We start from the raw sequence: 56341 nt of genomic DNA on the forward strand, positions 1-56341 counted from the left end.
GCGGAAGGCCAGCCGATTGACACCGTTGCCCTCGACGCGCGAGTAGGCGTGCGGGCCGAGCAGCACGCAGGAGGACGGCCACGCGGTGGGCACCACGCTGACGCAGTCGCGGGGGAAGGCGCCCCCGCCGTTACCGGCGCTGTCGGTGCGCGCGCCGCCCAGCGGCCGCCAGGAGTCGCACTCGGCGACCGCGTACTCCGAGGCGACGCCCCGGCCGTCCTGGTCGCGGGCGGCGACCGTGAAGCGGACGGTGCGGTTCGGCGGCGGCGTGGTCGACGTCGGCGGGACGATGCCGCCGCGCTCGAGGCTGAAGATGAAGTCGACGCGTCCCGAGGTCGACGTCCTCGTCTGCACCGACGGTGAGACGAGGTGCCAGTTGGTCGGCACGTTCTCCATCGTGGCGCGGACACAGGGCCCGGTCACCGTCGTCGCCCCGCCGTGCGACAGCGTCGCCGCGGGGCCGCCGGAGCAGCCCTGGACGCGGACCGTCGCGCCGGGGACGCCGATGCCCTGCGTCTTCGCGTCGATGATCTGCACGGCGCCCACGGTGAGCCGCCCGGGTGGTCCCTGCGGCGGCGTCGTGGTGGTCGGCGCCGGCGTGGTCGGGAGCGTGATGGTCGGCGACGGGGTGGTCGCCGGGGTGGTGACCGGTGCCGGGGCCGGCGTCGTCGGTTCGGCGCTCGCGACGGCGGGCATCAGCCCCAGCATCGGGATGAGCACAGCTGGTAGCGCCAGCGCGCCTCGGATCCGGTTCCTCCGGGTCGTGTTCCGCATCGCGTCCTCCTCGTGGTGATTCCCCCTGCGGCGATGTCCGCCGACATGAGGGAATCGCACGGCGACGCGGATTCCGTTAGCCGTGTTACGCGATCGTTATGGCCCGCTCCACGGCCACGAGCACCGCCGACGCCCCGTCCTCCGCAGCGATCGCCCTGCTCAGGGCGCCCGCGGCGGCGCGATACCGAGGGTCGTCCACGGCGGCACGTATCGCGTCGGCGAGGGGGGAAACCGTGACCTTCGTCCGAGGGATCGGGGCGGTCGCCGCGCCGAGCGCATGGATGCGGTTCGCCCAGAAGAACTGGTCCGCGCCGGGCGAGGGGAGCGGCACCGTCGGGACGCCGGCGCGGAGGGCGGACGCGGTGGTGCCCGCGCCGCAGGAATGCACGACGGCCGCGAGGCGAGGGAACAGCCACGAGTACGGGGCGGCACCGATGTTCAGGACGTCGGCGCGGTCCGGGACGCGCAGCCCGGCGCCGCCCGCCTGAACGATCCCGCGCACGCCCGCGCGGGCGAGCGCCTCGTCGAGGACCGCGGAGAGACGGTCGCGCTCGGCGGTGTCGACCATGAGCGAGCCGAGGCCGACGAGGACGGGCGGCGGACCGTCGGCGAGGAAGGCTTCGAGATCGCCCGACGGTGCCCATCCGTCCGGCTCGGGGGACCACCAGTACCCGGTGACGTCGATGCCGGGGCGCCAGTCGGCGGGCCGGGGCAGGACGGCGGGTGACCAGCCGCCGAGGATGGGCTGCTGCGCCGCCGCGCGGTCCCGCCGGAGCCAGCGGGCGGAGCGCCGCGGGAGCTCGAGATCGCGGCGCAGGTCGGCGATCACGCCGTTGTACAGAGTGTCGACGGTGCGCTCGGCGGCCCGGCCCGCCGCGAGATTGAGCGCACCGCCCATCGACCGGGCGGCCATCAGGCTGGGCGGGAACGCGCGCGTGGCGGAGATCGGCTGCAGCCGCAGCGGAATCCCCGGGGCGCCCCGTGCCTCCGCGAGCGCCTGGCCCGCGGGTTCGGCGAAGGGCGTCATGAGCACGACGTCCGCGGGGACGTCGTCGACCGCGTCGAGGATGTTCCGGCTGAGCTGCCGGATCCCCGCGGGCTTGACCAGCGCCATGGCGTCCCCCAGGGAGGGCTCGCCGGACGGTTCGCCGAGGTCGAGGTCGATCGCGCGGGCATCGAGGCCGAGGGCTGCGGTCTCGTCGGCGAGCTCGGTGTTGGTGGTGATGGTGACCGTGTGGCCGGCGCGCTGCAGGCGCAGTCCGAGCCCGGCGAGGGGCGTCGTGTCGCCGCGCGAGCCGTACGTGGCGATCAGTAGGTGGGCCATGGTGTGCCTCGATTCGATGGGGTCAGGGTGCGCACGCGCGGAGGAAGGCGTCGACGAGGTCGTCGGCGTAGCCGTCCAGATCGAAGTAGGGGTCCACGATCCGGCTGAACATGGCGTTGCCGATCGCCCCGCGGACGGCGGAGGCGATGGACGCGGGGTTGATCGGACGGAACTCGCCGGTGTCCACGCCCTGCCGGAGGATGGCCTCGAGCTCGACGCGCCCGCGGGCGTCGTCGTGCTCGGTATCGACGGGCAGGTCCCACAGGCGGATGCCGCCCTTGCCTCGGAAGCCGTTGCCGATCTCGGTGATCGCGACCTGGTGCGCGGGGTGGGTCGCGAGGTAGCCGAGGTGCGCGCGGATGTGGGCCTCGAGCTTGCCGCCGGCCGTCGGGGCTGCGTCGACCGCCGGGACCATGACCTCGAACAGGGTGCGGTAGCATTCGGAGACGACCGCCGCGATGAGGGAGTCCTTGTCGCCGAAGTGGTAGAGCACCACGCTCATCGCGACGCCGGTGCGGTCGGCGATCTTGCGGACGGAGGCCTGCGCGTAGCCGAGCTCGGCGATGGCGTCGATGGCGCAGGCGGTGATCTGGGCGCGCCGGGCCTGCTCGGTGAAGGTCTCGGTAGATCGCATGATCTAACTATAGATCACTTGATCTAGCTATGTCAGAGGAGCCGGTCCGCCGGCGACGTAGCTCCCGACGGTTCCACGTAGTACTCGGTGCCGACCAGCGGTGCGAGCACCCACGCGGGCAGGTGGAGCACCAGCCGCAGGATCCGCGCGACGGTCCCCGACTTCGCGATCTCCGACCGGTGGGCGGCGAGCGCGCGCTGCTTGGCGGCGACGTGCCGGCGCACGTCGACGCGGTGCGTGATCTGCGCCGCCGGCGTGAACCAGGTGCGCGCCTGCTCGAGGTGGCCGGGTCGCAGGAACCGGAGGCGGACGGCGATCGCCAGGACGCGCAGGATCGACTCCCGCGGCGCGGTCGCCTCGGCGAGCCGGATGCCGGTGAGTTCCGCTGCGCGGCGGGCGATGTGGTGCACGGCGAGGTGGTCGCGGTGCCGGTATCCGCCGGCCTCGTCGGAGCCGAGCAGCAGGTCGGCGGATACCTCGTGCAGGATCGCCGCGAGCCGCTCCGCCGGTTCGTCGACGCCGGCGCGCGCGAGCCTCACCCGGCCCGGAGGATCCGGGTACAGCTCGCCGCCGTGGCCGCTGTCCGCGTAGCCGAGCCACCGCACCTCGTGGACGCCCAGTTCCGCGGCGGCGGCGGACAACTCGTCGAGCCGTCGTCGGGGGTCGGGCTCGTCGTCGCCGCGCATCATCCCGTCGGTGGCGACCACGATCACCACCCGGTGTCCCTCCGCCGCGAACCGCGCGAGGGTTCCGCCCGCGAGCAGCGTCTCGTCGTCCGGGTGGGCGTTGAGCGCGACGACCGAGGCCATGCGCTCTGTATAGCAGTTCCGGGGCCGCCGGGCCCGCCGCCGGTCCGCCACCGCCGGGTGGCGGACCGTGCGCGGTCAGGCGTCGCGGAGTTCGCGGCGCAGGATCTTCCCGGTCACCGTCTTCGGCAGCTCCGCGACGATCCGAACGTCGCGGGGGTACTTGTACGCGGCCATCCGCTCGCGGCAGTGCGCGATGAGCTCCTCCGGCGCGGCCTCGGCGCCCGGCAGGAGGCTGACGAAGGCCCGCACGGTTTCGCCCCGGACCTCGTCGGGGACGCCGACGACGGCGGCCTCGCGGACAGCGGGGTGCTCGGCGAGCACGTCCTCGACCTCGCGCGGCCACACCTTGTACCCGGAGGCGTTGATCATGTCCTTCTTGCGGTCCACGATGAACACCCAGCCGCGCTCGTCCATGAAGCCCACGTCGCCGCTGTGCAGCGCGCCGCCGGGGAGCCCGGCCGCGGTCTCCTCGGGTTTGTTCCAGTACCCCGCGACCACCTGCGGCCCCTCGGCGACGATCTCGCCGATCTCCCCGAGCGGGAGGTCGGCACCGTCGTCCCCGACGATCCGCACCGCCGTCGACGGGGCCGGCAACCCGACGGACAGCGCGCCCGAGTTCGGGTCGACGGGGATCTCCACGCCGAACGGCGAGACCGTCATCGGGCTCGTCGTCTCGGTGAGGCCGTAGGCGTTGTGCAGCGGCCGGCCCGTGGCCTCGGCGAAGCGCCGCGCGGCCGTCGGGGAGATCGGCGCGCCGCCCGAGTACACCGACGCGAGCGAGGCGAACGCGTCCCGGTCGTAGTCGGGATGGTTGAGCAGCGCGTTGAACGCCGTGACCGCGCCGATCGTGCAGGTGGGGCGGTGCTCGCGCATCGTCTCCAGCATCACCGCGGGGTCGAAGCGGTACGCCAGGATCATCGGCATCGGGGCGAGCATGCTCAGCGCGATGTGCCCGATGAGGCCCGTGATGTGGAACAGGGGAGCGATCGCCAGCACCGCCGCGTCGGGGCCGGGCGCGAACGTCGCCGCGTCCCGGTAGACGGTGGCGGTGAAGACCACGTTGCGGTGGGTATTGATCGCGCCCTTCGGCTTCCCGGTGGTCCCCGAGGTGTAGGTGAGGAAGGCGGTGTCGCCGGGCCCGGGGGAGACGGGCGGTGGCACCTCGCCGCGGTGCTCCTCGACGAACTCCAGCAGGTCCTTCGCGCCCTCCGGCGTCGCCCGGCGGGGTCCGGGGAACAGCCGGGGATCGGCGCGGGTCTGCAGGTCGAGGCCGCTGGTGGTGAGCACCGTGCGGACCGCGGTGCCCGGCACCACGTCGCGCGCGACGTCCTCGTACAGGTCGTCGAGCGCGAGGAGCGCGGTCGCGCCGGAGTCGAGGAGCAGGTTCTCGAGCTCGCGGGCGCGGCTCATCGGGTTGATCGACACGGTGCACCCGCCGGCCTTCCAGGCCGCGACCATCCCGATCACGAACTGGGGCACGTTCTGCAGGTAGAGCGCGAGCCGGTCGCCGGGCGCGAAGCCCTCCGCGAGCAGTCCGGCCGCCAGCGCGTCCGTCAGCGCGTCGAGCTCCCGACGGGTGATGGTCCCGTCGAAGTAGCGGATCGCCGCCTGGTCGGGATGGCTCGCGACGCCCGCTCGGAACATGTCGAGCGCGCTGTCGAAGGCGATGTCCACCTCCGCGGGCAGCGACTCGTACCGGCCCACCCAGGGGCGCTGCGCGGATCCCGTCACGGTGCTCACTTCACCACGACCGGGTTGACGGGCGCGCCGCTGCCCTGCGCGATCTTCAGTGGGGCGGCGGTGTACATGAACTCGTAGACGCCGTCGGCGGCGCAGTCCGCGGCCAGGGCCTCGAGGTCGGTGATCTCCGTGAAGACCACGCCGAGGTTGCGCATCAGCGCGCAGTGCAGGGTGAGCGCGACGCCGTTATTCTGGTCGGTCGTCACCTCGTTGGCGATGGTGTCGGTCACCAGGTTGGGGATCTCGTTGTCGGCGAACCACTGCACCAGTTCTGGGCTGTACTGCAGGCCGGGCTCGCAGAAGCCCTCGTAGAAGGCGTCGCCGAGCTCGAAGAAGAGCTGCAGGTAGTTGGTGCGGATGAGCAGCACGTCGCGCGGCCGCAGCTGCACGCCCTGCGCGGCGGCGCACGCCTCGAGGTCGGTGTGGTCGAAGGTCTCCGCGGTGTCGAGGTGCTCCTTGCCCCGGAAGCGCGCCATGTCGAGCAGCACGCCGCGGCCCACCACGCCGCGCTGCGCGATCGGCTCCACGCTCGCCACGTCCATGCCGCCGACCGTCGTGCGGGCGTCGTAGCCGTTCCACAGCTTGCCGTCGTACCAGACGTGGCCGAGCGCGTCGTACTGCGTGGAGCCCTGCAGGAAGGCGTCGATCTTGTCGTCGGCGTAGTGCAGGCCGCCGGGGAACTGCGGCGCCTCCGCGCCGTCCCACGTCGCCTCGTCCATGATCTGCGTGCGCACCGCGGGGCTGCGGCCGGGCCAGACGGGATCGCCCTTCGGATCGCCGATCAGCCGCTGCAGCGTGAAGACCTTGCCGGTGCGGACCAGCGTCGCGGCGGCGACCGCCTGCTCCGGGCCGAGGTAGTTGAGCGAGCCCACCTCGTCGTCGGGGCCCCACTTGCCCCAGTTCGACGGTGCCTGGGCGAGCAGGTCGCCGAGGGCGGGCGCGGTCACGGTCTGTTCGGTCATCGGTCCTCCTGGTTCGACGGTGCGCCGGGTTCGCCCGGCGGTGACGCGTGTCACAATCGAAGGTAGGAAGCGCGCGGCGGCGGGACGTTCGCCCGCGCGCACGGTTCTTGCGCGCAGGCGCACGCGCCGCGGGAGGGGAGGAGCAGGGCGTGCCGTACACGATCGACGGCCTGGTCACCGGGTCCGAGCGGCGCCTCACCGGTTCCCGCGCGCACGGAGCGTGGCGGGATTGGTGCAGCGGCGTCCACGGCGAGTTCGACATCTCCTTCGACGGCGACGGCTACCGCGGCGACGTGCTGCGCCAGCGCACCGAGGAGTACCAACTGGTCTCCTGGACCAGCCAGCGCGAGCACGTGCGCCGCGACGCCCGCGGCATCCGCAACGACCCGCGCGGCCATTACGAGCTGTTCATGCCCCTGAAGGGCGCGCTGCACGTGGGCGGCGACGTCACCGAGAGCGCGCTGATGCCGGGCGAGATGGTGCTCGTCTCGATCGATTCGCCGTTCGTGCTCGCGCACGAGGACGACGCCTCCGCGCTGGCCCTGCTCATCCCCGAGCACCGGGTCTCGCGGACGCTCGGCTCGGTCGCCAAGGAGGGCGTGCGGCTGCGCGGCGGCCGCGGGCTGGGCCGGGTCACCCGGGACCTCGCGGCGGCGCTCATCGACGAGCGGGAGCAGCTCACGGCGGCGGAGTTCGACGCCGCCTGCGACCGCGCCGTGGACCTGTTCTGCCTCGCCGCCAGCGGGGAGGCCGACGGTGCCGGCGCCGCCGACGACGACGTCCGGGCCGCGGTGCTCCGGCACGTGCGCGCCCACGCCACCGAGCCGGACCTGAGCCTGGCGGGCGTCGCGGCTGCCGTCGGCTGGTCGGCGCGGCACATCCAGGCGGTGCTCTCCCGCACCGGCGAGACCTTCTCCGACGCCGTGCGCGGCGAGCGGCTCGATCTGGCCCGGGACCGGCTCACCGATCCGCGGTGGGCCGCTCGCGGGATCGCGTTCATCGCCGACTCGGTGGGTTACGGCTCGGCGAGCGCGTTCAGCACCGCCTTCAGCCGGCGGTTCGGGCGCTCGCCGCGGGCGCACCGAGCCGGCGCCGCCGACTGACGCACGCGACCCGCGCAGCCGCGCCGGGGGGCGGCGGACCGGTCAGCGCGACGGGGCGAGCTCGCCGAACGTCGCGTACCGGGCGTCCGAGCGGGCACCGTCGGGCGTGACCTGCTTGTCCACCAGGATCACCTGCCCGATGAAGGGCTCGACGATGCCGACCATGCGGATCGGGGCGGCGATGAGGAGCTGGAAGCCGAACTGCTCGAACGCCCGCAGCGACTGCGCCGAGAAGCGCTCGTCCGACTTGCTGAAGGCCTCGTCGAGCATGAGCGGCGCGAACGCGGGCTCGTTCGATCCGTCGATGCCGTGGCTGCCCAGGGCGAAGCTCAGGGCCGCCGCGAGGCAGAACGCGACCAGCTTCTCCTGCTCGCCGCCGGAGTTGGTGGCGGTGTTGCGGTAGGTGACCACCGCGGGGGCGTCCGGCTCGGCCCCGACGGCGTTCTCCTTGCCGTAGAAGGAGTAGCCGGTGCGCACGTCGAGGACGTTCTCCGTCCAGCGGCGCGACTCGGGGTCGTCGCCCGTCAGGCGCAACACCAGGCCGCGGATGCGCTTGAACTGCGCCGCCATCGCGGCCGGCTCGGCGCGCTTCGCGGCGGGGGCGTCGCGCACCATCTCGTCGACCAGCTTGGCGAACTCCGTCGCCTCCGGCGTCGGGCGGGCGGCGTAGGCGATCTGCAGGTAGGTGCCCTCGTTGAACTCCACCCGGCGCAGGCCCGCGTTGACGTCGGCGATGCCGCGGGTGATGGCCCGGTGGGTGTCGTCGACCTCCTTGAACAGGTTCGACACCGAGTGGCTGACGTCGGTGGTGATGAGCCGGCGGAACTTCTCCGTGGCGGCGGCGAGCCCGTGCGCGACGAGGTTCTCGTGCACCGCGACGAAGTCGGGAGCGGAGGCGGCATCGGCGGACAGCTCCGTCGAGGCGTCGGGCCACTCGCGCAGGAACTGCTCGGCGGTGCGGACGATCCGCGCCTCGGCGGCGTCCCGCTCCGCCGTCGCGGCGGCCTGCTGGCGCTCCAGCTCCGCGCGGAGGTCGGCGCGGACCTCGCCGAAGGAGTCGAGCGTGAGCCGCCGGGGCTTCGCCTCGTCGGCGGTGAGCAGGTGCCACAGGGCGGTCGCGAGGAAGTCCTCGTCTTCGCTCGTCAGCTTCGGGGCGCTCTCGGCGTCGATCTTCTCGAACTCGGCGAGCAGATCGTCGAACTCGGTGCCGGCGCGGTTCATCGTCTCGGTGAGGGCGCCGATGCGGGTCTGCGCCTCGGCCAGCTCGCCGTAGGCGTTGTCGGCCTGCAGCTCCAGCTCCCCGAGGTCCGCGTTGCCGGAGCGGGCGTCGGAGATCCGGTCGGCCAGCTCCTCGGCCTCGGCCTTCGCCGCCCAGTGGTCGAGCTCGGCCCACGACGTGTAGCCCAGCACGCCGGCGGCGCTGTCGGTGACGGCCTTGTGCTCGGCGAGGTCGTCGCGCAGTGTCGCCGACGCCTCGGCGGCCTTGGCGTGCACGGCGGCCAGCTCGTCGCGGCGGCGCTGCAGTGCCTCGCGCTTGCTGCCGGTGTTGGTGCCCAGCACCCACTGCGAGCGGTCGGCGACGGCGCGGCGGTCGTCCTTGCGGAACCGGCCGCCCGCGTTCTTCACCAGGCCCTCGGCGGTGACGGCCTGCTCGTGGCGCTCCAGTTCGGCGGGGGAGTCCACGCAGGTGTGCCGCGCGGCGCGCGCGACCGCGCCGGACAGCCATCGTCCGGCCTCGGTCGACGTGTCCACCGTCAGCTTGGCGGCCAGGGAGCCGGGATCCGGGCGGGTGGGGTCGGCACCGTCGACCACCTGGTACGTGAGCACGCCCTGGACGCGGTTGGCGTTGACGTAGTCGGCGACGGCGCGCTGGTGCTCGGCGGGGACCAACAGCGTCGTGGCCAGCGGGCGCAGCACGCGCTCGGCGGCGCCCGCCCAGGTCGCCTGCTCCGCGGGCCTTACGTCGATCAGCTCCGCCGCGTACGGAAGTTCCTCCGCGGGAACGCCGGTGGCGCGGGCGATCACGTCGCGCTGGTCCAGCAGCGCGGGCGGCAGCAGCGAGGCGCGGCGGTCGAGCACGGACAGCTCGTCGTCCACGGACTCGACGGCGCGGCGCGCGTCGGACTCGTCCGTGTACGCGGAGTGCACGCGCCCCGCGAGGGCCTCGGCGGCCTCGGTCGCGCGGTCGCGGATGCCGGGGACCTGCTCACGCAGCGCGGCGAACTCCTCCGCCGACTCGGGCGCGCGCTCGCCGAGCTTCTCCACCGCGGCGGCGAAGCGTTCGTAGGCGCGCTGGCGGGCCTGGGTCTGCAGCTCACGCGACTGGAGCTCGGCCTCGAGCACGCCGACCTCGCCCTGCTCCTGCCGGAGCCGGTGCAGCAGGTCGTTGTAGCGGATCTTGCGCTCCTCGGCGCGGTCCTCCCAGCGGGCGATCTGCGCGTCGGTGCCGGCCCGCTCGCCCTCGATCCGGTCCATCTGCTCCTGCAGCAGCCGCAGCTTGTGCCCGCGCAGGTAGGACCGCACGGGTGCGCCGAGCAGGTCGGCCGCGCGGGTCGTCCCGACGGTGGCGGAGCGGTACTTCTCGTACGCCTCCGGCATCGGCCGCAGCACCTTCTCCTGCGCCTCGGCGCGCGCGGCGGCCCGGTAGGCCTCGTCGAGCTGGGTGAAGTTCTCCACCAGGCGCTCGGCGCGGGCGTAGGTCTGCGGCCGGTCGAGCATGTACGTCCGGATGAAGGCGTCGAGGTCGCCGACGTTCTTCATGGCCTTGGCCTTACCGAGCAGCGCGAGCGCGGCCGAGGAGGTGCCGATGCCGACGCGGCGGCGCAGCGCGTCCTGATAGGCGGCCTGGGTGTCGAAGGACTCGACGCCGCTGTGCCGGGAGCGCCAGCCGCGGGTGTCGAAGCCGGCGGTCGCCCACTCCTGCAGGTCGAGCAGATCGAAGGCGCCCGAATGCAACTGGTACCAGGACTTGAGCGAGGCGCCGTCGGTGCCGCTGCCCGGGAACCACTTCACGGCGACGGCCGTGGTCACGTTGCCGGCGCCGTTGTCGTAGGTCGCGGCGACGGCAGACCAGGTGGCCGAATCGCCGCGCAGGTACTGGACCTTGGACTGCTGGTGCTCGTCGTCGTTGACCGACCATGCGCCGCGCACGTAGTCCGCCATGGAGCGGGCGGCGCGCTTGGCGCCCTTCGCCGTCATGTCCGCGGAGGCGTTGAAGGACTGGTCGTAGGTGGGCAGCAGCACCACCGAATGCGCGTCCATCAGCGAGCTCTTGCCCGAGCCCGACGGGCCGGTGAGGATCACGCCCCGCTCGTCGATCGGGAAGTCCTTGTAGCCGTCGAAGGTGCCCCAGTTCACCACCTGCAGGCGGGTGAGGCGGTACTGGCCGAGATGCTTGCGGGTCACTGCTGCTCCTCGGTCTCGTTCTCCGGCCGGCTCTCCGGTTCGACGGTGCCGTCCTCGCCGTCGTCGACGGGGGCCGCCGCCTCGCCCAGGTCCTGATCGGTGCTGGCGAGGTCGCGGTACGCGGCGGTGTAGAGGTCCACCTGCTCGGGGGTGAGCAGGGACGCGATCACCGAGTGCACGGCCCACCGGTCGCTGGTGCCGACGCGGCGGATCAGGCGGCGGGTCTCCAGCTGGTTGATCGCGGCGTCGGCCTTCTTCACGAAGCCGGCCTCGTCGGTGTCGCGCGCGGGTCGGAAGGTCAGCAGGTGGTCGATCATCTCCTGCCGCTCCACGACCGCCGTCTCGTCCGGGCTGGACAGGTGCTTGAGCCGCAGGAACAGCGCCAGCACCGAGGCGGCGAGCGAGAGGCTCTGCGCGCGCAGCAGATTCCGCTGCCGCGGGTCGTTCTCGCTGACCTGGCGCGTGAAGGCGTGCTTGGTCTCGCGGTTGATCTCCAGCAGGAGGTTCAGCTCGGAGAGCCTGCTGCGCAGCAGCGTCTCCTCGGCCTCGATCACGGCCCAGTTCTTCGACCGCGACGAGACGTGCGGCGCCGCGATCAGCTCCTGCAGCGCGTAACAGACCGAGTTCGGCAGCGCGGAGGTGTCGCCATCGAAGCGGGGCGCGGTGTCGGCGCCGCGCAGCGACTTGATCGCCTCGTCGTCGGCGATGCTGAAGTCGGCCAGGTCGATCTCGGGGAGCACGTCGTCCGCGATGTCCAGTGCGGCGTCGAGCGATTCGTCGGTCATGTCACTCCTGCTCGAACAGCGTGGTGGGCTCGGGCGCGGCCGAGGCGGGGGTCAGGGGCGGGAGCGCGGCGGCGAAGGCGATGTGCGGCACCGTCATCTCGCGGGGCCCCCGTTTCGTGTGCGCGACGACGGTGACCAGGCGGTCCTCGTCGACGGTGCCGTACCGCGCGCCGAGCGACCAGACGCCGACGACGTCGCCGGCGCGGGGCGCGTCGATCGCGGCGAGGATCTCGGTGATGTCGGCACCGTCGGACGCGCTGACCTGCTGGTTGATGGCGGAGGCGAGTGCGTCCCAGTCGATCGCCTCGCGGCCGACGAGGCGGGCGGGGTCGATGGTGAACTCACCGGAGGTCTCGCGCACCTCGGGCGGCAGGGTGACGATGCCGTCGTGGAAGCGCAGGGCGCCGACGGAGCTGGTGTCGACGGCCGACATGGGGACCGCGAGGCCGGTGTCGCGGCCGGCGGAGACGGTGTCGAAGGCGTCGACGGCCGCGCGCTGCGCCTCGGTGATGCGGGCGCGCAGCGACTGGTACTGCAGGAAGTCGCCGTCCTTGACGAAGGTGTTGATGCGGCGATACACCTGGCCGCGGATCTCGTCCACGCGCTGGACCTGCATCCACATGCGGTCGAGGAAGCCGGTGAGGGAGTCTCTGAGGTCGTCCGGCAGCTCGACCTCGTGCACGACGGAGGCGACCGAGGTCTCGAGCTGGCGGCGCAGGCGGTGGTCCGAGAGCAGCGTGTAGAAGGCGTCGAAGGCCTTGCCCTCGGGCGTGTTCGCCAGCTCGTCGTGGCCGTCGAAGAGGCGCTGCAGCGTCTTCGCGTAGGCCTCGGCTTCCGTGGAGTCGGAGGCGTCCAGGCCGTGGGTGAGGAGGGCCCGGGTGTGCTCGCGGAGCTTCTCGCCGTAGCCGAGGATGTCGGCCGGCATGCGCTCGGCGAGGGAGCTGACGATCTTGAGGTCGTCGACCACCTTGTCGCGGTCGTACTCGGGGATGAGGCCCTGGCGCAGGGCCTCGCGTCGCTGGGTGAGCTCGGCGATCTGCTGGTCCAGGGCGCGGAGGTGGTCGTCGGGGTCCGCGCTGACGGTGACCGCGACCGCCGACAGGCGGGCCGTGACGAGCTCGAGCGCGGTCTCGGTGGCGACGTTGCGGTCCAGCGACACCGCCTGCACCTGGCCGAGGGCCGTCGTGGCGCCGCGGGTGAGCTGGATGACCTCGCGGTCGTCTTCGTCGAGGGTGCGGGAGACGAAGCCGTGCTTGACCCACTGGTCCAGGACGTCCGGACCGGCCGGGACCGGTCGGGCGCGCTCGGTGAAGTGGCTCTGCAGGGACTGCAGGTCGACGGTGAGCGCGTCGCCCAACTCCTCCGCGTCGACGGGGCCCGTGCCCAGCCGCGCCGCCATCAGTGCCAGGTAGGCGACGGCGTGGGGGGAGCGGAGCAGGCGGAGCGCGACGTCGTTGTCGGCGTTGTCCGTGAACGCGGCGTACAGCTGCGCGGCCGACTGCGCCATCGTGTACCTCCCCTTGCGTATGCGACGGTCCAGTGTATCGGGGAGCCCTTCATGTCGCGGACAGGTCGGGTTCACCGTGGCGGCCTAGCGTGCGGTTCATGAACCTGCGGCGTCCGACGATCATCGCTCTGTCTCTCGCGCTGCTGGTCGGGGCGGCTCCGGCCGGCGCGGCGCCGCGGACCGTCGACCTGCAGGCGCACCGGGGCGGGCTCGGCCTGCAGACGGAGTCCACGCTGGAGGGCTTCTCCGCAGCGATGCGGCTCGGCGTGACCACGCTGGAACTGGACACGCAGGTGACGAAGGACCGGACGGTCGTGATCACGCACGACCGGAAGGTGGACGCACGCAAGTGCGCGGACACCGCGCCGGCGACGCCCGGCGACCCGCAGTACCCGTACGTCGGCAAGTACGTCCGCGACCTGACCTACGCCCAGGTCCGGACGATGAACTGCGGATACGAGAAGGTCACCGCCTCGCAGCGCGTGGTGGCGGGAGCCCGCATCCCCGAGTTGCGCGAGCTCTTCGACCTCGTCCGCGCGCGCCGGTCGCCGGTGCGGATGAACATCGAGACGAAGGTGGAGGCGGGGGCACCGTCGGAGACGGCGCCACGAGGCGAGTTCGTGCGGGCGGTGGCGGGGGAGATCACGCGCTCCGGCCTCGCCCGGCAGGTCACGATCCAGAGCTTCGACTGGACCGCCCTGCGGGAGATCGGGCCGCTGCTCCCGGGCGTCGGGCTGATCGCGCTGACCAACGGCGAGCAGTTCCTGCAGACGGGGAAGCCGGGCGGGTCGCCGTGGCTGGGGCTCGACGTGGACGCCTACGGCGGCGACTGGGTGCGGGCCGCGAAGGCGACCATCCCCGGACTGACCGCCGTCTCGCCGGTGCAGGGCGATCCGCAGGACGGCGGCGTCGGCGACGCGGACTTCGTGCGCTTCACAAAGCCGGAGCTGATCCGACGGGCGCACGGCCTGGGCCTGAAGGTCATCCCGTGGACGGTCAACGATCCCGCGACGATGCGGGCGCTGCTGCGGGACGGCGCGGACGGGCTGATCACCGACTACCCGGACCGCGCCCGTGCGGTGTTCCGCGAGCTGGGGATCGCGCTGCCCGCCTCCTCGTAGGGGCGGACGGACCAGCACTTTCGGTGCGTGTCGGCGACGACACGCCGCTCGTCGACCGCAGGAATCCACCGAGGCTCTCGGGTGCTCTCGGCGTGCCCCGGACGTGGTGTCGGGTACGAATCATCATTCACGTGTGCAACACACGACTCAGTGGTGTAGTTTTCCACCGATAGACTCATTTGTCACGGAGGGCAACATGCGTGTCTCTGGTTTCTTCCGCTCGATCGTTTCGCTGACGGCCGCCGTTGCGGTCGCCGCCACCCTGGCGACGGGGACGGCGGGGGCGGCACCGTCGACCACCACGTCGTCGACGTCCCTGACCAACCAGGCGATCGACCGCCAGGCCGCGGGCGACACCGCGGGCGCGCAGGCCGCCATCAATCAGATGCCGGTCGACCAGGCGCAGAAGGTCGTGGCCCTGATGACGAACGTCAACAAGGCGCTGACCTTCCCGCTCACCGACCAGGTGCCCGGCGGCGTCGCGCCCGGCACCGCGATCGTCATCCTCGGCTTCGGCCTGGAGAACAACGGTGCGATGCGGCCGATCCTCGTCGAGCGGCTGACCAAGGGGCTCGCGGTCGCGCAGGCGTACCCCGCATTCCCGATCGTCGTGACCGGCGGCGCGCCCAAGGCCGGCAAGACCGAGGCCGCGGCGATGAAGGAGTGGCTGCTCGCGCAGGGCGTCTCCGGCACCCGCATCTACACCGAGGAGAAGGCGGGCTCGACCCAAGGCAACGCCATCAACACGGCGGTCCTCATGCGGCAGAACGGCTTCGGCAACGGCGCGGTGCTCGTCACCTCCGCCGACCACACCCGGCGTTCGGTCGCCGACTTCCTCGTCGCCGGCATCACGCTGCAGGCCGTCGTCGCCTCCGACGCGAAGATCCAGTCCGGGCCGATGTCCGCGAGTGGCGTGGCGGGCGTCTACCGGGACGCACGCGGCGTCGCCAACCTCTAGCCCGACGGTGCCGTGGGCGGGTTCGACACCCGCTCACGGCAATCGGCGGCGCAGGCCGATTCAGCGATCGTCAGCGCCGTGTCGATCGAAATCTGGAAACTTGTCGGCCCGGTGTGCCACCGTTGTCGCCATGACCGCGTACCACGCCCCGCTGGGCGCACCCGTGTGGATCGACCTCATGACCTCCGACGTCGAGCAGGCCGTCGAGTTCTACGGCGCCGTCTTCGGTTGGGAGGCGGAGCCCGCCAACGACGACTTCGGCGGGTACCGCAACTTCCGGGTGAACGGGAACCGCGTCGCCGGAGTCATGTCGCCGCCCGACGGTGGTGGTGGCCCCGGCGACGTCTGGTCGACCTACCTGCGGGTGGAGGACGCGAAGGCGTCGCTGCGCGCGGCCACGGACGCGGGCGCCTCGCTCGTGGTCCCGGTCGTGCCGGTGGCCGACCTGGGGCGCTTCGCCTTCGTCATCGACCCGGTCGGCGCGGCCATCGGCATCTGGGAGCCGGGGAAGCACGAGGGCTTCGTCGAGCGCGGCGTGCCCGGTACCCCGTACTGGTTCGACTGCATGAGCCGCAGCTACGACGCGACCAGGGCCTTCTACCGAGACGTCTTCGGCTGGGAGTCGGAGGAGATCGGCAGCGGGGGGCAGGAGGGCTCTTTCGGCCCGGACCGCTACAGCCAGGTCTTCACCGGTACGGGCGCGCAGCGGGACGCGGTCGCGGGAATCATGGACGCGGCGCCGCTCTTCGACTCGGGCGTCTTCGGCGAGGGCATGCCGTCGTTCTGGCAGGTGTACCTGACGGTCGAGGACACCGCCGCCGCCGAGCAGCGCATCGTGGCCGCGGGTGGCGAGCTCCTCCGCGCGGCGGAGGTGACGCCCTGGGCCACCATGGGATCGGCCAAGGATCCGGGCGGCGCGGTCTTCCTCTACGCGACCCCGCCCGAAGGGCGCTGAGCCGCACCGAAGATCACGTTTGGGCGTCGGCAACCGGATCGCAAGGCCGACGGGGCTACGCTCCCCGCATGACCTACAACCAGGGCGGATACCAGCAGGGCGGTCCCTACCCCCAGGGCGGCGGGCAGGTGCCGCCGCACCAGGGCCGGCCCCCGCAGCAGGGCGCTCCGTACGGCGGCCCGCCGCAGCAGCCCGGGCAGCCGTGGGGCGCCCCGCAGCCTCCGCCGGGACAGCCGGCGTACGGTCGGCCGGGACAGCCGCAGTACCCGCAGTCGGGGCAGCCCCAGTACGGGCAGCAGCAGTTCGTTGGGCCGGGTCAGTACGCCGGCCAACCCGGGCCCTACGGGCAGCAGCCGGGGCAGTTCGGTGCACCGGGCCCGGCGGGGCCGGGCGGTCCGGCACCGTCGGCGAGCGGTGGCGTCGGCACGATCCTGCAGTTCCTGATCGCCGGCGCCGGCGCGCTCGTGATCCTGGGTGCCTTCCTGCCGTGGGCCAGCGCGTCGGCGAAGATCGGCGGCACGTCGATCACGAGCTCGGCGTCGGGGATCGACGGTAGCGACGGCTGGATCACGCTGTTCGCGGCGCTCATCGCCGGCGGCGTCGCGGTCGCGGCGGCGGTCGTCACCACGACGGGAGTACCGCTGCGGCTGATCTCCGGCATCGTCGCGACCGTCGCGGGGCTCGGGATCACCGGCCTCGCCGGCTACGACCTCGCGAACGTCGTGAAGCTGACGTCGACGTACTCGTCGATGGTCGACGTCTCGGCCGGCATCGGCCTCTACCTGACCCTGCTCGCGGGCATCGCGATGCTCGGGTTGGGCATCGCGACCCTCGTCCCGGCGCTGACGAAGCGCTAGGGACGCCGCACGCTCTCCTCGACCAGGTCGAGCACCGCCTCGAGGCCCGCCGTCGGCCGGCCCGAGGCGAGGTGGGTGACTAGCCCGTCGAGCACGAGGTCGAGGTAGCTGAGGATGACGTCGGTCGGCAGGTCGTCGCGCAGCCGGCCGCGCTGCTTCTGCCGCTCCAGGCGGCGCAGCGTGGCCTCGGTGAGCTCGGCGCTGCGCTCGGTCCACTCGGCGCGGAAGTCGCCGTCGTTCTTCAGCCGGCGCGCGATCTCCAGCCGGGTGCCCAGCCAGTCGAAGCGCTCCGGATGGCTGAGCATGTCGCGCATGACCTGCACGAGGCCCTCTTCCGCGGCGATGTCGGCCATCCGCTCGGCGTCCTCGCGGGCGAGCGCCAGGAACAGCGCGTCCTTGTCGCGGAAGTGGTGGAAGATCGCGCCGCGCGAGAGGTCTGTGGCGGCCTCGAGCCGGCGGACGGTGGCCCCGTCGTAGCCGTACTCGGCGAAGCAGGTCCGCGCACCGTCGAGGATCTGGCGGCGCCGCGCGGCGAGGTGATCATCGCTCACCTTGGGCATGTGGATGCTCCTGATCGAACGGGGACGGTTACTCGTTTGTCCACTACGCGGACGGCGGGCCCGGCCGCTGGGGCCGGACCCGCCGTCACTGGTCGAGACTGAAGCGATCAGCTCTTGACCATGTTCCGCAGCACGTACTGCAGGATGCCTCCGTTGCGGTAGTAGTCCGCCTCACCGGGGGTGTCGATGCGGACGTCCGCGTCGAACTCCACCTTCGTGCCGTCCGTCTTCGTCGCGGTCACGTGCACCGTCTTCGGCGTGACGCCGTTGTTCAGCTCCGTGATGCCCGCGATGTCGAAGGTCTCCGTGCCGTCGAGGCCCAGGGTCTTCCAGGACTCGCCCTTGGGGAACTGCAGCGGGACGACGCCCATGCCGATCAGGTTCGACCGGTGGATGCGCTCGAAGGACTCGACGATGACGGCCTTGACGCCCAGGAGGCTGGTGCCCTTGGCCGCCCAGTCGCGCGACGAACCGGAGCCGTACTCCTTGCCGCCCAGGACGACCAGCGGGACGCCGGCGGCCTGGTAGTTCTGGCACGCGTCGTAGATGAACGACTGCGGGCCGCCCTCCTGGGTGAAGTCGCGGGTGTAGCCGCCCTGCGTGCCCTCGAGCCCGATGGTGTCGAGCACACGGTTCTGCAGGCGGATGTTCGCGAACGTGCCGCGGATCATCACCTCGTGGTTACCGCGCCGCGAACCCAGCGAGTTGTAGTCCTTGCGGGCCACGCCGTGGGAGTCGAGGTACTGCGCGGCCGGGGTGCCGGGCTTGATCGGGCCGGCCGGGCTGATGTGGTCGGTGGTGACCGAATCGCCCAGCAGCGCCATGACGCGGGCGCCCGCGATGTCGGTGACCGGCGACGGCTCCATCGTCATGCCGTCGAAGTACGGCGCCTTGCGGACGTACGTCGAGTTCTCGTCCCAGGCGAACGTGTCGCCCTCGGGGGTGTCCAGGTTCTGCCAGCGGTGATCGCCCGCGAAGACCGTGGAGTAGGACTTGCGGAACATGTCCTGGTTGATGGCGTTCTTGATCGTGTCGTCGATCTCCTGCGCCGACGGCCAGATGTCCTTGAGGAAGACGTCGTTGCCGTCGTGGTCCTTGCCCAGCGAGTCGGTCTCGAAATCGAAGTCCATCGTGCCCGCGAGGCCGTAGGCGATGACCAGCGGCGGCGAGGCCAGGTAGTTCATCTTCACGTCGGGGGAGATGCGGCCCTCGAAGTTGCGGTTGCCCGAGAGCACCGCGACCACGGTCAGGTCCTCGTCGTTGACGGCCTTGCTGATCTCGTCGGGCAGCGGGCCGGTGTTGCCGATGCACGTGGTGCAGCCGTAGCCGCCCAGGTAGTAGCCGAGCTTCTCGAGGTACGGCCACAGGCCGGCCTTCTCGTAGTAGTCGGTGACGACCTGCGAGCCGGGGGCCATGTTGGTCTTGACCCAGGGCTTGGTGGTCAGGCCCTTCTCGACGGCGTTGCGCGCGAGCAGCGCCGCGCCGAGCATGACCGACGGGTTCGACGTGTTGGTGCAGGACGTGATTCCCGCGACCGCGACGGCGCCGTGGTCGAGGATGAAGGTGCCGCGCTCACCGGTCACGGTGACCGGCTTGGACGGGCGGCCCTCGGCGCCGTTGGCGGCGGACTGCACGTTGACGGCACCGTCATCCGCGAAGGACAGCGCGGCCGGATCGGAGGCCGGGAAGGACTCCTCGACGGCCTCGTCCAGCTGCGTGTGCGCGGCCGGGTGCTGCTCCTCCACGTAGTTGTGGATGTCCTTGCGGAAGGCGGTCTTCGACTCCGACAGGAGGATGCGGTCCTGCGGGCGCTTCGGGCCGGCGATCGACGGCACGACGGTGCCGAGGTCCAGCTCGAGGTACTCGGAGTAGGCGGGCTCGTGATCGGCGTCGTGCCACATGCCCTGCTCCTTGGCGTACGCCTCGACGAGCGCGAGCTGCTCGTCGGTGCGGCCGGTCAGGCGCAGGTAGTTGATGGTCTCGCCGTCGATCGGGAAGATCGCGGCGGTGGAGCCGAACTCGGGGCTCATGTTGCCCAGGGTGGCGCGGTTGGCGAGCGGCACCTCGGCGACGCCCTTGCCGTAGAACTCGACGAACTTGCCGACGACGCCGTGCTGACGCAGCATGTCCGTCACGGTGAGCACCACGTCGGTCGCGGTGACGCCCGGCTTGATCTCACCGGTGAGCTTGAAGCCCACGACGCGGGGGATGAGCATGGAGACCGGCTGGCCCAGCATGGCCGCCTCGGCCTCGATGCCGCCGACGCCCCAGCCCAGGACGCCCAGGCCGTTCTCCATGGTGGTGTGCGAGTCGGTGCCGACGCAGGTGTCGGGGTACGCCTGGCCGTTGCGGGTCATCACGACCGGCGCCAGGTACTCGATGTTCACCTGGTGCACGATGCCCATGCCCGGGGGGACGACCTTGAAGTCGTCGAACGCGCCCTGGCCCCAGCGGAGGAACTGGTAACGCTCGCCGTTGCGCTGGTACTCCAGGTCGACGTTGCGCTCGAGGGCGTCGGCGGTGCCGAAGACGTCGAGGATGACCGAGTGGTCGATGACCATGTCGGCGGGGGAGAGCGGGTTGACCTTGTTGGGGTCGCCGCCCAGGGCCGTGACGGCCTCGCGCATGGTGGCGAGGTCCACGATGCAGGGCACACCGGTGAAGTCCTGCATGATCACGCGCGCCGGCGTGAACTGGATCTCGACGCTCGGCTCGGCCGAGGGATCCCAGTTCGCCAGGGCGTTGATGTGATCGGTGGTGATGTTCGCGCCGTCCTCGGTCCGCAGCAGGTTCTCTGCGAGGACCTTCAAGGCGTAGGGCAGCTTCTCGGTGCCGGGCACGGCGCTGAGGCGGAAGATCTCGTATGACTGATCGCCCACCTCGAGCGTGCCGCGCGACGAGAAGGAATCGATGCTCTTGCTCACGTCAGCTCCACTCAACGTTTTGTGGTGTGCACCGACGGGCTGTGTCGGTGCCTGAAGTCGATAATACAGTACGCTTGTCCTGTGAGAGTCCGCGGGGCTGAAACTCGCCGGACGCAGCTCATTGTGCCTCGTTCCGGGCGCGCCCGCGGGCGTGTCGTACTGTGAGGCCCATGGGTCCGCTGCCGATTCTCACCGAAGTTCCGACCGATGTGGATCTGTCCGCGCTGCAGGCGGACCTCGCGACGGACGGCGTCGCCGTGCTCAACCCCGCTCACGCCGATTCCGTGCCCCAGCTGGTGCAGGTCGTCAAGGACGCGCGGGCCAACGGCATCGAGAACTTCCAGGTGGTCGTCCTGGCGCACGATTACAACCCGGACACCTCGCTGCGCGACCTCGGCACCGAGCTCGGACGGCAGATGAACGCCGATGCCGATCATCCGCTGACCGTCCTCGTGATGTCGCCGTCGCAGGTCGCCGGGTACTCGACCCAGCTCTCGCGCTTCCAGATCGAGAAGGGGCAGGACGGCTACACCGGTCGACTCGCGCTCAACAACCCGCCGAAGGCCGCCGAGGACTTCGCGACCGTCGCGAACGACGCGACCTTCCCGTGGACGGGCTTCACCGTCGGGCTGGTGCTGGTCGTCGCCGCGCTCGCGGGCTGGGCCCGCGTGGTGACGCGCCGCCGCAGCCGGGCGGTGGACGCCGCCCGGCGTGCCGCGGCCGCGCCGGTGGCCGCAACGGTCGGGGCGGAGTCCTCCGACTCGACGGTGCCCACGACCGAAGAGAATGGCGGCTCCGCTGTTCGATCGAACGAATAGCGCACATTCATTCGAAATTCCAGCTGTGTAATTAGCAGCGCCTGTCCGATTCGAATGCCATTCGACGGACGATGATCCGTGCAGGTCAGCGCGGATCTTTCGGTACTCACACCTGTGTAATTTGTGAATCTTGTTTTCTATTGTTGTGAAAGTGCCGTACGGTACGTCTGAAGCCAATGTTGTGCGTGTTGCCCATGCGCACTCATCGGGTCTGAACGAGTCTTGAGTTGAGGGAGACACCTTGAGGCGTACGGCACACCCCGCCACGAATTTCGCTGCGCGGTCGTTGCTCGCGGCAGTCGCCACCGGTTCGCTGGTGGCCGGCTCCGTCGCAGGCGCGGGATCGGTCTTCGCCGAGCCCAACGGCCCCGACGCGAATCCCGCCAACGTCGTCGCCGCGCTCGTCGACCGCATCGCCCAGACCGACCAGCGCATCGCGGACCTCCGCGGCGACGTCGCGACGAAGCGGCAGTCCGTCAACCGCGCCGTCGTCGACCTGCAGTCCGCCCGCGACGCCGCCACCGCGGCGACCGGCGCGATCAAGGTCTCCGACACCGCGGTCGCGGACTCCGACGCCAAGATCAAGACCGCCCAGGACGCCTTCGACCAGGTGGTCCGTGCCGCGTACGCCCAGGGCAACAGTGCCGGCGCCCTCGTGAACACGCTCGGCGGGAACGACCCGGGCGATGCCGTCGACCGCGCGACCACGCTGCGGATCGTCGCCGACAAGCAGAAGGTCGCGCTCGGCGACCTCCGGGCCGCGAAGACCCGCGCCGAGGCCTCCCGTACCGCCGCCCGCGCGGCCAAGGTCCAGGCCGACGCCGCCACGGCCGCCGCGGCCGAGCGGAAGACGACGGCCGAGGACTCCATCACGCAGACCGTCGCCGCCCTGACGACGCAGCAGCAGGAGCAGACCACGCTCAGCACCCAGCGCGAGCTGGCACAGCGCGCCCTCGAGCAGGCCAAGCGCGCCGAGGACCGTGCGGCGCAGCAGAAGATCTACGCGCAGTACGTCGTCGACGAGCAGCAGACCCAGCAGATCGCGGCCCCCGCCGCGCCCGCCGACCAGGCCGCCGCTCCGGCGGCGCAGGCGGCCGCCCCGGCGGCCCCCGCTGCGCAGGCCGGCACCGTCGACACCGCGGATCCGCTCGCCGCGGCCCGGACCTTCGCCCAGGGCATCGTCGGCCAGGCGTCGTCGCTGTTCAGCAACCCGTTCGGCGCCGTCACCGGCCAGTCCGGCGCTGCACAGCAGCCCACCGCCCCGGCCTCGCAGGCGGTGCCCGGCGTCGGGAGCATGAGCGGCGCGCAGATGATCGAGACCGTCATCCAGCGCGGCATGTCCGTCATCGGCGTGCAGTACGCCTGGGGCGGCGGTAACGCCTGGGGCGCGACCAAGGGCGTCCGCGACGGCGGCGTCGCCGACAGCTACGGCGACTTCAACCGCATCGGCTTCGACTGCTCGGGCCTGATGGCCTACATGTACGCCGCGGTCGGGATCGCGCTGCCCAAGTACTCGGGCTACCAGTACACGACGGGCAACAAGGTGCCGATCAGCCAGCTCAAGCGCGGCGACATGGTCTTCCGCGGCCCCGGCGGCACCCAGCACGTGGCGATGTACCTCGGCAACAACCAGATCCTCGAGTCGCCCCAGTCCGGCGGCGCGGTGCGGATCGCCCCCTTCGACGCCTCGACGTTCCTCTCGCAGGGCGTCCGCGTGATCAACAGCTGACCGCGCGCGATTCAGTACGCTCGTGGGAACGGGCCGCCGCGGCCCGGGATCGGACGGGCCCGCACGGGCCGGGGGAACGACGACGAAGGGGACTATTGCGTGACGCACTCACAGGGGCAGGACATCGCGTCGAGCGATGAGGTCAAGCTGCTGGAGCGGGCGGTCTACGAGGTCAAGCGCGTGATCGTGGGCCAGGACCAGCTCGTCGAGCGGATCCTGGTGGGCATGCTCGCCAAGGGCCACGTCCTCCTCGAGGGCGTCCCCGGCGTCGCCAAGACCCTCGCGGTCGAGACCTTCGCCACCGTCGTCGGCGGCTCGTTCTCCCGCATCCAGTTCACGCCGGACCTGGTCCCCTCCGACCTCGTCGGTACCCGCATCTACCGGCAGGGCAAGGAGCAGTTCGACACCGAGATCGGACCGGTCTCCGCGAACTTCCTGCTCGCCGACGAGATCAACCGCGCCCCCGCGAAGGTCCAGTCCGCGCTGCTCGAGGTCATGGCCGAGCGCAAGGTCTCCATCGGCGGCAAGACCTACCCGATGCCCGATCCCTTCCTCGTGCTCGCGACGCAGAACCCCATCGAGAACGAGGGCGTCTACCCCCTGCCCGAGGCCCAGCGTGACCGCTTCCTGTTCAAGGTCGTCGTCGGCTACCCCTCCATCGAGGAGGAGCGGGAGATCGTCTACCGCATGGGCACCATCCCGCCCGTGCCCTCGCAGGTGCTCGACCCGAGCACCGTGATCCGCCTCCAGCGCGCCGCGAGCGAGGTCTTCGTCCACCACGCGCTCGTCGACTACGTCGTCCGCGTCATCGCCGCGACCCGCACCCCGCGCGAGTTCGGCCTCGACGACGTGGCCTCCTGGATCACGTACGGCGCCTCGCCCCGCGCCACCCTCGGCATCGTCGCCGCCGCCCGCGCCCTCGCGCTGCTCCGCGGCCGCGACTACGTCGTCCCCCAGGACGTCGTCGAGATCATCCCGGACGTGCTGCGCCATCGCCTCGTCATGAGCTACGACGCCCTCGCCGACGAGGTGACCGCCGACCAGGCGATCAACCGCGTGCTGCAGACCGTCGCGCTGCCGCAGGTCGTCGGGCAGCCCGTCCCGCAGCAGGCCGCGCCGCCGGCGCCCGCCCCGCAGCAGTACGTGCCCGCGCAGCAGCCGCAGGGCTGACGATGCCGGCCACACCCCCCGGCACGCCTCCCGGTCCCGGGCCCCGGCACAGCCCGCTCCCGAGCTTCGCCGGCGGCGAGGTCGACGAGACCCGCATGCAGGCGTCCCTGAAGATGCTCGAACTGCTGGTGCGCCGCCGGCTCGACGGCGTCCTCAAGGGCGATCACCAGGGACTGCTCCCCGGACCGGGCTCCGAGCCGGGGGAGTCGCGCCCGTACACGCCCGGCGACGACGTCCGCCTCATGGACTGGTCGGTCACCGCCCGCACGACGCACCCGCACGTGCGGCAGATGATCGCCGACCGCGAGCTGCAGACCTGGATCGTGGTCGACCTGTCCGCGTCGATGGACTTCGGTTCCACGGGCGGCACGAAGCGCGACCTCGCCGTCGCCGCGTCCGCCGCCGTCGTGCACCTGGTGAGCGGCGCCGCGAACCGCGTCGGCTGCCTCGTCACCAACGGCGCGCAGCTGGTGCGCGTGCAGCCCAAGTCCGGCCGCGCGCAGCGGCAGAAGGTGCTCAAGGCCATCGCCACCGCGCCCCGCGCCGTCGAGGGCACCCGCGGCGACCTGCGCATCGCGCTCGACGCCCTGCGCCGGCCCGAACAGCCCCGCGGCCTCGTCGTGGTGATCAGCGACTTCCTCGGCGACGTGGACTACGTCCGCGAGCTCCGCGGCATCGCCGCGCGGCACGAGGTGCTCGCCGTGGAGGTCCTCGATCCGCGCGACGTCGAGCTCCCGGCGGTCGGCGAGATCGCGCTCCGCGACGCCGAGTCCGGCGCCGTGCGCGAACTGACCGTGACCCCCGAGCTGCAGCAGCGGTTCGCCGCGGCGGCGCAGGAGCACCGCAAGCAGGTGGCGCGCACCCTGCGCGGCGTCGGCGCGCCCGTCCTCGAACTGCGCACCGACCGCGACTGGCTCGCCGACATCGTGCGGTTCGTCGCCGCACGTCGACGTGGATTGGCTGGTGCTTCCTGACATGGGCGGATTGACCTCGCTCGCCACCCCGATCTGGCTGCTCGGCATCCTCGTCGTGCTCGCCATCCTGGCGGGGTACGTCTACAACGAGCGGCGGCGCAGCAAGCGCGCGCTGAAGTTCGCGAACATGTCGGTGCTCGACTCCGTGGCCCCGCCCGGGCCCAACCGGTGGCGGCACGTGCCCATCGCGCTGCTGAGCATCGGCCTGATCCTGCTCATGATCGCGCTGTCCGGGCCGCAGGCGATGCGCAAGGTGCCGCGGAGCAAGGCCACTGTCGTGCTCGTCGTCGACGTCTCCCTGTCGATGAAGGCCACCGATGTCAGCCCCAACCGCCTCGACGCTGCCAAGGAGGCGGCGAAGAAGTTCGTCGGCGAGCTGCCGCAGGGCATGAACCTCGGGATCGTCTCCTACGCCGGCACCGCGCAGCTGCTCGTCTCGCCGACCCCGGACCGCTCGCTCGCGACGAACGCGATCGATCACCTCGACCTGGCCCAGCGCACCGCGACGGGCGAGGGCATCTACGCGGCGATCCAGTCGATCAAGAACATCCGGGACGTGCTGGGCGGCAAGGACGCCGCGCCGCCCGCCCGGATCATCCTCGAGTCCGACGGCAAGCAGACGGTGCCCACCGACCTCGACGACCCGCGCGGCGGTTTCACCGCCGCCCGCAAGGCCAAGGAGGAGGGGATCCCCATCTCCACCATCTCCTTCGGCACGCCGAACGGCACCGTCGACATCGAGGGACAGAACATCCCCGTCCCCGTCGACGACGACTCGCTCCGGAAGATCGCCGAGCTCTCCGGGGGCAACTTCTTCTCGGCGTCCTCGCTGAGCGACCTCAATGAGGCCTACGGCACCCTGCGCGACGAGATCGGGTGGGAGATGCAGAAGGGTGACAACTCGCGGATCTGGGTGCTGTGGGGCACGGGCCTGCTGGTGCTCGGCGCCGCGGGCGCAGTGCTGTTCAACCGGCGTCTGCCGTGACCTCGGTGCCCGCGGAACGCACACCCGCGACGACTCGCGTGCCCGGAGATTTCCCGGGTCGCGAGCGTGATTGATACGTTGTCACCCATGTCGACTTCTGAATTCACGCCCCGGTCCGTCCTCGTCACGGGCGGCAACCGCGGTATCGGCCTCGCGATCGCGCAGCGCCTCGCCGCCGACGGCCACAAGGTCGCGGTGACGCACCGCGGCTCCGGCGCCCCCGAGGGCCTGTTCGGCGTGCAGTGCGACGTCACCGACACCGAGTCCGTCGACGCCGCCTTCAAGACGGTCGCCGAGCACCAGGGCCCCGTCGAGGTGGTCGTCTCCAACGCCGGCATCACCGACGACACGCTGGTCATGCGCATGAGCGTCGAGAGCTTCGAGAAGGTCATCAACGCCAACCTCACCGGCGCCTTCCGCGTCACCAAGGCCGCCACGCGCGACATGCTGAAGAACCGCTGGGGCCGGTTCATCTACCTCGGCTCGGTCGTCGGCCTCGCCGGCACCGGCGGCCAGGCCAATTACGCCTCGTCGAAGGCCGGCGTCGTCGGCCTCGCCCGCTCCGTCACCCGCGAGATGGGCTCGCGCAACATCACGGCCAACGTGATCGCGCCGGGCCTCATCGACACCGACATGACCCGCGAGCTCCCGTCGGACATGACCGAGCCGCTGATCAAGCAGGGCATCCCCGCGAAGCGGATCGGCCAGCCCGAGGAGGTCGCCGCGGTGGTCTCGTTCCTCGCCTCGGACGACTCCTCCTACGTCACCGGCAACGTCATCAACGTCGACGGCGGCCTGGGCATGGGCCACTAGGCCCGAGACAACAGGCCACTAGGCGCGACCGCGCACCGTCGAACCAGCCACGCAGCACGAACACACTGAAGGAGGCACGTCCGTGACCGGACTGCTCGAAGGCAAGACCATCCTCATCACCGGCATCATCACCGATGCCTCCATCGCCTTCTCGGCCGCCAAGGTGGCCCAGGAGCAGGGCGCCAAGGTGATCATCACCGGCATCCCGGACCGGCTCCGCCTGATCGACCGCATCGCCAAGCGTCTCCCGCAGGAGGTGCCGCCGGCGATCCCGCTCGACATCACCGACGAGGAGTACCTCGGCACGCTGGCCGACAAGGTCCGCGAGCTCGCGCCCGAGGGCATCGACGGCGTGCTGCACTCCATCGCCTTCGCGCCCCGCACCCTCATGGGTCCCGACGCCGTGCCCTTCCTCGAGGGCCCCGGCCCCGACGTGGCGAAGTCCTTCGAGATCTCCGCGTGGAGCTACGCCTCGCTGGCCCGCGCCGTGCTGCCCGTCATGAACGAGGGCGGCTCCATCGTGGGCATGGACTTCGATCCCCGCACCGCGATGCCCGACTACAACTGGATGGGCGTGCAGAAGGCCGCCCTCGAGTCGGTCAACCGCTACGTCGCCCGTGAGGTCGGCTACGCCAAGAAGATCCGCTCCAACCTGGTGGCCGCCGGCCCGATCAAGACCCTGGCCGCCAAGGCGATCTCGGGCACCGCGACCGACGACGCCAAGAAGCTCAACATGCTCAATCAGTACTGGGACGGCGCCTCGCCCATCGGCTGGAACGTCGACGACCCGGAGGTCGTGGGCAAGAGCATCTGCGCGCTGCTCTCGGATTGGCTGCCCGGCACCACCGGCTCCATCGTCTACGTCGACGGCGGCGCCAGCCACAACACCTGGTTCCCCGAGGAAATGATCAACGCGCAGTCGTGACCCACGATGCGCTGCTCGTGCTCTCCTTCGGTGGGCCCGAGCACCCCGACCACGTACGGCCGTTCCTCGAGAACGTCGTGCGTGGTCGTGGCGTACCACCCGAGCGCCTGGACGCCGTCGAACAGCACTACCAGCGGTTCGGCGGCGTCTCGCCGATCAACGAGCAGAACCGTGCGCTGATCGCGGCCGTATCGGAGGAGTTCGACCGCCGGGGCCGGGCGCTGCCGGTCTACTTCGGGAATCGGAACTGGCATCCGATGGTCGAGGACACCGTGCGGCGGATGAAGGACGACGGCGTGCGCGACGCGCTCGTCTTCGCCACCTCCGCCTGGGGCGGCTTCTCGGGTTGCCGGCAGTACGACGAGGACATCGCCCGCGCCCTCGCGGCCGTGGGACCCGGCGCGCCGCGGCTGACCAAGCTGCCGCAGTTCCACGATCACGAGCTGTTCCTGGACTGCTTCGCCGACGCGGCGCAGGCCGCCCTGGCGACGGTGCCCTTCGGCTCGCGCCTGGTGTTCACGGCGCACTCGATCCCGGAGGCCGCGGACGTGAACGCGGGCCCGCCCGGGGTGTCCAACCTCTACTCGCGACAGGTCCGGGACGCGGCCGCGAACGTCGCCGCCCGGCTGGGGATGGATCACGACGTGGTCTGGCAGTCCCGTTCCGGCCCGCCGCAGGTGCCGTGGCTCGAGCCCGACATCTGCGACCACATCCAGGCGCTGTGGGACGAGCGGGTGCCCGGCGTCGCGGTCGTGCCCATCGGCTTCATCTCCGACCACCTCGAGGTGATCTGGGACCTCGACACCGAGGCGCGCGATCTCGCGGGGGAGTTGGGCATGCCCTTCGCCCGCGCCGCGACCCCGATCCACGATCCGCGGTTCGCGGCGATGGTCGCCGACCTCGTCGACGATGCGGATGCGGGCAGGTCCAGCGGGCTCGGCGTCAGCGTCGACGGCGCCGCGTGCGTCGAGGGCTGCTGCCCGGCAGTGCGGCGCCCGGTTCGCACCTGAAACCCGCGCTCAGCTGATCCGCGGCGCAGTATTTCGAGCGTCCCTCATCTGAACGACGGTTTCAGAATGCTCCGCGCAGTTCGTCGCGGCACACCGCGTTCACGGCGGCCACCCGCGCGGCGCGGACGGTGCGCCACAGGTCGCGGTAGGCGGCGTCGCCGCCCTGCGCGGAGGCGAGGGTGAGACCGGCGTACGGGTTCTCCGCACCCGCGACCAGCAGGATCGCCTCCACCATCCCGGCGCTGTCGAGCACGCGGTGCGCCCGCTCGGCGGCACCGAGGGGCAGCCGGTGCGCGCCCAGGTAGCGGGTCAGCTCCATGACGACGCCGCGCGGGTCCGACGCGGCGTCGGGCGCGGGCGGCAGGCTGGCCAGCGCGGACGGCGCCTCGCGGACGGCGTCCCGCAGCGCATGCTCGGCGGCGCCGAGGGACACCGGATCCGGATCGACGAGTGCGGGCTCGTGGAGGAAGGCCTGCCAGCGCATCACATCGGCGGCCTCGGGCGTCGGCACGAGGGCGATCGTGGACGTCGCGCCGTCGAAGAGCACGACCTCGCCCCGGGCCATCGCCGCTTCCTCCAGGTCGGTGCCCGCGGGGAGGCCCCGCGCATCGCCCGGCGCGGGCAGCAGCAGCCGAACCGAATGCGGCTCCAGGGCACGGATCTCGGCCAGCAGATCGGGGAGGTCGCCGTCGACCACGGACTGCACCGGCGCCCACTCGCCGAGCGCCTCCAGCAGCTCGTCCGTGCCCGCCGAGCCCGCCAGCCAGGCCGCAGACCACACCGCGAAGCCCTGGGCGGGCCCCGCGGTGGCGCGGCGGGCGAGGGTGACGACGGGGGAGCTCATGGGCATTCATCCTAGTCGCGGCACCCGCTGGGGTGTGCGCCCCAGCGGCGCGACTCCCGGGATACGGCGTGCCCGCGCCGCTGGAGCCCACATCTCAGCGCCCACGCCCGCAACGCCGCCATCGCGAGATTTCTGAAACATGTTCTAGCAAAGGCCGCGCGGATCTACCCTGACCGGCATGACCGAATCGGACACCTTCGCCGAGCAGGCCCGCCCGGCCTCCTCACAGCGCACCCCGGACGAGGTGCGCGCCCAGTTGCAGCAGTGGTTCGCCGCGCGCGAGCCGGGCGCGGAGGTGCTCGACCTGCACTTGCCCGAGGGCAACGGCATGTCGAGCGAGACCCTGCTCGCCGCGGTCCGGTTCGGCGACGAGGAGCGGCGCCTCGTCATCCGCGTGGCGCCCCGGCCGGAGTCCGACCCGGTGTTCCCGACCTACGACCTGCCCGCGCAGTTCGCGGTGATGCGGCACGTCGAGTCGTACGGGGTCGCGGCGCCGTCGTGCCTGTGGGTGGAGGAGGACCCGGCGGTGATCGGCGCCCCGTTCCTCGTCATGGACCGCGTCGACGGCGACGTCCCGCCCGACGTCATGCCCTACACCTTCGGCGCCTGGCGCCCCGACTCCACCGACGCGGATCTGCGCGAGCTCGCCGACGCCTCGGTCGACGTGATCGCCACGATCCACGCCGTGCCCGCCCCCGCCGACGGCCTCATTCCGACACCCGAGCCGGGGGAGACCGCGCTCGCCGCGCACCTGCGCCGGCTCCGCGCGTTCTACGACTGGGCGGCGCAGAAGCACGGCGGGGCACCGCTGCTGGACCGCGCGCTCGCGTGGGCCGAGGACAACCTCCCGCCGCACGCCGACCAGGTGCTCAACTGGGGCGATGCCCGCATCGGCAACCTGATGTACGGCGGCCCGGCCGGCAACACGCCCGTCGCCGTGCTCGACTGGGAGATGGCGACCGTCGGACCGTGCGAGCTGGACCTCGGCTGGTTCGTCTACCTGCACCGCTTCTTCCAGGATCTCGCGGAGCTCGCCGGCCTGCCCGGCCTGCCGGGCTTCCTGCGCCGGCAGGACGTCGAGCGACGGTACGCCGACCGGACCGGCCACGTGCCGCGCGACATGGACTTCTACACCGCCTACGCGGCCATCGTGCACGGCGTGATCATGTACCGGATCCAGACCCGGGCCATCGACTTCGGCGCCGCCGTCGCGCCGGAGAACCCCGACGACATGATCCTGCACCGTGCCAGCATCGAGAAGTTGCTCGCCGGCACGTACTGGGAGTCCGTCGTATGACGCTGTCGCCCTTCGACGACTACCCGATCCACCAGGTCGCGGAGGTGATCCGCCACCCCGCGACGTCGGACCGAAACTTCTACGACCGCTACTACTTCAACGCCCACAACGGCACCGCCGCCGAGCCCTTCCTCGTGCTCGGCCTCGGCGTCTACCCGAACCTGGGCGTCGTCGACTGCTTCGCCGTCGCCCGGCACGGCGACGACCAGATCGTCTTCCGCGCCTCCAAGGCCCTCGGCGCCGACCGCGCCGACACGACCGTCGGGCCGATGCGCGTCGAGGTGCTCGACGGGCTACACCGCCTGCGCGTCACCCTCGAGCCCGGCGCGGACTACGACCTCGCCTTCGACCTCACGTTCACCGGCACCGGCCCCGCGCACCTCGAGCCGCGGCACTTCCACCGCCAACTCGAGCGCGTCACCTTCGACACCCAGCGGTTCGTGCAGGTCGGAACCTGGGCGGGCAGTCTCACGGTCGACGGGACCACGTTCGACGCGCGCACCTGGCGCGGCAACCGCGACCGCTCCTGGGGCGTGCGCCCCGTCGGCGAGGCCGAGCCGCCCGGCCGCCGCGTCACCGAGGCCGGCAACTTCTTCTGGATCTACTCCGTCCTGACCACCGCCGACGCCGCGATCTGCGTCGTGCTGCAGGAGGATGTCCGGGGCCGCCCCGTCGTCGAGGACGCCACCTGGATCCCGCACGACGGCTCCGAACCGCGCTGGCTCGGCCACGTCGCGCACGACATCGACTTCGTGCCGGGCACCCGCCAGGCCCGGGCGGCTCGGCTCGTCTTCACGGGTTCCGACGGTGCCGCGACCACCGTCGACGTGCGCATCACCACCGCGAACCACTTCGGCTTCGGCACCGGCTACGGGCTCGACCAGGACTGGCGCCACGGCATGTGGCAGGGCGAGGAGAAGGTCGAGGGCCGGCGGTTCCGCGTGTCCGAGCTCGACGTCAACCTCACGATGCTGGTGCCCGTCGAATACCTCGCGACCTGCACCGTCCGGCATCCCGACGGGCGCACCGAGGAGGGCGAGGGCCTGTTCGAGTTCGGCGCGATCGGGCCGCACACGCGCTACGGCTTCCAGCACTACGTGGATCCCGCGCCGTAGAATCATCCGCCGTGGGACACGGCTATGGCGACATCTACGCGGGGCACGCGAGCAAGAAGGCGCGGGTGGTCCCCGAGGTTCCCGCCGACCACGATCTCGTGGTCGAGGACGCGGCGACCGGCTTCTGCGGGGCCGTCGTAGGCTTCGACAAGAGCTACGACGGCGACTTCGTCAAGCTCGAGGACGGCCGCGGCGTCGTCCGCGTCTTCGCGATGCGCCGGGCCGCCTTCCTCATCGACGGGAAGCCCGTCACCCTGGTGAAGCCGCGGGCGAAGGCACCGTCGGGCCCGCAACGCAGCGCGTCGGGCTCGACCCGCGTCGAGGGCGTCAAGGCCCGCGTCGCGCTGCCCAGCCGGATCTGGGTCGAGGGCATCCACGACGCCGCGCTCGTCGAGCGCGTCTGGGGCCACGACCTGCGGGTCGAGGGCGTCGTCGTCGAGCAGCTCGAGGGCCTCGACCACCTGGGCGCCCGGCTCGCCGAGTTCCAGCCCGGCCCCGGCCGCAAGGTGGGCGTGCTCGCCGACCACCTCGTCGAGGGCTCCAAGGAGTCCCGGATGACGCAGTCGCTCGGGAAGTACGTCATGGTCACCGGCCACCCGTTCATCGACATCTGGGCCGCGGTGAAGCCCTCGTCCGTGGGCATCGCGGCCTGGCCCGACGTGCCGCGCGGCGAGGACTGGAAGACCGGCACCTGCGCGCGCCTCGGCTGGGGCTCGCCGCAGGACGGCTGGCGCCGGGTGCAGGGCGCGGTCACCTCCTTCCGCGACCTCGACGCCTCGCTCATCGGCGCCGTCGAGCGGCTCGTGGACTTCGTCACCGATCCCGCTTCCTGACCGCGGCGCTTGCGGTCGCAGTTATAGAATCCGCAGGTGGCATCGACCCCGACGACCAAACCCGACACCCGGCAGCAGATCCTGCGCGCGGCTCTCGACTGGGTCGACGAGGCCGGCCTGACGCGGATCTCGATGGGCGCCCTGGCCAAGCGCGCCCGCCTGGCGCGGGCGACGCTCTATCAGCACTTCACCGGCAAGGACGCGCTGGTGGAGGCCCTCGTCGCGAGTGAGCTGGACAAGTTCTACCGGCGGATCCACGACTTCGCCGACGAGATCACCGACAACGACGAGCGGCTGGCGTCCGGCTTCGGCTACGCCTACGCCTACCTGCGGGAGCACCGCGCGCTGCAGCACGTGCTGGCCTCGAACCCGGCGCTGCTGCTGCCGTACATCACCGGCGATTCGCCGCAGATCCAGCAGGGGCGGCGGTTCTTCCTGGGGGAGATCCGGCGCGGCGAGTACCGCGACGGCGCCGACGTGCACGCCTTCGCCGACTACTTCGTCCGGCAGCTCCACTCGCTGCTGCTGACCCCGCTGCCGGCCGTCGAGGGCGTCGTCGACGATGCCGACCACCGGGGCCCGAGCTCGGCGAACGTCGAGGCGGGCCGACGGTACGCCCAGGCCTTCGTGCTCCCGGTGCGCGCGACGATCGCTCCCTGACACGCCCTGGAGCTGCTCGAATAGACAGTTCGTTGCGGACTGTCCGGCAGTGGTGTTACGTTCGCCACATGACCGATACGACTTCGCCCGAACGTACCCGCGATGCGGTTGCCGACCGGCTCCTCGGCGGCTCCGTCAAGCGCTCCTACGCGCCGGTCGTCGACATCGACTGGGACGCCCCGATCGACCCCGACAAGTTCTTCCTGCCGCCGCACATGTGCACCCTCTACGGCACGGACATCTGGAACGGCATGACCCGCGAGCAGCAGATCGCCCTCTCCCGTCAGGAGATGGTCAACCTGCTGTCGATGGGCATCTGGTTCGAGAACCTCCTCAACCGCCTCCTGCTCCGCGACCTCCTGTCCAAGGACCCCACCTCGCGCGACGCCTTCTACTCGCTCACCGAGATGGGCGACGAGTGCCGCCACATGGTGATGTTCGGCAAGGTCATCGACCGCGTCGGCGAGCGCCCCTACCGCCTGCGGGGCTGGCAGCTCGCCGTCGTGAAGTACGTTCTCGCCCCGGTCATCCGCGGCCAGGCCGTGTGGATCGCCGCCCTCGTCGGCGAGGAGATCTTCGACGCCCAGCAGCGGCAGATCAAGGACGATCCGGAGCTGCAGCCCATCGTCGCGCGGCTCATGCAGATCCACGTGACCGAGGAGGCGCGGCACATCGGTTACGCCCGCGACGGCGCGCGCCGCGGCGTGGCCGACCGCACCCGGCTGCAGACGCTGCTCGTCGGGAACCTGCACGCCGGCGCCGCTTTCGGCTTCCGGATGCTGTTCGCCAATCCGCGCATGTACGCCCGCGTCGGACTCGACCCGAAGGCCGCCTACCGCGCCGCGATCACCAACCCGCACCACATCAAGGCCAAGCAGGACGGCTTCCGCGACCTCGGCCGCTTCCTCGATTCCGTCGGGCTCATGGGCCCGCTCGCGCGGTGGTCGTGGAAGAAGGCGGGGTTCCTCGCGTGACGTCGGCGGAGCATCCGCGGATCGTCGTCATCGGGTCGCGCGTCCCCGGGGTCGACGGTGCCGTCCTGGCACCATCGGACGTGGTGGACCTGAGGTTCCGGCCCGACCGTGACGCGTGGACGCTGACCACCCCGGCGGGCGTGACGGACTACGACCTCGTGGTGCTCGCGGGAACGACGGCGGCGATCGAGGTTCCCGCGCTGGACCCGCGCGTTGTGCCGCCCGGCACCGTCGGGCCCGCGGACGCCGAGCGCGCGTACCTGGGCATGCTCGTCGACGGGGTGCCCAACCTGGTGCTGATCGACGGTGCGAAGCTCCAGCTGGACACGCTGGATGCCTGGCTGCGGTGGATGTACACCGAGGCGGCCACGCGCCTGCTGTCGCGGCCCCCGGTGACCGCCCGCTGGATCCACAAGGGGCGGCGCGCGCCGTCCCGGCCGGACCGCGACGCGATCGACCTCTCCAACGACCACGTGCGCGACGAGGGCGTCTACGCCGGCGAGGCGGTGCTCCGCTCCGGCGACTTCGAGGCCGTCTCGCCCGTCCGGCTCGCGGGGCACCTCGAGCCGCTCGACGGCAACTACCACTGGTACGGCACCGTCGACGACCTGGAAATCGGTGCGGCGCTGAAGAAGATGCCCCGCGGCAGCGTCACGGTGTCCGTCGGCGGGGGAGAGGCGTCGCCCGCGATGGTCACCGACAAGACGGTGTGGGGCACCTACCGCCTGGTCGGCGTCGGCGCGCCGCCGTACCCGCTCTGACTCATCCCTGCTCGGCGGCCGGCCCGGACACGAGGCGACGGATCTCCTCGACGATCACCTCCGGGTCGGTCAGTGGGACGTTGTGTCCCGAGTTCGCGGCCACGACGTGCCGTCCGGTCGCGGACGCGGCGGCCCGCCCGGCGTGCGCCTCGTTGACCCGCGCGCGCACCGCCTTCCCGAGGCCCGCGCTCTTCGCCCCCGAGATCACGGTGACAGGCAGATCGCCCAGGTCGGGCGCGGCGTCCTGCCACGACTGCAGCTCCGGGTAGAAGGTCTTCAGCTCCTGCGCCATCGCGTCGATCGCGCGCTGGGTGGTCGCCTCACGCGCGAGGTCGGCGCGCACGTCCGCCGGCACTCCGCGGAACAGGAGTCCGCCCAGCAGGCGAAGCGCACCGGTCCGCGCGAGCACGCGGGCGATCGCCGTCGTCAGCGCCACGCGCCGTTCGACGTTCCCGTGGAACATGTCCTCCGCCGCCTCGTCCGACGGGTCGACCAGGACGAGCCCGACGATCCGGTCCGGACGGCGCGACGCGGCCAGGCGCACGATCACGCCGCCCAGGCTGTGGCCGACGAGCACGAACCGGGTGTCGTCGCCGTCGGCGAGGCCGTCGAGGAGGTCGTTCAGGTCGTCGGCCATCCGCCCGAAGGTGCGGTCCGCCGCGTCGGGCTCGCTGCGGCCGAGGCCCGACCGGTCGTACGCCACCGCGGGCGCGAAGACGGACACCGGTGGTTGCGCTGTGCCCCAGGACGACCGGGTTCCGCCGGCGCCGGCCTCGAAGACCACGACCGGCGCACCGGCCGGACCGTCGAGCTGCGCCGCGTGCAGTCGCCTGCCGTCCCGCGTCGTGAGGTACCGACTCCGCCCCTGAGTGTGTGCCATGGCCCCAGGCTAGCGCCGCGCACCGACGGGGTTCTCGCCCGTGCTGTCCGATTCTGGCAGGATCGAGGTATGGCAGCGGCGCTCTGGCTCATCGGCGCGATCCTGCTGGCCGTGGCGGAGACGGCGGCCGGCGAATTCACGCTGCTCATGCTCGGCGGCGGGGCGCTCGTCACCGCCGGCGCGACGGGCGTGTTCGACCTGCCGCTGTGGGCGCAGGGCGTCGTCTTCGCCGTCTCGTCGGTGCTGCTGCTCCTGCTGGCCCGCCCGCCGCTGCGGCGGTACGTCGAGAGCAAGCGGGGTGAGGCACCGTCGTACCTGGAATCGCTCCCCGGCATGAAGGCGACTGTGCTGCAGTCCGTCTCGGGCGAGGCGGGCCGGGTGCTCATCGGCGGGGAGGAATGGTCCGCGCGGACGCCGTACGACGGTGTTCCGATCGCGGTGGGCGTGGAGGTGACCATCGTCGAGATCGACGGCGCGGTCGCCGTCGTGGTCGACAGCTGACCGAAGACCTAGGAGAGGAAGATCCATGGAGGGCATAGGAATCGGACTGGTCGTACTCCTCGTACTGATCCTCGCGGCGGTGGTCGTGCTGGTGAAGTCGCTGGTGCTCGTCCCGCAGGCGCAGGCCGCGGTGATCGAGCGGCTCGGCCGGTACACGCGCACGGTGTCCGGTCAGCTGGCGCTGCTGATCCCGTTCGTCGACAAGGTCCGCGCGCGGGTGGACTTGCGCGAGCAGGTGGTCTCCTTCCCGCCCCAGCCGGTGATCACGCAGGACAACCTGACCGTGAACATCGACACCGTCGTCTACTTCCAGGTGACCCGGCCCGAGGCCGCGGTCTACGAGATCAGCAACTACGTGGTCGGCGTCGAGCAGATCACCACGACCACGCTGCGCAACGTGGTCGGCGGCATGACGCTGGAGGAGACGCTGACCTCGCGCGAGAAGATCAACGGCCAGCTCCGCGGCGTGCTCGACGAGGCCACGTCGCGGTGGGGCCTGCGCGTCGCCCGCGTCGAGCTCAAGTCGATCTTCCCGCCCCCGTCGATCCAGGAGTCGATGGAGAAGCAGATGAAGGCCGACCGCGAGAAGCGCGCCACCATCCTCTCCGCCGAGGGCCACCGGGAGGCCGCGATCAAGTCGGCCGAGGGCGACAAGGCGAGCCGGATCCTGCTGGCGGAGGGCGAGCGGCAGGCCGCGATCCTCGCCGCGGAGGCCGACCGGCAGGCGGAGATCCTGCGGGCCGAGGGCCGCCGCGCCGCCGCGTACCTGGAGGCCCAGGGCGAGGCGAAGGCCATCGAGACCACGTTCTCCGCGATCAAGTCGGGGCGTCCGACGCCCGAACTGCTCGCCTACCAGTACCTGCAGACCCTGCCGGAGATGGCGCAGGGCGACGCGAACAAGGTGTGGGTGGTGCCGAGCGACTTCAACGCCGCCCTCCAGGGCTTCATGCGCAACCTCGGCACGCCCGGATCCGATGGGGTCTTCCGGTTCGAGCCCTCCGAGGACGCGCCGGGCACCGCGCCGGACATCGACACCGAGGGCTGGTTCGACACGCCGGAGCCCGTGGCGCCCGTGGTCGTGACGAAGGACGAGGTGCCCGACGCGCCGATCGCGCCCTCCGCGCCCGCGCCCTCGGCGCAGGAGGCGTCGGCGGAATCCCTCTCGGAGGTCACCGCACAGTTGCCCAGCGGCCAGTCGGCGAGTCAGCTGGGCCAGGGGCACACGCGCTGGCAGAGCCTCGCGCCGTCCGAGGTGCAGCAGCCGGGACAGGTACCGCCGCAGGAGAGCTGACACCACGCGGGGTCGGCACCCGGCACTGGTCAGCGCCCCAGGGCGACCGCCACGCCGGCGCACGCGACGGCCCACAGCACCGAGACGAAGGTGCCGATGATGAACTGCTCCGCCGCGCCGGGGTGGCGCAGCTCGGGGTAGCGGGCGAGGCCCTTCGCGGCGACGATGACCGCGAGGCCGCCGCCGAAGTTCGCGAGCACGCACACCGCGATGGCGGCCCGCTCGAGGATGCCGATCGCCAGGCCGCCGCGCAGGGGTGACGCGGGCGCGGGCTCGTCCGCGGGGCCGCCACCCCCGGGCTCGTCGTCCGAAGGATCACCGTCGGCGGGCGGGCCCTCCGTGGGCGCGGTGTCGCCGTCGGGCTCGTCCTCGCCGGTCGCTCCGGCCAGCGTGAACGCGGCGGTGACCAGCGCGCTGCCGCCCGCCATCGCGGCGAGCACAGCGGCGACCCGCACCGCGGCGAGGCCGAAGCCGGTCGCCGCCGGGGCGGCGAGGGCGACGACGGCCGCCGCCCCGACGAGGACCGCCGGAACCGCGGCCCAGACCATTCCCGCCGGTCCGCGCGCGCCGCTTCGCGACGCGAGGACGCCGGCCACCGTCGCGGCGAGCAGCAGCGCGATCACGACGGCGATCATCGAGCCGCCCCTGCGCCGGGATCGGCCGCGGCCAGCAGTTCGACGGCGAGGGCGCGGCCCGCCGGCTCCACCGACCAGCCCGCCGCCGCCGCGCGCTGCGACGCCGCCTGCCGCGAGACGCCGAGCTCCGCCGCGGCCGCCGTGATCGACATTCCCGTGTTCAGCAAGGCGGTCACCTCCTGTCCCTCCCGTGATCTACGGCCCACGATAAGGCCGAGCACCGACAGGATCGCCTCGGCGCGCGCCGCCGCGGCCCCGTCGTCGCCCCGGACCTGCAGCGGCACGGCCGTGCCCTTCGCGGCCTCGACCGCTTCGCGTGCCGCCTCGAAGGCGCGTCCGCGGCCCGCCCGGGTCTGCGCGGGGAGCGGCTGCTCCACGGGGCCGGCACCGATTCCGATGCTCCAGTGCCCGTCGGCGAGGAGCGCGAGGGCGGCGTCGACGGCTACTGCGGCGTCGTCGGTGACGGCCTGCAGTTCGTCGCCCGCCGTCCGGTCGGGTGCGCGGAGCCAGGCGAGGGGCGCCAAGAGGGCGCGCGCCGCCTCGACTCGGTCGGAGTCGGAGCGGCTGCCCCGTTGGTCGGCGGTGAGGACGAACATGACGCAAGTGTATGGACTTGCTAAGGTCTAGCGCAAGGTTTTTGACTTGCCGGGCAGGCGGCTGCTGCTCGGGCGCCTCACGCGGCGAGCTCGGGATGGCGGAGCAGCGAGCCGCTGACGACGGCGCGGGCGAAGGTGCCGCGTGCCGCGGTGACCCACCCCGCCACCAGGCCGAGGAAGAAGACGACCGCGAGCACGGCGTATCCGGTGGCGCCGGTCGCCGCCGCCATCGCGCTGAAGCCGGTGGCGCAGGTCCCGACGGGGAAGGTGAAGGACCACCAGGTCAGGGCGTACGGCAGGCCGTCCGCCGTCCCCAGCGCGGTGCGGGCGGTGAGCACGAGCGCGACCGCGGTCCACATCAGGACGGCGACCGTGACGCTCCAGCCGTAGTCCGTGCCGAAGCGCTGCAGGCCGGCGGCCAGGTCGGGGCCCACGGCGAGGTGCGCGGTGGAGCCGAGCCCGTTCGCCGCGGTGATCGACTGCCCGAGCGGGCCGAGCACGATCCACGCGGTGGGGATCATCGCCGGCGCCCAGAGGGGGCCGCGAACCAGGCGGAGGAGCACTGCGGGGAGCACCACCAGCGAGGTGGCGAGAGTGAAGGCGAAACAGGCGTAGCTGAACCACAGCAGCGCGGTGCGCACAGCGCCCTCCGCCGCGTAGGGCAGCAGCACCGCACCGCCGGCGGCGGTGACCATGGGGGAGACGACGGGCATCAGCCAGCCCGCGAACGCGGCGTCCGAGCGGTAGTGGCCGCCGCGGACCATCAGCGCGGGGATCAGGAGGGCGAAGAACAGGCCGAGTGCTGTGCCGATCACCCACAGGGTGGTGCCCAGCGCGAGCGCGGCCGTCAACCCGATCCAGTCGCGGCCGACGAGCACCGCCCCGATGCCGACGGTGAGGAACGCCATCGCCATGGCGCCGTAGAAGTTGCCGATCACGGGGTCGCGGTGGTGCCGGCGGGCGAACGCGGGGTACCGGATCCAGTGCGCGACGGTGCCGAAGGTCAGCACGGCGAGCAGGACCGCCGCCAGCACCCACACCGCGGCGGCCGCGGTGCGGAGGCCGGGCGCGTGGACGGGGAGACCCACTGCAGCGTTGGCGATGATGCCGGTGCCCATGACCGAGGCGAACCAGTTCGGCGTGAGGTTGGAGAACGCCTCCCACGGGCTGCGGAGGTCGCGCAACAGCCCGGACGGGGCGGGGCCGGCGGCGCGGTCGGCGGTGGTCATCGCGTGCATGAGACCACTCTGTTGCCCGATCGAGGCATCCAGAACCCACAGGGCACCTATTTACCCATAGAATAAGGCTATGGATATGCCGTCGGTGGAATCGCTGCGCCTGCTGGTGGCGGTTGCGGATCTGGGGTCGATCTCGGCCGCGGCGCGGGAGTGCTCGATCTCCCAGCCGAGCGCCAGCTCCCGCCTGCGCCACCTCGAGCGCCAGCTTCGGCTCGACCTGCTGGATCGCCGCACCCGGGGCGCCGAACTCACGCCCGAGGGCGCCGCGGTCACCGAGTGGGCGCGGTCGGTGGTGACCGCGATGTCGGCCCTGCAGACCGGCGCGGAGGCGCTGCGCTTCGACCACACCGTGCGGATCGCCTGCAGCCAGACCATCGCCGAGTACCTCATGCCGGCGTGGCTCGCCCGGCTGCGCGAGCACACCGACGAGCCCGTGCACCTCACCGTCGGCAATTCCGCCGCCGTGATCGCCGAGGTGCGCGGCCACGTCGCGGACCTGGGCTTCATCGAGGGCCCGACGGTGCCCGACGACCTCGCCTCGCGGACCGTCCGCACCGACCGGATGGTGCTGGTCGCCGCGCCGGGGGACCGTCTGTCCCGGCGGCGGGACGACCGCCCCGTGACCGCGGCGGAGCTCGCGGAACTGCCGCTGGTCACCCGCGAACCCGGGGCCGGCACCCGCGACGCGCTCGAGGCCGCGCTGCGGAGGGTGGGGCTCGAGTCGGACCCGCGATCCATCGCGCTCGGCACGAACGCCGCCGTGAAGATCATGGTCGCCGCGGGCGGCCGGGCCGCCGTGCTCAGCGAACTCGCGGTGAATGCGGAGCTGCGCGACGGCCGGCTCGTCGAGATCCCCACCGACGGCGTCGACCTGCATCGACGCCTGCGCGCGGTGCGGCGCAAGGACGCCGCACCGCGCGAGGTGGTGGATACGTTGCTGGCGGTTGCTAGCGGGCGCGCCGCCGGAACGCCGAGAGCACGCCGAGGATCACCACGGTGACCAGTACGAGGAACATCGTGTTCGCGGCAGCGCCGAACAGGTCGCCGCGGTCCGACTGGGTGAACACCGTGACGGGCAGGGTCCGCCACGACGCCGGGTAGACCATGATCGTCGCGCCGAGCTCGCCCATGCACAGCGCCACCGACAGGCCCGCCGCGGCGGCGATCGACGGCAGCAGCAGCGGCAGGCGCACCGTCAGCAGCAGGCGCAGCGGCGACGCGCCGAGCGAGCCGCCCACCTTGTCCAGCATCGGATCCAGCTGCGAGACCGCCGCCGAGACCATCGAGTAGGCGAAGGCGAAGACCAGGATCGCCTGCACCAGGATCACGATCGACGGGGTGCCGCCCAGGACGATCGGCGGCGCCGAGAAGGCCACGAGCACGCCCAGGCCGACGACCACCGAGGGCACGGCGACGGGCAGGTGGAAGAACGCGTCGATCGCGCCGCGGAGCCGCCCGGGCAGGCTCGGCACCGCCAGCGCCGCCCACGTCCCGGCCACCACCGCGAGCGCGGAGGCGAGGAGCGCGGTCTGCACCGAGACGCCGATGCTGGCGGCGTTCTCGGGCGTGAAGACGTCGGCGACGTGGTCGGTGGTCAGCGCGGACGGCAGCACCGAGGTCCAGCTCGCGCTGAACGCCGTGATCACCGTGACGGCGATCGGCGTGATCACCAAAGCCAGCAGGACGACGGCGAAGGCCGCCCAGACGGCGACGCGGGCCGCCGGGTTACGCACCAGCATCAGCGGAGTCCCTTCTTCATGAGCAGGCGGTACGCGACGTACGCGCCGATGGAGATGAGCAGCTGCACCGTCGCGAGCACGGCCGCCGAGGCGAAGTCCTGCCCCACGATTGAGCGGGTGTAGATGAGCATCGGCACGGTGATGACGTCCTTGGCGCCGGTGAACAGCACGATCCCGAACTCGTTGAGCGTGAGCAGGAACGTGAGCGAGCCCGCGGCGGCCAGCGCCGGCAGCACCGCCGGCAGGATCACGCGGGCGATGATCCGCAGCGGTCCCGCGCCCAGCGACGACGCGACGTCGATCTGCACCGTCGGGAACTGGCCGAAGGCGGCGAGCATCGGCCGCACCACGAACGGCGTGTAGAAGGCGATCTCCGCGAGCACCACGCCCCACAGCGACGTGGTGAACGAGCCCGTCGGGACGCCGAGCGCCTGGGCCACGCCGACCGGGCCGAGCAGGACGCCCAGCGCGAGCGGGATGAGGAAGCTGGGGAACGAGACCACGACCTCGATCAGGCGCGAGACCGCCGCCGCGCCCGGGAAGGGCACGAAGGCCAGCACCAGCGCGAGGAAGGTGCCCGCGACGAGGCAGCCGGCCGTCGACAGGGCCGCGACCTTCACCGTCGTGCCCAGGGCGCTCAGTACGGCTCCGTCGGTGAGAGTGTCGCGCCAGGTCGCCAGGCCGGCGGGGCGCTCGGCCTTGTCGGTGAACGTGCGCGCGACGATCCCGACCAGCGGGTACACGACCGCGACGAGGATGAACGCGACCGGCGGCAGCACCCACACCCAGCGCGGCACCGCGAACGACGGGCCGGCGGGCGGGGCCGGGGGCGCGGGCGGCGCGTCCAGTACGACCGTCACCGCGGCACCACCATCACGTCGGCGGGGTCGACCTCTACCCACAGCGTCTCGGCCTTGAGCGGCGCCTCGGTGAGCACCGGCACGTCGACGCCGATCGTCTCGCCCGTCTCGGCGACGCGCGCCGTCACGTGCCGGACCGCTCCGCGCCACTGCTCCTGCTCGACGGTCACCCGCAGACCGTTCGACGGTGCCGTCCGCGTGAACCGCCAGGCCCACGGGCGGACCGCGAGGTGGTGGTCACCGTCGGGCAGCGGACGCGAAGTACGGAGCGCCCCGCCGGGCAGGACGTCGGCGCCGCCGAGGAAGGTCGCGGTGAACCGTGTCGGCGGGCGGTGGAACAGCTCCTCGGTGGTGCCGATCGCCTCGAGCCGGGCGTCGCGCATGATCGCGACCCGATCGGCCAGGGCGAGGGCCTCGCTCTGGTCGTGCGTCACGTAGACCATCGCGACGTCGGGCAGCTCGGCGCGCAGGCGCTGCAGCTCGCCGAGCATGTCCTTGCGCATGCCGGCGTCGAGGGCCGAGAGCGGCTCGTCGAGCAGCACGACGTTCGGCCGGGTGGCCAGCGCGCGGGCGATAGCGACGCGCTGCTGCTGGCCGCCGGACAGCTGCCGCGGCAGGCGATCCGCGTATTCGGCCATCCCCACCATGCCGAGCACCTCGGCGACGCGGGGAGCGATCTCCGACCGGTCGGCGCCGCGCGAGCGCAGGCCGAAGGCGACGTTCTTCGCGACCGTCATGTGCGGGAACAGGGCGTAGCTCTGCACCACGATGCCGATGCCGCGCTTGGCGGGGGACAGGCGCGTCACGTCGCGGCCGTCGATGGTCACGGTGCCCGCGGACACCTGTTCGAAGCCGGCGATCGCCTTGAGGGCGGTGGACTTTCCCGATCCCGACGGCCCCAGCAGCGCGACGGTCTCGCCGCGCGCGACCTCGAAACTGCAGTCCCGCAGGGCGACCGTGTCGCCGTAGGTGACGCTGACGCTCTCCATTCCGACCGCCACCGTGCGGCGGACCGTCCGATCCACGGCGTCGTCGTCGAGTCCCTTCGGTGCCCCGACGGTGCGCTTCGGCGCGGTCACTGACCCGTCGCCTTTTCATAGCTCTTGATGTCCGCGTCCAGCCCGCCGAGGACCTCGTCCCAGTTCGGGTACCAGATCTCGACGCCGTCGATCGCCTTCTGGAAGGCGTCCCACTGCGGGCCCGACGGGGTGACGTCGCTGCGGACCGGCGCGCCCCAGGCGCGGGCGGGAACGTTCTGCTGGACGTCCTTGGAGAGCAGGTGCTCCATGAGCTTCTTGCCGTTGGCCGCGTGGGGCGCCTTGTCGGCGAGGCCCATGTAGTACGGCAGCGGCAGCGTGGTGCGCTTGCCGTTGAAGGTGGGGTAGAAGACCTCGTAGGCGACCTTGTCGGCGGCGATGGCGGCGAGCGCCATCTGGACGTCGGAGTTCGCGACGATCAGCTCGCCCTTGGACGTCTTCGGGCCGAGCTTGCCGGTGGACGTCGACGGGCCGACGTTGTTCGGCTGGAGGTCGGCGAGGTACTTCAGCGCGGCCTCCTTGCCCATCACGTGCTGCAGGAGGAGCAGGAGCGCGGTGCCGTCGCCCGCCTTGCCCGGCGTCGAGTACTGGATCTTCTGCGTGAACGCCGGGCCGGTGAACTCGGCCCAGTCGGCGGGCTTCGGCTGCGCGGCCGTGTTGCGGATCATCGCGAAGTAGTTGTTGACCACGGCGACGTAGGTGCCGTCGGCGGCCTTGAGCTGGGCGGGCACCGCGGAGGTGTCGACGTCCGACTTCGTCAACGAGCCCTGCTGCTGGGCCTGCTGGATGAACGGCGGCAGGGTGACGAGGACGTCGACCTGCGGGTTCGCCTTCTCCTTCTGGGCCCGGGAGACGACCTCACCCGAACCGGCCTCGACGAGGGCGACCTTGACGCCGGTGTGCTTGGTGAAGTCCTCGAATTCGGCCTTGTACCAGTCGCCGAGGCCGTCGGCGCTGTAGACGGTGACGGTGTCCGAGGAACCGGTGCCGCCGCCGGTGCCGCCGCACGCGGCGACCGCGAAGACCGCGGCGACGGCCGTGATCGCGGAGAGGGATCGGGTGATGCGCATGGGGGAGTGCCCTTCGTTCGAGTGGAGCGGAGGTGAGGTGGTGGTGAGACGAGGTGTTCGGTCGGGTCAGTTCGGGAAGTGCCGGCGGGCGAGGCCGTGGGCGATGGTCATGCCGACGCCGGAGGTCACGATGCGCACGCTGAGGCGCTCCTCCGGCTCGGCGACGAGGTAGGGGTGCAGGGGGCTGGAGGCGTAGACGCCCTGCCAGCGCTCGATGATGCGCAGCCGGTCGACGCCGAGGACGCGGGCGGTCTCGGCGCGGAGGGTCTCGGTGACGGCCTCGTCCAGGAAGGGCTCGACGGTGCGCTCGGTGTGGTGCGAGTCGCCGATGAGCAGGGTGCCGTCGGGGCGCTGGGTGAACATGACGTTCGCGTCGATGGCCAGCAGGTCGGGCCGGTCGGCCTCCATCCGGGTGCGGAGCGCTGCGGCGCTGGTGGTCTCGGCGAACGCGGGGTAGCGCAGCAGCGAGGTCGCGGTGAGGACGGCGGGCGTGACGACCGCGCCGGGGTCGGCGGCGCGGGCCATCTGCAGGGCGCACCGCTCGACGCGGTGCTCCTCCGCAAGGTGGGGGTACAGGTGGTCGAGGTCGTGCCCGACGCAGACGATCACCCGCTGCGCCGCGATGGGGCCGCGGCTGGTGTGGGCGCGGGTGCCGTCGAAGCCGAGGTAGGCGGTGCCGAACCGGACCTCGGCGCCGTCCTGCGCATCGACCCAGGCGGCCAGTCGCGCGACGGTGACCCGGGGGTCCACCCGCAGGTCCGCCAGGAGTGCGGCGCCGCCCACGACGTCGTCGGCGCCCCCGCCGGGAAGTTCGGAGCGGACCTCGTCGGCGGTGCGCAGTGCGACCTCACCGGGCCGGGCGGCGGCGAGTTCCTCGAGGACGGCGAGCTCGGTGGCGTGGCGGGCGACCGCCAGGCCGCCGGTGGCGCGGGCACCGAGCCCGGCGCGGCCGTCCAGGTCGAGCCAGCGTTCGCGGGCGAGGTGTGCGAGCTCAGCGAGGTCGCCCGTCTGTCCGGTGACGCAGGCGTGGCCGAAGTTGCGGATCGAGGCGCCCACGGCGCGGCTGTCGCGCTCGACGACGGTGACCGTGAGGCCCCGATCGAGGGCCTCGACGGCGTGCGCCAGACCGACGACGCCGGCGCCGACGACGAGGACGTCCGTTGCGGTGTTCATGGCTCTCAGCGTGGCCTCCCGACGCCTCGCTTGGCAAGCCTGATCGGAGGATGTCTATACAAGTTGGTTCGATGTACACCCAGGTAAGGCGGTCGTTCATCTGCCGTTCATCGTGCGTGCAGGTGAGCAACGCTTTCACTTGTATACTCAATGACGTGGTCGCAGCTCAGCCTCTCCATCAACGTCTCGCCGCGGAGTTCCGTGCGCGCATCTCCTCCGGTCGCTGGCCGGAGGGGGAGCAGGCACCCAGCGAGGCGCTCCTCTGTGAGGAGTTCGGCACCTCGCGCGGGCCGGTCCGCCAGGCGCTGGCCACTCTCCGCGCGGAGGGACTGATCGTCGGCGGCCAGGGCCGCTCGCCGATCGTCCGCCGCAACGTGCCCAGTCACAGCGCCAGCGCCCTCGGGTCGTTCACCGCCTGGGCCCGCGAACAGGGCCGCGAACCCGGACAGCGCACCACTCTGCAGGCCCGCGTGCCCGCGACGCCGGACCTCGCCGAACGGCTTCAGATCGAACCCGGTGAGCCGGTGCTCGAGCTCCGTCGCGTGCGGACGCTCGACGGCGCTCCGGCGCTGTGCGAGACCATGTTCTTCGTCTGGGCGCTGGGCAAGCGCCTCATGGAGTTCGACCCCGACTCCGGTTCGGTGAACCGCTTCCTGCTCGACGCGGGCGCCGACCTGTACGCCTCCACCCACCAGATCGACGCCGTTGCCGCGACCGCCGAGGACGCGGCGCAGCTCGGCCTGTCCGAGGGTGCCCCGCTGCTGCGGGTGCGCCGCACCACCACCGACGCCGCCGGCGACGTCGTCGAATACTCCGAGGACCGCTACGTCCCCGGCGTGACCACCGTGATCGTCGAGAACCGACTCTTCGCAGCGCCCACCGCGAACCCGCCCGCGCTGCGATCCGTACCCGTCAGGAGAGACGCATGACCGAATCCGACCGCACCATCGAGCTCGTCGCGCTGGACATGGCCGGCACCACGATCGACGACGGCGGCGCCGTCTACGAGGCGCTGCGCGGCGCCGTCGAGGACGGCGGGGCCACCGTCGCGCAGGCCGACCTGCAGGTGTGGATGGGCACCGACAAGGTGGAGGCGATCACCAACCTGCTCCGCCTCGGCGGCGTCGAGCCCACCCCCGAGCGCGTGGACGCCGGCTTCGCCCGGTTCCGGGAGCGCCTGCAGTCCGCTTACTCGTCGACCCCGCCGACCGCGATCGACGGCGTGCCCGGCGCCCTCGCCGAGCTCCGGGGCCGGGGGATCAAGGTGGCCCTCACCACCGGGTTCGACGATGCCGTCGCCCTCCCGCTCCTCGCCGCGCTCGGCTGGAAGATCGGCGACGGTGCCGACGCGGTCGTCGATGCCGTGGTCACCACCTCCGACGTCGCCGCCGGCCGCCCGGCGCCGTACATGATCCACCGCGCGATGGAGCGGACCGGCGTCCGCGACGTGCGCCGCGTGCTCGCCGCCGGCGATACGGCCGTCGACGTGCAGGCGGCGAACAATGCCGGTGCCGTCTCCGTGGGAGTGCTCACAGGCAAGGCCGACCCGCAGGTGCTCGCCGACGCGGGCGCCGACCACGTGCTCGACGGCGTCGTCGACATTCCAGGGCTCCTCGTCACGCCCTAGTCGAGCCGGTGCAGTTCCCTGCGATCAGCATCGCGTGAGATGACGGGCCCGGGCGCCCAGACGGACACCTAGCCCCGCCGGTTCACCAGTTCGGTGAGCGTGATCCTGAGAGAGGTCCGGGTTCCGGAGTCAGCGTCGCTCCGGCGTTGGATCGGAGAGTCCGCGACGATTGATCACCTGCAGATCTTCTTCACGCACGGTGACAACCGCCAGGGTTTCGTGGTCGGCATTCGTGAACTCGACCTCGTAGGAAGCGGGCGCGTCCTCGGGCGGGTACTGCGTGTAATCCATCACGACGGTGCCCTCGGCTCCCACGGGCAAGGCGTGCTCCTGCAGGGCGCGAACCAGTCGCACGATGTCGAATTCTTCGGGCTTCATTGCGCTGACACCTCCCATCTCGACAGGATAGAGGCACGCGTCGTACGACTCCGCCTTCGTTTCGACCCTGCGCACGCGCCACGCCGCCGGCCTTGCGATCGGTGCCGCCATCGGATCAACGGAAGACGGGCTCGTCAGCATTCGCCGGGGCGCCGTTGACCGGTGCGAGATCGACTTCGATGCAATGACCTAGAACGGTGGCGGCTGGAGGGGTGCGGTGTCGTCGTACTCCTCGCCGGCCGACTCGGCGCAAGCATGTTCGTGTTCCCGTTGCCGGACTTCGGATTCGACCTTCTGTCGTTCGTGGTTCCGGTGGCGCAGGAGCTGGTTCTCCGCGCGGAGGGCGCGGCGGGCTTTCGCGCGTCGTTTCGCGGCGGTGGTGAGTCCGTCGGGGTTCTTGGGTTTCGGCGGCGCGGGTTCGGGGACGTCCCAGATGATCCGTTCGAGCCCCGGCAGGAGGTCGCGGGCGGTTCCGGGTGGGACGGTGTGCACTCCTCCCGCGGGGTGTCGCCATTCGACGGTGCCGTCGAGTAGGAGGTCGGAGAGCCAGCCGGTCTCCGTCTTGATGCGGTGGTGGAAACCGCACAGCGGTACCAGGTTCCCTGGTGAACCATGGCCGGCGACGGTGGTGGCTCCGCCTTCGGTGGGCTGATGGTGGTCGTACTCGGTGACGTGGTCGGCCTGGCAGCGGTCCGACGGCGTGCTGCAGCCGGGGAAGACGCAGGTGGGGTAGGTCAGGCGCATGACCAGTAGCTGGTACCAGGTGGGCCGGTAGCCCCCGGCGCCGCGGGCGTGGACCTCCCCGGTCGCCGGGTTGCGGCGACCGACGACCCGCCACTGCGTCTCCATCGCGGCGATCATCTCCCGCGCCTGTTCGACGGTGACCGGGCCGGTGATGCCAGGATCCCCGGTGAGGATCACTGCCCCGCGGCCCGCATCGATGCCGCTGCTGTCGGGATCGCCCGCGTCGACCTCGGCGTCGGGGTCCGGCGTGAACAGATCGGGATCGGGTTCGGGCGGAGCCGCATCGTGATCGTGCGCGTCAGCGGCGTCGGCCGTGCCACTGGCCATGGCATCGGCGAGGTCGGATTCGTTGAGGACGATCACTGCCAGGGCCCGGATCTCCTGCGACACCGCACCGGTGCGCGGACGAGCTTGACGCAGGTCGCAGGATTCCTTGCCGCACAGGCATGCCAGGGCCTCGTAGCCCTCGGCCAGGGCGACGAGCGCGGCGACCTGCCGCTGCCCCAGGGTGCGGCCGTCGTCCCGGCACACCGACTGCGCCACCGGACCGATGAGCGCGGACAACCGCAACGCCTCGTGCTTCGGCATCACCGCCTCCAGATCGACCAAGCCGTCCGCGCGGGTATGGAACTCGAGCCGCTCCCGCGGCGGCGCCGGAGGTGTTTCCCGCGCCGCTGCGGGATCGAGCCGGACCAGGACACCTTTCGCCGCGTCCGTCACCGCCCGCACCGACAGCGACTGCCCGCTGCGGGCGGTGAGCCAGGCCGTGATCCTTTCGTCGAAAGCCAGCGCGACGTCCTCGTCGACAACGGCCGCGGATGCGCGTAGCACCTCCCGTACCACCGCCGGGCTCACCACCCCGGCCGCGAACAACTCGAACACCCGCGGGCAGCGCTCCCGCAGATCCAACCCACGATGCACCGCCGATCCGGCAGCCGTCCGCCCGATCCCGAGGGCGGCGCCGACCTCCGCGACCAACTCATCCCAATCGTCGACGAACCGACGCGACGTTTCCTCCCGCACCCGCCGAGCATCATCCCGCAGGTCGTAGAGCCTGGTCAGCACCGCCGCCCGCTCCGCCTCCAACCGGTTCTGCTCCACCGTCAGCCGCCGCAACCGCGTCACCGCGCCGGCCGCGCTGAGCCCGGACACCGCGCCGTCGAACACCGCGGGCAGCGGGGTGGCAACTCGCCTCCCCAGTGCGAACGCATCGTCCGAATAGCTCATACCTTCTATTCTAGGAGCCTACATCGAACGAAGATAGGTCTTGACACCATCTTTCTAGGCTGACATCGCACACTGGCAATTCGCGCCAGTGCGGTCGATGCAAGTTCAATTCCTTGCGGATATGACGATCAAGCCTCCGGACTTGCGGGCATGCGAGCGTCGAGGAGTAGTCCAGCGATCCCGGTGGCCATGAGTGCGCCGCTGATCACGACGAGCCACGGGGAGGACTCCCCGGTCAGCGCGTCGCCCAGCAGCACGACCGCGATGGTGCCGGGCGCGAGGCCCGCCACCGTCGCGCCGAAGTACGGCCAGAAGGGCACCGGGGACAGCGCCGAGGCGTAGTTGACGAGGGAGAACGGCGCGGCCGCGATGAGCCGCAGCGACCCGACGGCCAGCCACCCTCGCGCCCGGAGCCGGGCCGCGATCGGCGCGTAGGCGCGGTGCTCGCGGGCGCGGGCGATCACGCGCGACGGGTGGCGCCGGTCGATCTCCCGGACGCCGAGGAAGGCGATCGAGGCCGCGACGATCGACGCCGCCATGCAGACCGCGATGCCGACGACCGGCCCGAACAGGAAGCCCGCCGAGACGGTGAACACGGTGCGGGGGATCGGGAACACCGTGATCACGGCGTGCGCCACGAAGAACAGGGCGAGGAACCACGGGCCGGTCGAATCCGCCCAGGCCCGAATGGTGGCCGCGCCGGGGTGCGGGAGGAGCATGCCGAGCGCGACGAGTCCGAGGATCACGGCACCGCCGACGACCGCCCGGACCACCAGTCCGCGGTCGCCGGGCCGGATCCGAGAGTCGTTGGCACCCACGGGACGACCCTACTGGGGCGTAGCAACAGCAATCGGTTAACGTGGGTTCTCGGCCGCCGATGTGACGCGACGGTCGGTGCGCGGTCGTGCGTGTGCGCGGCCACAGGCGAGGAGGCCCACGTGGTGGACAGTCCCTTTCAGGCATGGCGCGAGTCCGTGGGCGCCGTGCTCGCGAAGTCGCGCGGCGGCACGCCGCCCGAGGACCCGATCGCCGCGCTGACCACCCTCACCGAGGACGACGGCGTGCAGATCGCACCCCTGTACTCGCAGCGCGACGAGCTCCCGGAGGCCCCGCTGCCCGGCGCCTTCCCCTTCGTTCGCGGCGGCAACCCCACCCCGGATGTCCGCCTGGGTTGGAAGGTTGCCGAGCGGTTCGACGCGACCACCGACTCCGCCGACGTGCTCGGCGCCCTGGAGTCCGGCGCGAGCGCCCTCTGGTTCACCCGCCCCGACCCGGCGCCGCTCCTCGACGGCGTCTACCCGGACATGGCGCCGATCCTGCTCACCGCCGGCGGCCGGGCCGCCGAGGCCGCGGCGCAGGTGTACGCCGCGCTGGACAAGGCCGCGGAGTCCGACGCCTACCGCGCCGACCTGGTCCGCGTCAGCCTCGGCGCAGCCCCGCTGACCTCGCAGGTGGTCGGCCGCGCCGACGTCTCCCTCGACGAGGCCGTCGAGCTGGCCCGCGCCGCCGACGCCCGCACCGAGGACGTCCGCGCCCTCGTCGCCGACGGTGCCGACCTGCACAACGCCGGCGCAACCGCCGCCCAGGAGCTGGGCCTGACGGCCGCCGCCGCCCTCGATCAGGTGCGCGCCCTCACCGCGGCCGGCCTGACCACCGCTGCTGCGCTGAACCAGCTCACGATCCGCCTGGCCGCCACCGACGACCAGTTCCTCACCCTCGCCAAGATCCGCGCCTGGCGCACCGTCTGGGCCCGCGTCGCGCAGCACCTCGGCGCACCCGAGGCCGGCAACGCGCCCGTGCACGCCGTCACCTCGCTCGCCGCGACCACGCAGCGCGACCCCTGGGTGAACCTGCTCCGCACCACCGTCGCCGCCTTCGGCGCCGGCCTCGGCGGCGCGGACTACGTCACCACCCTCGACTACGACGAGGCCCTGCCCGGCGGTATCGAGGGCTACTCGCCCGCCTTCGCCCGGCGCATCGCCCGGAACACGCAGCTGCTGCTCCTCGAGGAGTCGAATCTCGGCCGGGTCGTCGACCCCGGCGCCGGCTCGTGGCACGTCGAGTCCCTCACCGACGACCTCGCCCGCGCGGCGTGGGGCGTCTTCCAGTCCGCCGAGGCCGCGGGTGGCTTCGCCCGGGGCGCCGCGGAGGAGACCGTCGCGACACAGCTGGGAGACTCCGCCGACCGCCGCGACGCCGCCGTCGCACGACGCGCGCGCAAGCTCACCGGCGTCAACGAGTTCCCGAACCTCGCCGAGCCGCCGATCGCCCCGTCGGCGGCGACCAACGGCCCCGTCGTGCGGTCGTACGCCGCGCCGTTCGAGTCCCTGCGCGCCCGGTCCGACGCGTTCCTGCGTGAGCACGGCGTCCGCCCCCGGATCCGGATGGTGACCATCGGCACCGTCGCGCAGTACAACGGCCGGTCCACGTTCCTGACGAACCTGCTCGCCTCCGGCGGCATCGAGACCGTCCTGGACGCGGCCGAGCAGGCCGCCGGCGCCGCCACGCTCGACGGTTCGCCGGGCGCGCGGATAGCCGCCCTGGCCGGATCCGACCCCGGTTACGCCGAGGAGGGCGAGGCCCTGGCCCGCTCGCTGCGCGAGGAGGGCGCCCTCGTGCTGCTCGCGGGCGCGCCGGGCACCGTCGACGACGGCCTGATCGACATCTACCTGCACGCGAAGATCGACGCGGCCGCCGCGCTCGACGATCTGCTGACCCGGCTGGGGGCCTGAGATGAGCGACACCACCATCGGCAGCTTCGCCGACGTCCCGTTCGACGACGATGCGGTCGCGGCAGCCCAGGCACCGTCGGGCGCGGACGTGGACGCCTTCGTCGAGGCCTCCGCCGCGGCCTACGCCTACACCCCGGACCAGCTGACCTGGACCACTCCGGAGGGCATCGACGTCAAGCCCGTCTACACCCGCGCGGACCGCGACGCCGTCGCCGAGGCCGGGTACCCCGTGGACTCCTACCCGGGTGCGGTGCCCTTCATCCGCGGCCCGTACCCGACGATGTACGTCAACCAGCCGTGGACGATCCGGCAGTACGCCGGCTTCTCCACCGCGGCCGAGTCGAACGCCTTCTACCGGCGCAACCTCGCGGCGGGCCAGAAGGGCCTGTCGGTCGCCTTCGACCTGGCGACGCACCGCGGTTACGACTCCGACCACCCGCGCGTCACCGGTGACGTGGGCATGGCGGGCGTCGCGATCGACTCGATCCTCGACATGCGTCAGCTGTTCGACGGCATCGACCTGGGCGGCGTCTCCGTCTCGATGACGATGAACGGCGCTGTGCTGCCGATTCTCGCGCTCTACGTGGTGGCGGCCGAGGAGCAGGGCGTCGGCCCGGAGAAGCTCGCGGGCACCATCCAGAACGACATCCTCAAAGAGTTCATGGTGCGCAACACCTACATCTATCCTCCGGTGCCGTCGATGCGGATCATCTCGGACATCTTCGCGTACACCTCGCAGAAGATGCCGAAGTTCAACTCCATCTCGATCTCCGGCTACCACATCCAGGAGGCCGGGGCCACAGCCGATCTGGAGCTCGCGTACACGCTGGCCGACGGTGTCGAGTACATCAAGGCCGGCATCGACGCGGGCCTCGACGTGGACAAGTTCGCGCCGCGCCTGTCCTTCTTCTGGGGCATCGGCATGAACTTCTTCATGGAGGTCGCGAAGCTCCGGGCCGCGCGCCTGCTGTGGAGCGAGCTGGTGGCCGAGTTCGATGCGAAGAACGCCAAGTCGCTGTCGTTGCGCACCCACTCGCAGACCTCGGGCTGGTCGCTGACCGCGCAGGACGTCTTCAACAACGTCGCGCGCACGTGCGTGGAGGCGATGGCGGCGACGCAGGGTCACACCCAGTCGCTGCACACCAACGCCCTCGACGAGGCGATCGCGCTGCCGACGGACTTCTCCGCCCGCATCGCCCGCAACACGCAGCTGGTGCTGCAGCAGGAGTCGGGCACCACGCGGCCCATCGACCCGTGGGGCGGCTCGTACTACGTCGAGACCCTCACCCACGAGCTGGCCGAGCGCGCCCGCGCCCACATCCGCGAGGTGCAGGAGGCCGGCGGCATGGCGAAGGCCATCGGTGAGGGCATCCCGAAGCTGCGCATCGAGGAGGCCGCGGCCCGCACCCAGGCCCGCATCGACTCGGGCCGCCAGCCGGTGATCGGCGTCAACAAGTACCAGGTCGCCGAGGACACCGCGATCGAGCTGCTCAAGGTCGACAACTCGAAGGTCCGCACCGAGCAGCTGGCGAAGCTCGAGAAGCTGCGCGCAGACCGCGACCCCGCCGCCGTCACGGCGGCACTGGCGAACCTCACCCGCGCCGCCTCGGCCGACGGCGGGGCCAACCTCGAGAACAACCTGCTCGCCCTCGCGATCGACGCGGCACGCACCGGCGCCACCGTCGGCGAGATCTCCGACGCGCTCGAGCAGGTCTACGGCCGCCACCAGGCCGAGATCCGTACGCTCAGTGGCGTGTACCGCGACGAGGCCGGCGCGGCCGGCAACATCCAGACGGCCACCGAGCTGGTCGAGAAGTTCGAGGAGGCCGACGGCCGTCGTCCCCGCGTGCTCATCGCCAAGATGGGCCAGGACGGCCACGACCGCGGCCAGAAGGTGATCGCCACCGCCTTCGCCGATCTCGGCTTCGACGTCGACGTGGGCCCGCTGTTCTCCACGCCCGAGGAGGTCGCGCAGCAGGCCGCCGACAACGACGTGCACGTCGTCGGCGTCTCCTCGCTCGCCGCGGGCCACCTCACGCTGGTGCCCGCGCTGCGCGACGCGCTCGCGGAGGTCGGCCGCCCCGACATCACCATCGTGGTGGGCGGCGTCATCCCGCCGGGCGACTTCGACGAGTTGTACGCGGCCGGCGCCTCGGCGATCTACCCGCCCGGCACCGTCATCGCGGACGCCGCGGTGAACCTGCTGCACGAGCTGGGGAACAAGCTGGGGTACCAGCTGGCGTGATCACCGTCGCCGAACTCGCGGACGGGGTCCGGGCCGACAAGCGCGCCGTGCTGGCGCGCGCCATCACCCTCGTCGAGTCCCGGCGCCCCGACCACCAGGCCCTCGCGCAGGAGCTGCTGCTCGAGGTGACGCCGGGGCCGGACGCGCCGATCGCTACCCGGGTGGGGATCACCGGCGTGCCCGGGGTGGGGAAGTCGACCACCATCGAGGCGCTGGGCAACCACCTGATCTCGTTGGGGCACAAGGTCGCCGTGCTCGCGGTGGACCCGTCGTCCACCCGCAGCGGCGGCTCCATCCTGGGCGACAAGACCCGCATGGGCACCCTCGCCGTCAACCCGCGTGCGTACATCCGGCCCTCGCCCACCTCGGGCACGCTCGGCGGCGTCGCGAAGGCCACGCGCGAGACCATGGTGCTCATGGAGGCCGCCGGCTTCGACGTGATCCTGGTCGAGACCGTCGGCGTCGGGCAGTCCGAGGTCACCGTCGCGAACATGGTCGACACCTTCACCTTCCTCACCCTCGCGCGCACCGGCGACCAGCTGCAGGGCATCAAGAAGGGCGTGCTCGAGCTCGCCGACGTGGTGGCCGTCAACAAGGCCGACGGGGACCACGTGGTCGAGGCGCGCGTCGCCGCCCGCGAGCTGTCGAGCGCGCTGCGCCTGATCCACCCGCGCGGCTCCCTGTGGCGCCCGCCCGTGCTCACGCAGAGCGCCGTCGAGGGCACCGGCATCCCCGAGTTCTGGGACGCCGTCCTGCGGCACCGCAGCACGCTGCAGGAGGCGGGGGAGTTCGACCGTCGCCGACGGCAGCAGCAGGTGGACTGGACCTGGACGATGGTCCGGGACGCGATCCTCGGCCGCGTCGAGCACTCCGACGGTGTGCGGTCCGTCCGGTCCGAGGTCGAGGCCTCCGTGCAGGACGGCTCGCTGACGCCGGCCCTCGCCGCGCAGCGCATCCTCGACGCCTTCGACGGGCACTGACCGGTACGGACGCCGTGCCCGAGCTCACGCCGCAGGAGGACGCGAACCGTCGGCTCCTGCGG

51 protein-coding genes (1 of these 51 running past the window's edge) are annotated in these 56341 nt (G+C 71.9%); 27 read left to right on the forward strand and 24 right to left on the reverse strand.

What is annotated here, in order from left to right; all coding sequences use genetic code 11:
- The 6 genes from LB823_RS02110 to LB823_RS02135 all read right to left on the reverse strand — a co-directional run.
- A protein-coding gene (locus LB823_RS02110; protein WP_224645109.1) for a prealbumin-like fold domain-containing protein crosses the window boundary here: on the reverse strand, positions 1–774 show its 5' portion. It extends 381 nt beyond the left edge of the window; 774 of the gene's 1155 nt are visible here — the first part of the coding sequence; the start codon lies at positions 772–774; its stop codon lies beyond the left edge, outside the window.
- Positions 775–859: 85 nt separating this feature from the next.
- Complete coding sequence (locus tag LB823_RS02115; RefSeq protein ID WP_224645110.1) at positions 860–2098, reverse strand: glycosyltransferase; 1239 nt, start codon at positions 2096–2098, stop codon at positions 860–862.
- 22 nt (positions 2099–2120) lie between these two features.
- Positions 2121–2732, reverse strand: coding sequence for a TetR/AcrR family transcriptional regulator (locus tag LB823_RS02120; RefSeq protein WP_224645111.1), 612 nt, complete (start codon positions 2730–2732; stop codon positions 2121–2123).
- Between the two features lie 32 nt (positions 2733–2764).
- Positions 2765–3541 (reverse strand): PIG-L deacetylase family protein, encoded by a 777-nt coding sequence (locus LB823_RS02125; protein WP_224645112.1) that lies wholly within the window; start codon positions 3539–3541, stop codon positions 2765–2767.
- Positions 3542–3616: 75 nt separating this feature from the next.
- A complete protein-coding gene (locus LB823_RS02130) occupies positions 3617–5272 on the reverse strand; it encodes an AMP-binding protein (protein WP_224645113.1) in 1656 nt (551 codons plus the stop codon).
- 5 nt (positions 5273–5277) lie between these two features.
- Positions 5278–6243 carry a cyclase family protein gene (locus LB823_RS02135; RefSeq protein ID WP_224645114.1) on the reverse strand — a complete coding sequence of 322 codons (966 nt, stop codon included), beginning with the start codon at positions 6241–6243 and terminating at the stop codon, positions 5278–5280.
- Between the two features lie 149 nt (positions 6244–6392).
- On the opposite strand from LB823_RS02135, the gene LB823_RS02140 reads away from it, so the two are divergent.
- Positions 6393–7346, forward strand: a complete 954-nt coding sequence (locus LB823_RS02140) for an AraC family transcriptional regulator (RefSeq protein ID WP_224645115.1) — start codon at positions 6393–6395, stop codon at positions 7344–7346.
- Positions 7347–7388: 42 nt separating this feature from the next.
- Here the strand turns inward: LB823_RS02140 and LB823_RS02145 are convergent, their stop codons facing one another.
- Genes LB823_RS02145 through LB823_RS02155 form a run of 3 tightly spaced genes read right to left on the reverse strand, consistent with a single transcriptional unit; the run spans position 7389 to position 13043 of the window.
- Positions 7389–10751, reverse strand: a complete 3363-nt coding sequence (locus LB823_RS02145; protein ID WP_224645116.1) for an ATP-binding protein — start codon at positions 10749–10751, stop codon at positions 7389–7391.
- Complete coding sequence (locus LB823_RS02150; RefSeq protein WP_224645117.1) at positions 10748–11536, reverse strand: DUF4194 domain-containing protein; 789 nt, start codon at positions 11534–11536, stop codon at positions 10748–10750. Before LB823_RS02150 ends, LB823_RS02145 begins: the two co-directional genes overlap by 4 nt.
- 1 nt (position 11537) lies before the next feature.
- A complete protein-coding gene (locus LB823_RS02155) occupies positions 11538–13043 on the reverse strand; it encodes a DUF3375 domain-containing protein (protein ID WP_224645118.1) in 1506 nt (501 codons plus the stop codon).
- Positions 13044–13141: 98 nt separating this feature from the next.
- Here LB823_RS02155 and LB823_RS02160 point away from each other — a divergent pair, with 98 nt between their 5' ends.
- The 4 genes from LB823_RS02160 (at position 13142) to LB823_RS02175 (ending at position 16934) form a co-directional block, all read left to right on the forward strand.
- Complete coding sequence (locus LB823_RS02160; protein ID WP_224645119.1) at positions 13142–14164, forward strand: glycerophosphodiester phosphodiesterase family protein; 1023 nt, start codon at positions 13142–13144, stop codon at positions 14162–14164.
- 196 nt (positions 14165–14360) lie between these two features.
- Positions 14361–15122 carry a YdcF family protein gene (locus tag LB823_RS02165; protein ID WP_224645120.1) on the forward strand — a complete coding sequence of 254 codons (762 nt, stop codon included), beginning with the start codon at positions 14361–14363 and terminating at the stop codon, positions 15120–15122.
- Between the two features lie 130 nt (positions 15123–15252).
- Positions 15253–16077, forward strand: coding sequence for a VOC family protein (locus LB823_RS02170; RefSeq protein WP_224645121.1), 825 nt, complete (start codon positions 15253–15255; stop codon positions 16075–16077).
- A gap of 68 nt (positions 16078–16145) precedes the next feature.
- Positions 16146–16934, forward strand: a complete 789-nt coding sequence (locus tag LB823_RS02175; protein ID WP_224645122.1) for a hypothetical protein — start codon at positions 16146–16148, stop codon at positions 16932–16934.
- Here the strand turns inward: LB823_RS02175 and LB823_RS02180 are convergent.
- A complete protein-coding gene (locus LB823_RS02180; protein WP_224645123.1) occupies positions 16931–17494 on the reverse strand; it encodes a TetR/AcrR family transcriptional regulator in 564 nt (187 codons plus the stop codon). The two genes, LB823_RS02175 and LB823_RS02180, sit on opposite strands and share 4 nt — an antisense overlap.
- 107 nt (positions 17495–17601) lie before the next feature.
- Positions 17602–20418 (reverse strand): aconitate hydratase AcnA, encoded by a 2817-nt coding sequence (gene acnA / locus LB823_RS02185; RefSeq protein WP_224645124.1) that lies wholly within the window; start codon positions 20416–20418, stop codon positions 17602–17604.
- Between the two features lie 170 nt (positions 20419–20588).
- Here acnA and LB823_RS02190 point away from each other — a divergent pair, with 170 nt between their 5' ends.
- From LB823_RS02190 to LB823_RS02225, 8 genes are all read left to right on the forward strand, one after another.
- Positions 20589–21236, forward strand: a complete 648-nt coding sequence (locus tag LB823_RS02190) for a DUF6676 family protein (RefSeq protein ID WP_224645125.1) — start codon at positions 20589–20591, stop codon at positions 21234–21236.
- Between the two features lie 241 nt (positions 21237–21477).
- Entirely contained in the window at positions 21478–22965 is a 1488-nt protein-coding gene (locus LB823_RS02195; protein ID WP_224645126.1) for a C40 family peptidase, read from the forward strand.
- Between the two features lie 9 nt (positions 22966–22974).
- Positions 22975–24135, forward strand: a complete 1161-nt coding sequence (locus LB823_RS02200; protein WP_224645194.1) for a MoxR family ATPase — start codon at positions 22975–22977, stop codon at positions 24133–24135.
- Positions 24136–24137: 2 nt separating this feature from the next.
- Positions 24138–25109, forward strand: a complete 972-nt coding sequence (locus LB823_RS02205; RefSeq protein ID WP_374201262.1) for a DUF58 domain-containing protein — start codon at positions 24138–24140, stop codon at positions 25107–25109.
- A gap of 1 nt (position 25110) precedes the next feature.
- The gene (locus LB823_RS02210) at positions 25111–26094 is read left to right on the forward strand and encodes a VWA domain-containing protein (RefSeq protein WP_224645196.1); all 984 of its coding nucleotides are present in this window, start codon (positions 25111–25113) and stop codon (positions 26092–26094) included.
- Positions 26095–26181: 87 nt separating this feature from the next.
- A complete protein-coding gene (fabG1, locus tag LB823_RS02215; RefSeq protein WP_224645127.1) occupies positions 26182–26907 on the forward strand; it encodes a 3-oxoacyl-ACP reductase FabG1 in 726 nt (241 codons plus the stop codon).
- An 82-nt stretch (positions 26908–26989) separates the two neighbouring features.
- Entirely contained in the window at positions 26990–27832 is an 843-nt protein-coding gene (gene inhA, locus LB823_RS02220; RefSeq protein WP_168544074.1) for an NADH-dependent enoyl-ACP reductase InhA, read from the forward strand.
- Complete coding sequence (locus tag LB823_RS02225) at positions 27829–28842, forward strand: ferrochelatase (protein WP_224645128.1); 1014 nt, start codon at positions 27829–27831, stop codon at positions 28840–28842. Before inhA ends, LB823_RS02225 begins: the two co-directional genes overlap by 4 nt.
- Before the next feature lie 61 nt (positions 28843–28903).
- Here the strand turns inward: LB823_RS02225 and LB823_RS02230 are convergent, their stop codons facing one another.
- The gene (locus LB823_RS02230) at positions 28904–29686 is read right to left on the reverse strand and encodes a hypothetical protein (RefSeq protein WP_224645129.1); all 783 of its coding nucleotides are present in this window, start codon (positions 29684–29686) and stop codon (positions 28904–28906) included.
- 178 nt (positions 29687–29864) lie between these two features.
- On the opposite strand from LB823_RS02230, the gene LB823_RS02235 reads away from it, so the two are divergent.
- The 6 genes from LB823_RS02235 (at position 29865) to LB823_RS23965 (ending at position 35326) form a co-directional block, all read left to right on the forward strand.
- Positions 29865–30983, forward strand: coding sequence for a phosphotransferase family protein (locus LB823_RS02235; protein ID WP_224645130.1), 1119 nt, complete (start codon positions 29865–29867; stop codon positions 30981–30983).
- Entirely contained in the window at positions 30980–32098 is a 1119-nt protein-coding gene (locus LB823_RS02240) for a hypothetical protein (protein ID WP_224645131.1), read from the forward strand. Before LB823_RS02235 ends, LB823_RS02240 begins: the two co-directional genes overlap by 4 nt.
- Before the next feature lie 11 nt (positions 32099–32109).
- Positions 32110–32931, forward strand: coding sequence for a DUF3097 domain-containing protein (locus tag LB823_RS02245; protein WP_224645132.1), 822 nt, complete (start codon positions 32110–32112; stop codon positions 32929–32931).
- Between the two features lie 36 nt (positions 32932–32967).
- Complete coding sequence (locus LB823_RS02250; RefSeq protein WP_224645133.1) at positions 32968–33591, forward strand: TetR/AcrR family transcriptional regulator; 624 nt, start codon at positions 32968–32970, stop codon at positions 33589–33591.
- Positions 33592–33659: 68 nt separating this feature from the next.
- Positions 33660–34565 (forward strand): diiron oxygenase, encoded by a 906-nt coding sequence (locus LB823_RS02255; RefSeq protein ID WP_224645134.1) that lies wholly within the window; start codon positions 33660–33662, stop codon positions 34563–34565.
- Positions 34562–35326, forward strand: a complete 765-nt coding sequence (locus tag LB823_RS23965) for a DUF4873 domain-containing protein (protein ID WP_224645135.1) — start codon at positions 34562–34564, stop codon at positions 35324–35326. Before LB823_RS02255 ends, LB823_RS23965 begins: the two co-directional genes overlap by 4 nt.
- Before the next feature lies 1 nt (position 35327).
- Here LB823_RS23965 and LB823_RS02265 read toward each other — a convergent pair whose 3' ends face one another.
- A complete protein-coding gene (locus tag LB823_RS02265; RefSeq protein WP_224645136.1) occupies positions 35328–36206 on the reverse strand; it encodes an alpha/beta fold hydrolase in 879 nt (292 codons plus the stop codon).
- Between the two features lie 69 nt (positions 36207–36275).
- Between LB823_RS02265 and LB823_RS02270 the strand changes: the two genes are divergently transcribed.
- Together LB823_RS02270 and LB823_RS02275 are read left to right on the forward strand one after the other, a co-directional pair.
- The gene (locus LB823_RS02270) at positions 36276–36707 is read left to right on the forward strand and encodes an NfeD family protein (RefSeq protein ID WP_224645137.1); all 432 of its coding nucleotides are present in this window, start codon (positions 36276–36278) and stop codon (positions 36705–36707) included.
- Between the two features lie 25 nt (positions 36708–36732).
- The gene (locus tag LB823_RS02275; RefSeq protein ID WP_224645138.1) at positions 36733–37998 is read left to right on the forward strand and encodes an SPFH domain-containing protein; all 1266 of its coding nucleotides are present in this window, start codon (positions 36733–36735) and stop codon (positions 37996–37998) included.
- 29 nt (positions 37999–38027) lie between these two features.
- Here the strand turns inward: LB823_RS02275 and LB823_RS02280 are convergent, their stop codons facing one another.
- The 3 genes from LB823_RS02280 to LB823_RS02290 all read right to left on the reverse strand — a co-directional run bounded on the left by LB823_RS02280 (position 38028) and on the right by LB823_RS02290 (position 40467).
- A complete protein-coding gene (locus tag LB823_RS02280) occupies positions 38028–38633 on the reverse strand; it encodes a hypothetical protein (RefSeq protein ID WP_224645139.1) in 606 nt (201 codons plus the stop codon).
- A complete protein-coding gene (locus tag LB823_RS02285) occupies positions 38630–39229 on the reverse strand; it encodes a hypothetical protein (protein WP_224645140.1) in 600 nt (199 codons plus the stop codon). Before LB823_RS02285 ends, LB823_RS02280 begins: the two co-directional genes overlap by 4 nt.
- Before the next feature lie 77 nt (positions 39230–39306).
- Positions 39307–40467, reverse strand: coding sequence for a TDT family transporter (locus LB823_RS02290; RefSeq protein WP_224645141.1), 1161 nt, complete (start codon positions 40465–40467; stop codon positions 39307–39309).
- Positions 40468–40537: 70 nt separating this feature from the next.
- Between LB823_RS02290 and LB823_RS02295 the strand changes: the two genes are divergently transcribed.
- Positions 40538–41467: a LysR family transcriptional regulator gene (locus tag LB823_RS02295; protein ID WP_224645142.1), complete on the forward strand. Its 930-nt coding sequence runs from the start codon at positions 40538–40540 to the stop codon at positions 41465–41467.
- On the opposite strand, the gene LB823_RS02300 is transcribed toward LB823_RS02295, so the two are convergent.
- The 5 genes from LB823_RS02300 to LB823_RS02320 form a co-directional block, all read right to left on the reverse strand.
- Positions 41415–42206, reverse strand: a complete 792-nt coding sequence (locus LB823_RS02300) for an ABC transporter permease (protein WP_224645143.1) — start codon at positions 42204–42206, stop codon at positions 41415–41417. The two genes, LB823_RS02295 and LB823_RS02300, sit on opposite strands and share 53 nt — an antisense overlap.
- On the reverse strand, positions 42206–43066 hold the full coding sequence (locus tag LB823_RS02305; RefSeq protein ID WP_224645144.1) for a 2-aminoethylphosphonate ABC transporter permease subunit: 861 nt from the start codon (positions 43064–43066) through the stop codon (positions 42206–42208). Before LB823_RS02305 ends, LB823_RS02300 begins: the two co-directional genes overlap by 1 nt.
- On the reverse strand, positions 43063–44145 hold the full coding sequence (locus LB823_RS02310; protein ID WP_374201263.1) for an ABC transporter ATP-binding protein: 1083 nt from the start codon (positions 44143–44145) through the stop codon (positions 43063–43065). Before LB823_RS02310 ends, LB823_RS02305 begins: the two co-directional genes overlap by 4 nt.
- Positions 44142–45173, reverse strand: a complete 1032-nt coding sequence (locus LB823_RS02315) for a 2-aminoethylphosphonate ABC transporter substrate-binding protein (RefSeq protein WP_224645145.1) — start codon at positions 45171–45173, stop codon at positions 44142–44144. The genes LB823_RS02310 and LB823_RS02315 overlap by 4 nt, the downstream gene beginning before the upstream one ends.
- Positions 45174–45239: 66 nt before the next feature.
- A complete protein-coding gene (locus tag LB823_RS02320) occupies positions 45240–46346 on the reverse strand; it encodes a TIGR03364 family FAD-dependent oxidoreductase (protein ID WP_224645146.1) in 1107 nt (368 codons plus the stop codon).
- Between the two features lie 155 nt (positions 46347–46501).
- On the opposite strand from LB823_RS02320, the gene LB823_RS02325 reads away from it, so the two are divergent.
- A complete protein-coding gene (locus LB823_RS02325) occupies positions 46502–47275 on the forward strand; it encodes a GntR family transcriptional regulator (RefSeq protein ID WP_224645147.1) in 774 nt (257 codons plus the stop codon).
- Entirely contained in the window at positions 47272–47973 is a 702-nt protein-coding gene (locus LB823_RS02330) for a phosphonatase-like hydrolase (protein ID WP_224645148.1), read from the forward strand. The genes LB823_RS02325 and LB823_RS02330 overlap by 4 nt, the downstream gene beginning before the upstream one ends.
- Positions 47974–48102: 129 nt before the next feature.
- Here LB823_RS02330 and LB823_RS02335 read toward each other — a convergent pair whose 3' ends face one another.
- The 3 genes from LB823_RS02335 to LB823_RS02345 form a co-directional block, all read right to left on the reverse strand.
- Positions 48103–48462, reverse strand: a complete 360-nt coding sequence (locus tag LB823_RS02335) for a DUF4926 domain-containing protein (RefSeq protein WP_224645149.1) — start codon at positions 48460–48462, stop codon at positions 48103–48105.
- 78 nt (positions 48463–48540) lie between these two features.
- Positions 48541–50322: an HNH endonuclease signature motif containing protein gene (locus LB823_RS02340; protein ID WP_224645150.1), complete on the reverse strand. Its 1782-nt coding sequence runs from the start codon at positions 50320–50322 to the stop codon at positions 48541–48543.
- A 128-nt stretch (positions 50323–50450) separates the two neighbouring features.
- The gene (locus LB823_RS02345) at positions 50451–51140 is read right to left on the reverse strand and encodes a TVP38/TMEM64 family protein (RefSeq protein ID WP_224645151.1); all 690 of its coding nucleotides are present in this window, start codon (positions 51138–51140) and stop codon (positions 50451–50453) included.
- 120 nt (positions 51141–51260) lie between these two features.
- On the opposite strand from LB823_RS02345, the gene LB823_RS02350 reads away from it, so the two are divergent.
- From LB823_RS02350 to meaB, 3 genes are read left to right on the forward strand one after another with little or no spacing between them, the layout of a single operon-like run.
- A complete protein-coding gene (locus LB823_RS02350; RefSeq protein WP_224645152.1) occupies positions 51261–53054 on the forward strand; it encodes a methylmalonyl-CoA mutase family protein in 1794 nt (597 codons plus the stop codon).
- A gap of 1 nt (position 53055) precedes the next feature.
- A complete protein-coding gene (scpA, locus tag LB823_RS02355; RefSeq protein WP_224645153.1) occupies positions 53056–55299 on the forward strand; it encodes a methylmalonyl-CoA mutase in 2244 nt (747 codons plus the stop codon).
- Positions 55299–56279 (forward strand): methylmalonyl Co-A mutase-associated GTPase MeaB, encoded by a 981-nt coding sequence (meaB, locus tag LB823_RS02360; protein ID WP_224645198.1) that lies wholly within the window; start codon positions 55299–55301, stop codon positions 56277–56279. The genes scpA and meaB overlap by 1 nt, the downstream gene beginning before the upstream one ends.
- The last annotated feature ends 62 nt before the right edge of the window (positions 56280–56341 follow it).

The organism is Tsukamurella sp. M9C (assembly GCF_020169415.1).
GTDB lineage: Bacteria > Actinomycetota > Actinomycetes > Mycobacteriales > Mycobacteriaceae > Tsukamurella.

What these genes read in the sequence shown, in the direction of transcription:
- LB823_RS02115 (WP_224645110.1), bottom strand. Translation starts at nt 2,098, where the DNA reads ATGGCCCACCTACTGATCGCCACGTACGGCTCGCGCGGCGACACGACG.
- LB823_RS02120 (WP_224645111.1), bottom strand. Translation starts at nt 2,732, where the DNA reads ATGCGATCTACCGAGACCTTCACCGAGCAGGCCCGGCGCGCCCAGATC.
- LB823_RS02125 (WP_224645112.1), bottom strand. Translation starts at nt 3,541, where the DNA reads ATGGCCTCGGTCGTCGCGCTCAACGCCCACCCGGACGACGAGACGCTG.
- LB823_RS02135 (WP_224645114.1), bottom strand. Translation starts at nt 6,243, where the DNA reads ATGACCGAACAGACCGTGACCGCGCCCGCCCTCGGCGACCTGCTCGCC.
- LB823_RS02150 (WP_224645117.1), bottom strand. Translation starts at nt 11,536, where the DNA reads ATGACCGACGAATCGCTCGACGCCGCACTGGACATCGCGGACGACGTG.
- LB823_RS02155 (WP_224645118.1), bottom strand. Translation starts at nt 13,043, where the DNA reads ATGGCGCAGTCGGCCGCGCAGCTGTACGCCGCGTTCACGGACAACGCC.
- LB823_RS02160 (WP_224645119.1), top strand. Translation starts at nt 13,142, where the DNA reads ATGAACCTGCGGCGTCCGACGATCATCGCTCTGTCTCTCGCGCTGCTG.
- LB823_RS02165 (WP_224645120.1), top strand. Translation starts at nt 14,361, where the DNA reads ATGCGTGTCTCTGGTTTCTTCCGCTCGATCGTTTCGCTGACGGCCGCC.
- LB823_RS02170 (WP_224645121.1), top strand. Translation starts at nt 15,253, where the DNA reads ATGACCGCGTACCACGCCCCGCTGGGCGCACCCGTGTGGATCGACCTC.
- LB823_RS02175 (WP_224645122.1), top strand. Translation starts at nt 16,146, where the DNA reads ATGACCTACAACCAGGGCGGATACCAGCAGGGCGGTCCCTACCCCCAG.
- LB823_RS02180 (WP_224645123.1), bottom strand. Translation starts at nt 17,494, where the DNA reads ATGCCCAAGGTGAGCGATGATCACCTCGCCGCGCGGCGCCGCCAGATC.
- LB823_RS02190 (WP_224645125.1), top strand. Translation starts at nt 20,589, where the DNA reads ATGGGTCCGCTGCCGATTCTCACCGAAGTTCCGACCGATGTGGATCTG.
- LB823_RS02205 (WP_374201262.1), top strand. Translation starts at nt 24,138, where the DNA reads ATGCCGGCCACACCCCCCGGCACGCCTCCCGGTCCCGGGCCCCGGCAC.
- LB823_RS02210 (WP_224645196.1), top strand. Translation starts at nt 25,111, where the DNA reads ATGGGCGGATTGACCTCGCTCGCCACCCCGATCTGGCTGCTCGGCATC.
- fabG1 (WP_224645127.1), top strand. Translation starts at nt 26,182, where the DNA reads ATGTCGACTTCTGAATTCACGCCCCGGTCCGTCCTCGTCACGGGCGGC.
- LB823_RS02230 (WP_224645129.1), bottom strand. Translation starts at nt 29,686, where the DNA reads ATGAGCTCCCCCGTCGTCACCCTCGCCCGCCGCGCCACCGCGGGGCCC.
- LB823_RS02235 (WP_224645130.1), top strand. Translation starts at nt 29,865, where the DNA reads ATGACCGAATCGGACACCTTCGCCGAGCAGGCCCGCCCGGCCTCCTCA.
- LB823_RS02240 (WP_224645131.1), top strand. Translation starts at nt 30,980, where the DNA reads ATGACGCTGTCGCCCTTCGACGACTACCCGATCCACCAGGTCGCGGAG.
- LB823_RS02255 (WP_224645134.1), top strand. Translation starts at nt 33,660, where the DNA reads ATGACCGATACGACTTCGCCCGAACGTACCCGCGATGCGGTTGCCGAC.
- LB823_RS02265 (WP_224645136.1), bottom strand. Translation starts at nt 36,206, where the DNA reads ATGGCACACACTCAGGGGCGGAGTCGGTACCTCACGACGCGGGACGGC.
- LB823_RS02270 (WP_224645137.1), top strand. Translation starts at nt 36,276, where the DNA reads ATGGCAGCGGCGCTCTGGCTCATCGGCGCGATCCTGCTGGCCGTGGCG.
- LB823_RS02275 (WP_224645138.1), top strand. Translation starts at nt 36,733, where the DNA reads ATGGAGGGCATAGGAATCGGACTGGTCGTACTCCTCGTACTGATCCTC.
- LB823_RS02280 (WP_224645139.1), bottom strand. Translation starts at nt 38,633, where the DNA reads ATGATCGCCGTCGTGATCGCGCTGCTGCTCGCCGCGACGGTGGCCGGC.
- LB823_RS02285 (WP_224645140.1), bottom strand. Translation starts at nt 39,229, where the DNA reads ATGTTCGTCCTCACCGCCGACCAACGGGGCAGCCGCTCCGACTCCGAC.
- LB823_RS02290 (WP_224645141.1), bottom strand. Translation starts at nt 40,467, where the DNA reads ATGCACGCGATGACCACCGCCGACCGCGCCGCCGGCCCCGCCCCGTCC.
- LB823_RS02295 (WP_224645142.1), top strand. Translation starts at nt 40,538, where the DNA reads ATGGATATGCCGTCGGTGGAATCGCTGCGCCTGCTGGTGGCGGTTGCG.
- LB823_RS02300 (WP_224645143.1), bottom strand. Translation starts at nt 42,206, where the DNA reads ATGCTGGTGCGTAACCCGGCGGCCCGCGTCGCCGTCTGGGCGGCCTTC.
- LB823_RS02315 (WP_224645145.1), bottom strand. Translation starts at nt 45,173, where the DNA reads ATGCGCATCACCCGATCCCTCTCCGCGATCACGGCCGTCGCCGCGGTC.
- LB823_RS02320 (WP_224645146.1), bottom strand. Translation starts at nt 46,346, where the DNA reads ATGAACACCGCAACGGACGTCCTCGTCGTCGGCGCCGGCGTCGTCGGT.
- LB823_RS02330 (WP_224645148.1), top strand. Translation starts at nt 47,272, where the DNA reads ATGACCGAATCCGACCGCACCATCGAGCTCGTCGCGCTGGACATGGCC.
- LB823_RS02335 (WP_224645149.1), bottom strand. Translation starts at nt 48,462, where the DNA reads ATGGCGGCACCGATCGCAAGGCCGGCGGCGTGGCGCGTGCGCAGGGTC.
- LB823_RS02340 (WP_224645150.1), bottom strand. Translation starts at nt 50,322, where the DNA reads ATGAGCTATTCGGACGATGCGTTCGCACTGGGGAGGCGAGTTGCCACC.
- scpA (WP_224645153.1), top strand. Translation starts at nt 53,056, where the DNA reads ATGAGCGACACCACCATCGGCAGCTTCGCCGACGTCCCGTTCGACGAC.